The sequence below is a fragment of the Thalassospira sp. genome (genome assembly GCF_030690045.1).
In the GTDB taxonomy this organism is placed as follows: Bacteria; Pseudomonadota; Alphaproteobacteria; order Rhodospirillales; family Thalassospiraceae; genus Thalassospira.
Genome location: NZ_JAUYHK010000009.1, coordinates 114203 through 170063 on the forward strand (window position 1 = coordinate 114203; position 55861 = coordinate 170063).

Sequence of the window (55861 nt, forward strand, 5' to 3'; positions counted from 1 at the left end):
CTGGCTGTCCATCTCCCCCGCCCCTTCATCCAGCAGGCCCGACACCATATTGGCCAACCCGGCGCGCCCGGCCGGATCGGTCACCGCACCCGCCCCGCGAAAGCTGAAATCAATCGTCAGCAACGGATTTAAATGATCTTCGACCAGCCACGCGGTAATGCCGCCCTTGCTGGTGACTTCCTGTACCTCGACCGCGCGGGCCGGGTTGGCAAACCCCGCCATCAGAACGCACAGCACAACAAAAACGCCAGAAAGATTTCGGGTCATGGAGGTCATGGAAAAAAATACTTTCATCATGATCAATGCAGTTCCGTTTCGCCGGTGACAGGGGCGGTTGGCAGGGCCGGACCATCGGCACCCGCCGGGCGTTCCAGCCAGCCGGTCACCGATTGCCGGTCAATCAGCACGGCTTTCGCTGCTTCATTGACCTGATCGAGCGTCACGGCGTTAATCCGGTCGGGCCAGCTTTCGACATGATCCACACTTAATCCCACCGCCAATGCCTCGCCCAGAACACGGGCGGCCGCCGACAGGGAATCCCGTGCAAATACCGCACTATCAAGCAATTTCAGGCGGGCGCGATCCAGTTCGTCTTCGCTGATCCCGTCTGTGATCAGTTTGGCGATTTCGCCATCAAGGGCGGCTTCCAGATCGGCCAGTTCCACCCCGTCACGCGGTACGGCATAAAATCCAAAGGTCGCCATATCAACCGCCACCGGGTCATAAAAACTGCCCGCCCCCGTCGCCAGCGCCTGATCGATCACAAGGGCGCGATACAGGCGGCTGGTGGTGCCCGACCCCAGAATTTCGCTCAGCACTTCAAGGGCGGCGGCCTGTTCCGGATCGCCACTGCGATAGGACGGGGCAAGGTAATAACGCGACATCGACGGTTGCCCGACACGGGTATCTTGCAAGACCACCTTGCGCGGCGCATGCTGGGTCGGTTCCAGCACGCGCTGACGGGCGGTAATCTCGCCCGCCGGAATTGCGCCGTAATATTTTTCCGCCAGCGGCTTTAACTCGTCCATCGTGATGTCGCCCGCCACCACCAGAATGGCATTATTGGGCGCATACCAGCGGCGATAAAATGCCAATGCGTCTTCGGTCGATAATTGCTGCATCTCATGCAGCCAGCCAATGATCGGGCGGCCATAGGGATGCTGCATAAACAGCGACGACCGCATCTGTTCGCCCAAAAGGGCACCGGGGCTGTTATCAATCCGCGACCGGCGTTCTTCGATGATCACATCGCGTTCCGGCAGAACCACATCATCGGACAATTGCAAATTGCGCATCCGGTCGGCTTCCATTTCCATCACCATATCCAGGCGATCCCGGGCGATGTTCTGGAAATAGGCGGTGTAATCCCAACTGGTAAAGGCATTGTCATTGCCGCCATTACGCGCCACAATTTTGGAAAAATCGCCGGGTGCCAGATTTTCGGTGCCCTTGAACATCAGATGTTCCAGAAAATGCGCAATGCCGGAAATGCCGGGCACTTCATCGGCCGCCCCGACCCGATACCACACCATATGCGACACCACCGGCGCACGATGATTTTCAATCAGAACCACTTCCATGCCATTGGCCAGGGTCATGGTTTCCGGGTTGAAAACAGCCGCACGGGCAAGGCCGGGCGCAAAAAGGATAAACACCATAACCGGCAGCAACGCCTGCCAGTGACGCCGGAACAATCGGGATGGAAATTTCATGCCACTTCCTTGCGGTTCTTTGTCAGGGGATGAATGTCTGCCGTTATACGGCGACAAACACCCACCTGATCTATAAAGGGATTATGACGGAACAAGGGCGCGGATAATCCGCGCCCCTGCCATACCGGATGAAAAGGTCGGACGATACGTCCGATCAGAAAATATCTTCAAGCCAGCCCTTCTTTTTGCGTTCAATCGTCGGGGTTTCCCCTTCGGTGATCGAACCGCCCAGTGCCTGCTGGTCGCGGATGCGCTGCGCCTCGGCGGCCGGGTCAACCTGCGTGCCAAATTCCGGCTTTTCCTGCCAGAACAGCAAACTGTCGACCACGCTTTCGCTTTCCTTGATAAAGATCGAGGTTTCCCGATCAACCGTCGTGCGGATTGCCGGATCGGCAAATTGCGCCCCCGATTGCGACAACAGAACCACTTCGCCATTGCTGCGATTGGCTTCGTTAATGTCACGCACCACCGTATCGGATGACTGCCCGGTCAAAATGCGGCGTGCCTGATCAGTGGTGGTGCCGGTTTGCGGACGCGCAGCACCCGGATCGGGCACCCGCAGGGTAAAGTCCGGCGGCAGGCTTAACGGTGCGCGGGAAACAACCTGAAACTCATCAGGCGATTGTTTGTTCAGACCAAACGTTTCGCGGGCCGACTCACAACCGGAAACCGCCAGCGCCAATCCGGTCAGTGCTGCGATCCTGATCAAGGGTATCCGATATTTCCGGGCCATTTCTGCCTCATGCCATTCTGTCGTCAAAACCGGGGATGGTTTGACGTATAATTGTCTCAGGAAGATTTTTTACCGCCAAATACGGAATCGATCAACAATAACACCGCACCGATGGTAATTGCCGCATCAGCAAGGTTAAACACCGGCCAGTGATATCCATAGGCATGCATGTCAATAAAGTCGGTCACCGCCCCATGACGCAGCCGGTCCACCAGATTGCCAACCGCCCCGCCAACCACCAGCGCCAGCGCAATGCCCAACACGCGGTCGCGGGTCCGCCACATCCAGATCAAAAAGCCAATGGTGATCGCGGCGGTCACCGCAATCATCACCCAGGGCGCATTATCCTGAAACAGACCAAACGAAACGCCGCTGTTCCAGGCTAGCAGAAAATTCAGGAACGGCGTCACCTCAATCAGGCGCGTCGGGTTTGACAGGCCGTCAATCGCCATCTGTTTGGTCCACTGATCAGCCAGAAAAACCAGCCCCAACAGCAAAAAGTTCCAGGCAAAGGCACGATATTTCATCGCCATTCTTTCAATCCCGCCACATTGCCCGCCCTATTGGGCCGCAATTCCCATTTCATCCACCGCATCGGCACAGCGCAAACAGACCGTCTGGTGTCTGGCATGTGTGCCAACTTCCGGCAAGGTCTGCCAGCACCGTTCGCATTTCTGCCCGTCCGCCAATGCCGGCACCACACCGACCCCGGCCACATCATCCAGGGTATAAGCCCCGTCCGGTGCCACCCCTGCAATCAGTTCGACATCAGATGTAATGGCAATTTCGGCAAGATTAAGACCGGCAAGCGCATCAATATATTCCTGGGTCGCATAAACCTTCGGGGCGGCATCAAGGCTGGCCCCGATGCGTTTTTCCGCCCGTTCCAGTTCCAGCGCCCCGGTAACCACCCGGCGCAGCTTGCGGATTTTTTCCCATTTCGCGGCCAGTGCCTCGTCTTTCCACGCATCCGATACCGGCAGGAACGTCTGGGCATGTACCGAACTGTCATTGCCATAACGCGACCGCCATGCTTCATCCGCGGTAAAGCACAATACCGGTGCCAGCCAGCGCACCAGACTGTCAAACACCCGGTCCATCACGGTCCGCGCCGCCCGGCGACGCAAACTGCCCGGCGCATCGCAATACAGCGCATCCTTACGGATATCGAGATAAAAGGCCGACATATCGAGCGCACAGAAATTATGCAGTTCGATAAACATGCTGTGGAAATCGAAATCCGCCGTGGTCTGACGCACCAGATCATCCAGCCCGCTCAGCCGGTGCAGAACCCAGCGTTCCAGTTCCGGCAACTGGTCATCGGCGATTTTTTCAGCATCCTCAAAACCGTCCAGATTGCCCAGCAAGAACCGCAAGGTATTGCGCAAACGGCGATAAATGTCGGAATGGCGATCAATGATTTCATGGGAAATCCGCAAATCGTCATGATAATCCGAACTGACCACCCACAACCGCAGGATATCCGCCCCCAATTTGTCGATGATATCATTGGGCGCAATCACATTGCCCAGTGATTTCGACATTTTGCGGCCCTGCCCGTCCAGAACAAAACCATGTGTCAGAACCGCGTCATAAGGTGCCCGGCCCCGCGTACCACAGGATTCCAGCAAGGATGAATGGAACCAGCCGCGATGCTGGTCCGATCCTTCAAGATACAAATCGGCCGGCCATTTCAGGTCCGGGCGTTCTTCCAGAACGAAACTGTGCGTCGATCCGGAATCAAACCAGACATCCAGAACATCGGTGACCTGTTCGTAATCCTCGGCACTGTAATTATTGCCCAGAAAATATTGCGGATCGCGGGTAAACCACGCATCGGCCCCTTCTTCGCAGAAGGCATCATAAACCCGGTCCAGCACCGCCTGATCGCGCAACGGTTCACGGGTTTTCTTATCGACAAACACCGTGATCGGCACCCCCCATGCCCGCTGGCGCGAAACGCACCAATCGGGCCGGTTGGCAATCATCGAATGCAGGCGGTTGCGCCCGGCTTCGGGCACGAAACGGGTATTGGCAATCGCCTCAAGGGCGGTTTCGCGCAGGCCGGTTTCGGTCATCGAAATGAACCATTGCGGCGTGGTGCGATAAATCACCGGGGCCTTGGACCGCCAGGAATGCGGATAGGAATGTTTCAGACGCCCGCGCGACAACAGCGCGCCAACCTCGATCAGTTTGGCAATCACCGCTTCATTCGCCCCGGCTTCCTTGCCATTGGCGTCATAAATCGCTTCACCGGCAAATAACGGCACATGGGCATAATATTTGCCATCGCCATCCACCATTTCCGGCACTTCCAGACCATATTTCAACCCGGTCACATAGTCGTCCGGGCCGTGGGTCGGGGCGGTATGGACAAAACCGGTCCCGGTTTCGGTGGTGACATAATCGGCCGCCAGCATCGGCACATCAAAATCATATCCCTGCCCGCGGAACGGATGGGCACAGATCGTACCGGCAAGATCACGACCGGCAAACGATGCCACAATTTCATGGCCGGTGATCCGCCCGTTTTTGCAGGTTTCCGCCACCAGATCGGCACACAGAACGATTTTCTCGCCCACACTTGCCCATGCTTCGTCGGCGGTTTCGGTGACTTCGATCACCACATACTCGATATCATCGCCATAGGACACCGCCCGGTTGCCCGGAATGGTCCAAGGCGTGGTGGTCCAGATCAGAACAGTGGCATCTTTCAACGCATCCAATGATGAACTGGCCACCGGAAACCGGACATAAATGGTTTTGCTGGTATGATCGTGATATTCGATTTCGGCCTCGGCCAGTGCGGTTTTTTCAACCACCGACCACATCACCGGTTTCGATCCGCGATACAGCGACCCGTTCATCAGGAACTTGCCAAGTTCGCGGGCAATCGCCGCCTCGGCCTTGTAATCCATGGTGACATAGGGATTGTCCCAATCGCCCATAACGCCCAGACGCTTGAATTCCTCGCGCTGGATATCGAGCCATTTCTGGGCGAATTCGCGGCATTCGCGGCGAAATTCGGCAACCGGCACTTCGTCCTTGTTCAGGCCCTTGGCGCGGTATTGTTCCTCGATCTTCCATTCAATCGGCAGGCCGTGGCAATCCCAACCCGGCACATAAACCGCGTTTTTGCCCAGCATCTGCTGCGACCGGGTGATCACATCTTTCAGGATTTTGTTCAGTGCATGGCCAATATGCAAATGCCCGTTGGCATAGGGCGGGCCATCATGCAGCACGAACTTTTCACGATCCGCCGAAATACCGCGAATTTTGCCATAAAGGTCTTCTGCCTGCCATTGCGCCAGCAGGCCGGGTTCCATCTTTGGCAAACCCGCCCGCATCGGGAAATCGGTCTGGGGCAGGATAACGGTCTTTTTGTATTCGACACTCATCGTGACGGTCCTGTCGTCTTTATATTAACTATCGGGGCAATCCCCATGATCACGGCCCCATAATCGCGGCCTTGTCCCGAAACGGGCGGGCGGATCATAACGGGTTCGCGGCTAATTTCAAATATTGCCAAGAATTTCTTTGGCCGCGACCGCATCCCTTGCGATCTGGGCCTTTAACGCCTCAAGGCCGTTGAACTTCTGCTCGGCCCGGATAAAACCATGCAAACGTACCCGCACGATACGGCCATAGATATCCTGATCAAAATCAAACAAATGCACTTCCAGTCCGGCATCCTGATCGCCGCCAAAGCTGGGCCGGATACCGATATTGGCGACTCCGTCGATCCAGCGATCCACCTTGCCGTCATCCCCGTCCGCCACCAGCCCCAACTGCACGGCATAAACCCCGAATTTCGGGCGCAAATGCAGGCCCAGCGGAATATTGGCCGTCGGAAAACCAATGGTGCGGCCCCGCTGATCCCCTGTGATCACCGGCCCGGCAATTTCCCACGGACGGCCCAATAAATGGGCGGCATCCTGCGGGCGGCCGTCGCGCAGGGCCTGCCGGATCGCGGTCGAGGAATACACAACCCCGTTATCATGGGTCACGGCCTGCACCGCCGTCACGCCAAAGCCGGATTTCGCCCCGATGGTCGATAACAGATCGACATTGCCCGCCCGGCCCTTGCCAAAACAGAAATCCCAACCCACCACAACATGGCGTGCGCCAAGACCCTCAACCAGAATCCGGGCGATGAATTCTTCGGCACTCATCGCGGCAAAATCGCGGTTGAATTCCGCCTCGAAAAACAGATCGATTTCAAGATCAGCCGCCGCCATCATCCGGTCATCGCCTGATGTCAGGCGAAAGGGCGGCTCACCGGCCCGAAACATCATGCGGGGATGGGGTTCAAATGTCAGTATCGCCAACGGGGCCGACAGGTCACGCGCAATCTGGCGGGCACAATCAAGCACCTTTTGATGCCCCAGATGCAGCCCGTCAAAATTGCCAATTGCCACCACCGCGCCACGCGCGTCATCGGGCAAACTGTCCAAAGATCGAAAAACGCGCATTCGCGCCGGTCTTCCTTGTTGTCAGGTGGCCCCGCCCGGCATGTTCCGGGCAACTCCGTGCAGGCAGCTATAAATCCCGCAAGCCCGAAGCGCAAAGCCTTTTGCGGTGAAATCACAATCTTGGGCGAATTTATCCCGTCAAAAAGATGACGCAACCGGTTCGCCCAGATGTTTTTCCAGACACCGGATGATCTCGGCGGGGTGGGTCATATGGGGCATATGGCCGATGCTGTTGATCCATTCCATCTGGCAATCGGGAATATGGGTGCGCAGATATTCCCCGACCGCAACCGGCACCGCCGGGTCCTGTTCGGGTTGAATGGCAACCACCGGCACGCTAATGGCCGGCAAAATCGCCCGAACATCGGCCAAAAAGATGAAACTGGCGGTTTGCAGGGCAATATCGGGCCGCATATCGCGCAGGCCACGGGTAAATTCATCCACCGCATCGGGAAAATCGCCGCCGACAATACCCGGTGCAAATCCCGCCGCCCATTCATGATAATTTGCCGCCATCGCCGCAAACAAACCATCCAGATCGGCCTGTTCAAACCCGCCGTGATAATCATAGGAATTCAGATAACAGGGTGACGCCGAAATCATGATCACCCGGTCAAACAGGCCGGGCCGTCGCAAGGACGCCAGCAAGGCAACCATGCCGCTCACCGAATGGGTGATAATCGTGCATCGCCCGATATTCTGTTCATCCAGCAGGGCAATCAGATCATCGGCATAGGCGTCGATACCGGTGTGGCGCAACGGGTCGAAACTGGCAACGCCACCCCGGCCTGCCCCGGCAAGGTCATAAACCGCGACATTATACCGTGCCAGAAGCCAAGGCAAAATCCGGTGCCATGCCTGGTGATCGGTGCCAAACCCGTGCGCCAGCACCACCAATGGCGCATCGGGATTTTGGGCGGTATTTTCGATAATCCGCCAATTGTGGCGTTGACTTGAATTCAATTCGCCATCCCCGGAACAAGGACAAGATCACTCTCATCCTTCTATCACAGGCGGCATCATTCCGAACATGAGAAACCCGTCAAATGCCCCTTACCCGCGCGACGGCACCATCACCACCGCCTCGCCCGTAATCACGCACCGATCCCCGACATAACAATTGGTTTCCAGAACAATCCGCTTTTTCGCCGCCATAATCTCAAGCACCGTCACACGCGCAGTTACCGTATCGCCAATCCGCACCGGGGCCTTGAATTGCAGGTTCTGCGACAGGTAAATCGTCCCCGGCCCCGGCAACCGCGTGCCCAGAACGGTTGAAATAAACCCCGCCGACAGCATGCCGTGCGCAATGCGGCCTTCAAACATCGTGGTTTTGGCAAATTCGTCATTCAGATGCACCGGGTTGGTATCCCCCGACAGACCGGCAAACAGGACAATATCGGTTTCGGTCACGGTTTTGGCATAACTGCCCGTCATGCCGGTTTTCAGATCTTCAAGATAAAACCCGGTCAACCCGTCAAGCTGCGTCATCTGCTGTTGTCCTGTCTGGTTTTGTGCATCGCACTATTGCACAGCAGTATTCCCGCCCGACCGTCCTGTGGCAATCGGTAATTCGTTGCATACCGCCGGGCTGTCAGGATCGGCGGAACGGCAACAACAATGTTCCCCACAAGGATTGACTGCCCTCATCGCGGAACTGATCCAGCCCGATCGGCATGTCATGATCATTGATCCGGGTTTTGGGCCGGTAACTGGCAAATACCCGGTCCCAGACCGACAGGATATTGCCGTAATTGCTGTTGGTTTCGACCGTTTCAATGGAATGATGAACCCGGTGCATGTCGGGTGTGACAAACAAAACCCGCACCACCCGGTCCAGTCGGGTCGGCAAATGCACATTGCCATGATTAAACAGGGCAAAGCCGCTTAACAGCGTTTCATACACCACAACCACCCACGGATCGGCCCCCAACATCACCACAATTGCCGATTTGTAAATGGCCGACGCCATGATTTCGAACGGATGAAACCGCACGGCGGTCGAAACATCAAACGCCAGATCGCAATGATGCACCCGGTGAAACCGCCAGAATAACGGCACGATATGGGTCAGGCGATGCTGCCAGTAAACCGCGGCATCCAGCACCGCAATGCTGATCAGGGCCGCAATCCAGCCGGGAAATGCCACCAGATGAAACAGACCCCAGCCATTGCCTTGCGCCCATTGTGCGCCAAGGATCATGGCCGCACCGACGGTAAAACGGCCCAAAACCGCACTTCCGGCCATCAGGCCAAAATTGGTCAGCCAACGCACAGATCGCCTGCTTTGCCCCGCATCGCGATAGGGGGCGGCATATTCCCACCCCGCCATGATCAGTAGCAGCGCGGCAAAAACCGCGAACCGGAACAATTCCATATCGATCATAATTTTGTTATCTGCCTGCCAAAATCATTAAAAGCCTGCTATCTGAATGCCATATAGACGCATAACCGTCACAAACCGGCCAGTTCCGTCTATCGATACATATCGCGCCTGTATAAGACCGCAAAGCCACAAGGAGCCCCCAATGGGTCACAAAATGGTGTTATCCGCCCTGTATGCCACGACATTGCTGGTCGTGCTGGTACAGGTGACACCGGCCCGCGCCGATGGCCCGCCCTTTGACCTGCCGGTCGAATGCCCGACCGGACAATGCGATGTCGTCCATTATGTCGATCACGACACTGGCCCCGGTGCGCGGGATTTCGCCTGCGGCACCAGCACCTATAACGATCATCGCGGTACTGATTTCGCCATCGCCGACGAAGCCGCCATGATCGAAGGCATCGCGGTTCAGACGATTGCCGCCGGCACCATCGCCGCCACCCGTGATGGCGTCGAGGATATCGACGCCGGGCGCATTCCCCCCGACACCCTGGACGGGATCGAATGCGGCAATGGCATTCTGGTTGATCACGGTGATGGCTGGCAAAGTCAATATTGCCATCTGCGCCGCGGGTCGGTTGCCGTGCGCAAGGGCGATGAGGTGGAACGCGGGCAAATGATCGGCCTGATCGGCATGTCGGGCAAGGCGACTTTTCCACATTTGCATTTCAATTTACGCCACGATGGCGTGCTGATTGATCCGTTCAGCGGCACCAATATGGGGAATGCTGACCCGGCGCAATGCAACACCGATCAAACCGCCCTGTGGACACCCGACGCCGCAGAACAAATGACCTATCGCCCGATCACGCTGTATAAAACCGGCTTTTCCAGTGCGCGGCCCAATGCCACCGACATCAAACGCGGCTATGGCCGCCGCAACATCTTGCCGGTCACAAGCCCGGAACTGTATTTTTGGGGATATCTGATCGGGGCGCAAAATGGCGATCTGATCCGCCTTGATATCGAAGGCCCGAATGGGTTTGACGGCGGTCGCGAATTTGTCGTCGAACTGCCCGCCACGGGCGGCCTGCATGCCAAGATGTATCATATTACCGCCCCGCGTCCCGATGCAGGATGGACACCGGGCACCTATCAGGGGCGCATCCTGTTTTCACGCAAAGGCAGCCCGCATGTTGAAATCGGAGTCGCCGATCTGGTAATTGGCGACGGTTCCTGAACGGATGTTTTGGCGATAGAATCGCCTGTTCCTGACCCTCAAAAACACCTCAATCACCGAAGAATAACGATGGATTCGGGGACAAAGCGTCGTGGAATGGCACAAAATACCTTTTTCAAATCCCGAAAAACCGCCAAAAAATCTGATCTGTTCCATTTAGTTGAAGGTTTTTTGACGTTTTTACGCGCACAGCCCTTGTAAGGAACGTGATCCCCTGCCTATATTCATTTTGTGCGCCACAGGGGGCACATACACCTGTCATCAAGACGGAGTACCATGATGAACAAACGCAAAGCCGTTGCTATCGCCATCGCCCGCGACGAAATGATCGCCCGTTCGATGACTGTTTTGTTCGCCGGCACGGTTCTGGCTTTGATTGCATCGATGCTTCTCGCCTAGGCATTGGTCCTCATTGCGGGTTCTGATTTCCGCATTTTTCGTCTGACAGGAAGGCGGCATTTGCCGCACCGAAAATTATTATCATGACTCCACACCGCTTTTTCACGGTCACCATTACGCGAATTATCCGCCCGGTTGTCTGAGGACACCGGGACGTCATCATTTGCATTTTGGCCTTGAATTATGTGTGGATCACCATGTCACAACATGCCCTTGCGGTGCAGGATCATCCTGCCCACCCCCTGACATCCGTATATTGTTTTGCCGTTCATGCGGCTGCCGAACCGGGCGTGATGCCCCGGGTTCTGGAACTGTTTGCCAAGCGCAATCTGGTTCCGGTCAGTTGGCATTCCACCGTGGCGCGTGGCCGGGGTGGCGATGCCGAACTGCAAATCGACATTCAGGTGCAACATCTCGAATCCCCGGTTGCCGATCATATCGCCCGCTGCCTGCGGCAGATCGTCCATGTCAATACGGTCCTGACTTCGGAAAAGGGCTATTCAAACGCGGTGTTTGAGGCTTAGGTTTGGCGCAAAGCACAAACCGGGACACTGACAATGGCCTTTATTGACCACATCCATGCCTGCAACAATGCCGATCCGGGCCGTTATCACCCCTTCCGGATCGGCGATCAGGTGATCGGTGCCTTGCGCCCGGATTTCCGGGCTGCCCTTTTGGCCGCCAGCCCCGATTTCAGTTTCGATGATGACGGCACCTGCCGCTTTGCCCCGCACATCAACACCCCCACCGCCCGCAGCGCCGCCCTTGCCATCGCCGCAGACATCCTGCATCAACAGGGCGTGATCCCGCGCCTGCATGGTGAAAAATTCGATATCCGCCCGTCTTTGTCGGTTGATCCGCTGGCACAGCTTGACCGATCCGCCATGCCCTGTTTCGGGTTCCGGTCATGGGGGGTGCATATGAACGGGTTCGTGCGCAAACAGGGCGGCATTCATATGTGGATCGCCCACCGCGCACAGGACAAGGCCAATTATCCGGGGATGCTCGATAATATGGTCGCCGGCGGGCAGCCATCCGGCCTTGGTTTTCTGGAAAACATGATCAAGGAATGCGCCGAAGAAGCCGCCATTCCGCCGGAATTGTCGCGTCATTTAAAACCGGTCGGCACCGTATCATATTTATATGAAACCAGCGAAGGCCTGAAACCCGATGTCATGGTCAATTACGATCTGGAATTGCCAATCGATTTTATCCCCGACAATGCCGATGGCGAAGTCGGCCATTTTGAATTGCGGCCGATTGCCGAGGTCGCCGAAATTGTCCGCACCGGATTTGAATTCAAATTCAACTGCGCCCTGGTGATCATTGATTTTCTGATCCGCCACGGCATTCTGACCGCCGACAATGAACCCGATTATTGCCGGTTAACAACCGGACTGCACCGCGATGTAACCGTATCGGGCATGTTCAGCAAACCGGTGGTTTCATGACTTCGGTTTTTGTTCGCCCATAAAGGCCCCGACCGCCATCAGGGTCAGTTTCATGCGGATTTCAGGGTCAAGCGCGTCCAGATCGGCCTGTTTGCTGCGCATGGCGCCCAGGGCATCGGCAATCAGTTTGGCGCGTTGTGGATCGGCATCGGCCGATACCTTGCTTTTGTCACGGCCCAGTTTCATATCCGCCCGTTGCAGGGCCGCCAGAATTTCCGACGGGGTGCTGTCACTTTCGGTCAGGGTTTCGGCAAGGGCCCGGGCCCGCGCCTCGTCAAAGCTCAACCCCTCGGCCTCATAGGCAGTGGCACGGTCGCTGATTCGGCGGTCCTTTTGGGCGCGCAAGGCGGTCTCCCGTGCGCCCAGACCATCCTTGTCCTGCAAGGCCTGCGTTTCCTGATACGCCTTTAACGCCTCGCGCCCGCTTTTGCCGACAAAAACACGCAGCAGCGCCCGTTTCAGCATGCCCATTCGCCGTTCCTTAACCGTCCTGCAAACCGTTCCCGTTTCTGTATCGGGATCATTCTATCGCAAACAGATTGCCAAATCATTGCAGATTGCACCGGCCTCGACAGGACCACCGGCCAAAAGGCAATCAGATACCCTCAACCATCCGGCCTTCTTCCACCGCCAGTAAAAACCGCATCAGTGAAATGATGTCATCGATATCGAAATGTGCAACATCAAACAGAAAATCCACATTGTCGCGGGCCGGATCATCCGGGCGGCCAAAAATGCCAAACTGGATATATTCCGCATCCATTGCCGACAATGCCGATTGCAAATCCATCACCCGCACCCGGTCATCATGATCAACCGATACCCGCACCAGGGCCAGCATATCGGCATCGCAATCGACAACCTGCTGTGAAATCGATACCGCATCGGAACCCGATGGCGCGATATCAACATCAAAGCCACCATCGGCAAAGCGGCTGGCAACAAGATTAAGATATGTTTCATCCGCCAGACATCCCGTTGCAATCAGGATGCGCGGATGACGCCCTTCCAGTTCGGCAAAACGCGCCAGCATCGATGCAAGCTCAACAGAAGTCATAATCCCTCACCGTCAGGTCAGGGCCGGGTCGGGATTATCGGCAGGAAAGTCACATCATCCGCGACCAGACCATAAAGACAGTCAAGTATCACCGCCCCGGCCCGGAACTGCAAGGCTTGCCCTAAAAAGGCAGCGGCCCGACCCCGATGATCACGGGATGCAGCAACACCATCGCCCCATACAGCAAGATACCGCCGACAATATCGCGCCAGCCAAAAGCCGAAAATGTGATCCCGCGCCAGTCAAATCGCCGAGTCCCGGCAAGAATAGCCTGATATTGCACATCGGGCATCCCGCGCGACCGGATTTTCTCCATCCGGGCAAAGCCGATCAGGGCAAAGATGGCACTGCCCCCAAAAAACAGCAATGCGGCCAGATGCCCGTTGGGCACCAGATGCGCAAGCCCCCAGATCGCCATGCCCAGCAACAGGGGATGGCGGGTAAAACGGTTGATCCCCGGACGGGCCGGATCAAACCCCGCCCGACGGCCCAGCGACAACGGGCAAGGTTGCCGCAATCCCGCCACCCACAACACAGACACCGGCACCATCGCAATCAGAGGAACCCAGTGTTGCTGCGGGTTATAGGGCCATAATTCAATATAATCGGCCCGGCCTTCTTCATAAATCACCCAGGCCAGCAACAACAGGGATGTCACCGAAAACAGGATGATATAAAGCCATTCGCCCAGCACCGCCTGCAATCGCGCCCGCAACAGACCGGGAATGACATGGCCCAGCAAAAAGACCCCAATCGCGATGAAAAACCATGTCACGGGACGATCAATCCTTTACTTTGGGCGCCGGGCATGCAAATTGCGCAAACCCTGCGCTGTGCCTTGGCCCTTGCGTCATACGGGTTTAGCGGATACCACTTGTCCGCTAATTGACTTTGCACAATAAAGCGGACTTTGGCCCGCATCGGAACACGGAATATACTCGAAATGAGCTGGACGCCGGAAAAGATTGAATTGCTGACTTCGCTCTGGAATCAGGGCTGGACCACGGCACGCATCGGTGAAGAACTGGGTGTGGGCAAAAACGCCGTTGTCGGCAAGGCGCATCGCCTTGGCCTGCCCAAACGTCCGTCGCCGATTCAGCGCCGCGCCGAAGACGCCGAACCCAAAAAGGCTCCGGCCCCGAAAGTCCAAAGCAAGGGCATCAGCATCTATGACCTTGGGCCGGGCATGTGCCGGTGGCCGTTTGGCGATCCGGGCGATGAAGATTTCCATTTCTGTGGCAAGAAAAACATCCCCGGCAAACCCTATTGCGACGAACATTGTGCGGCGGCCTATCTCAATGGCAAAAGCCCGCGGGATGACGGCCCGCGCAACAATCCGCATGCGCCGCGCAAACACTGATCACAGCCCGGTTTGACACCCGACCAAAATCAAAAAGCCGCCCCGGTGAAAACAGGGCGGCTTTTTCGGGATCAGGCCCCGTGATTGTTATGGCATGGCCGACAGAACATACCGGGCAAACCCGTCGGCATCCTCGCCGATAAAGCTGATATTGTCCGGTGCATTTCGGGTACCCGATGCCTTCGGACTGGTGACAAAGGTAACATTGCTGGCATTGCCAACCGGGGCAAGGCGCCAATTGCCATCTGCCGCAGGGTTGATTTCCTTTTCTTCCAGAATGTAATTGCCCAGAACCGTGCGGTTTTCATCCGGGGCCTCGATAATGATGGTCGATCCATCCAGACCCGGAAAATTGCCCCCGCCCCCCGCACGGTAATTATTGGTCGCCACCACAAATTTCTGGCTGCCATCAATCGGCGCACCATCAAATTCCAGATCAAGAATGCGACGGGCATCGGGGTTGACCAGTTCGCCCCCCCGGTTATAGCGGGCCGGTTGCGTCACATCGATCTGATAGGTCACGCCATCAATCACATCGAAATTATAAGTCGGAAATTCCGGGTTGATCAAAGCCTGTTCATCCGTGCTTTCCGGATCGATCCGGTTAAACTGCCCGGCCGACATTTCCAGCCATTCCCGCACCTGATCCCCATTCAGCAACACCGCACGCACCGTATTGGGATAAATATACAGATCGGCGACATTTTTCAGGGCAATGTCGCCTTCGGGAATGTCGGTGTAATAATCCGGGCCACCCCGGCCACCGGCCTTGAACGGTGCCCCGGCCGACAGGATCGGCAAACCGTCATATTCCGACCCGCGCAGCAGTTTTTCCAGATACCATTTCTGGGCATTGGTAACGATCTGGATCGACGGGTCATCGGCCACCAGTGCAAAGAAACTGTTGATCGGCGAGGATGTCGTTCCCACCCCTTCGCGCATATAGGCGATGGTGGCTTCGTGTTCTTCCTTTACCGCGTCAATCACCTCGGGATCGGCTTCCACCAGCGGCGTCACATCGCGGCCTTCGCGGAAATAAATCGGGCGAACATCGGCCAGCGCATCCACCACCTGCCATTCCCCGGCCTCATTGACCGACAATTGCAAATCAATCACGCCCAGATGGCTGCCCCAGAAACCGGGCATCACCGCCGGAACGCCATTGATCGTCCCCTTGGTCAGATCCACCCCGTCAATATCGGCATAAACATCGGATGGAAACACCGCATGGGCATGGCCAAACAGGATGGCATCAATGCCCTCGACCTTGCTCAAATGATAGGTGGCGTTTTCTGCCATGCCATCGGCGGACAGGGTGCTAAGCCCGGAATGCGGAACGGCAATAACGATATCGGCCCCTTTTTCGCGCATTTCCGGCACATATTTGCGGGCCATCTCAACAATGTCCTTGCTGATCACATGGCCTTCCAGATTGGCCTTGTCCCATTGCATGATTTGCGGCGGGACGAACCCGATCACGCCGACAACCGCCTTGTGGGAGGTGCCATCGGTATCGACAAATTCCCGATCCAGCAGGACATAGGGATCGAAATACGGTTTGTCATTGTCCGGGTTGCCATCGCCATCATCGACAAAGACATTGGCACTGACATAGGGGAAATTCGCCCCGGACAGGGATTTCGCCAGAAAATCCAGCCCGTAATTGAATTCATGATTGCCGATATTGGCAGCATCATAACCCAGCAGATTCATCGCCTTATAGACCGGATGCACATCCCCCTCCGCAAGCCCGCGGCGCTTTGCCATATAATCGCCCAGCGGATTGCCCTGAATCAGGTCGCCATTATCAATCAGCAACGAATTTGCCACCTCGCCGCGGGCGGTTTTCAGCAATGTCGCAATTTTCGCAAGCCCCACCGTATCGGATGCGCCATCCTGATAATAATCGTAATTGACCAGATGGGTATGGATGTCGGTGGTTTCGAGAATGCGCAGCGAAACGGTATTGTCGGCCTGCGCCCCCGACGATCCAAGGGCAAACGACAAGGCCAGAATGGCCGCGCCCAGCGGGCGATGATAGGTCATGATGAAGCATCCCGTGTTTGGTGTATTGGCAAGATGACTTTAAAGCTGAATCTTTGGTCAGGTTTTGAAGATTTTGCGAAAAAGCTGTGGCAAATACAAATAAAAACGCCCGCCAATTTTGGCGGACGTTTTCGGGTTTGAAAAAATACGACAATCCGGCAGGCAATCACTGCGCCGGTTGAACGGCAATATGTCCGGGCAAAACATCCTTGCGGCCAAACTGCACCTCGTTGCCCGGTCCCGGATCTTCGGGCACGCACAGCGACAGGATCAACGACACACATGCCATGGCCGCCCCGGCCAGGAAAACCGCCCCCGGCCATACCAGCCATAACAGGCCGAACGCCGCCGGGATAAACACCGCGGCAATATGGTTGATGGTAAAACTGACCCCGGCGGTCGATGAAATATCACGCGGATCGGCGATTTTCTGGAAATAGGTTTTCATCGCAATCGCCAGCGCAAAGAAAATATGATCGATCACATAAAGCGCCCCGCCCATTGCAGCACTTTCGACAAAGGCATAACTGACAAATACAATGATCAGCCCTGTATACTCAAATACCAGAGATTTGCGTTCGCCCCATTTGCCGATCAGCGCCCCGATTTTGGGGGCCAGAACCATATTGACCGCATGATTGACCAGAAACAGCAGGGTGATCGCCGCCGCGTCATAGCCAAATTTCTCAACCATCAAAAACCCGGCAAAAACGGTAAAAATCTGGCGGCGGGCCCCGCTCATGAAAGTCAGGGCGTAATACAGCCAATACCGTTTCCGCAGCAGCAATTTCTTGTTTTGCGGATGAACATCGGCAAATTTCGGAAAGGCCATCCACGCAAACAACGCCACCCCGATGGTCAGCGCCCCGCCCAGCAAATAGATATAATGATAAGGTGCGTCAAAAATCTCCAGCAACAGCCAGACCATCGCAAACATCAACAAAGACGACAGCGATTTGGCCGATAATTGCTGCCCCATGGCGCGGGCTGTGCGATCCTTTGCCACCCATTGCAGCGACAGGGATTGCTGCATGGTTTCAAAATAATGGAACCCGATCGACATCAGAACCGTGGTGAAATACAGCCCCAGAATGGTCGGAAAATAACCGCTGATCGCCACCCCGATCCCCAGAATCAGCAAGGATACCAGCGCAAAGGTCTGTTCACGCAGCACCAGCAGCACAAAAATCGCGGTAAAGGCCAGAAACCCCGGAATTTCACGCAGACTTTGCAAAATGCCGATTTCGCGCCCGGTAAACCCGGCCATCTCGATCGAAAAATTATTCAAAAGCGCCATCCAGGTCGAAAAGGATAACGGCATCGCCGCCGCCATCACAATCAGCAAGACCTCAGGATTGCGCCAGCCCCGATGAACCACCGGCGGCGGGGCGGGCGGCAAGGACGATAACGGCGAAGAGGGCGAGACAGACATGACATTTCCCCAGATACGGCAACGTGTGACCGCCCCGTATTTCCAATGGTGTTTCTTTATAATATGTCCAGATTAACAATGGAAAACCCGTCTGTCTCACGGTAATCTGCCAACAGATACGGCAAACGGGACACATTAATGGCACATCTTACCCAGCACCGCCCAACCCCGTCCGACGAAGCCCGGCATATCCGCCCGCGCCCGCCACAATTGCCAAGGCCGGTTTATGTCCGTATGAGCGACGTACCCGCCGGGCACAGCATCGGCGCACATTGCCATGACTGGTCAAAACATTGCGGGGCCTCGTCGCGCACCCTGGCCCGCCTGTTCCTGCGCGAAACCGGCATGCCGTTTCGCGACTGGCGGCAAAAACTGCGCTTGCTCCATGCTTTGGAAAAACTCGCCAATAACCGCCCGGTCACCGAAATCGCCCTTGATCTCGGCTATGACAACACATCGGCCTTTATTGCCATGTTCCGCAAGGCGATGGGGACAACACCGGGATCCTATTTTCGATAATCACCAGTGATCACTTAAATAAAATCCCCCGACCCGCATATATGATCCCGACATATGAGATAATTTCAGTATTTCCCGCGCCGCTCTTTCGCTATCTGATAAAGATCCTGTCATCTTATGGAAAGTACCGATGAACAGTATGTTATCGGGCGTGGGCCTGCGTCTTGCCGCCACCGGACTTTTTGCCGTCATGAGTTTGTTTGTCCGTCTGGCCTCGTTTGAGGTCCCGGTCGGGCAAATCATGTTCTGGCGCAGTTGGGTCGCCCTGATCCCGATCATTCTGTATCTGATGTGGCGGCGGCAATTTCCGCGCGGCCTGCGCACGGCCCGCCCGCTGGGCCACCTCAAACGCAGCACCTTTGGCCTGGTGTCGATGTTTTTCTCGTTCCTGTCGCTGGCCTATCTGCCCCTTGCCCTTGCCACCGCCCTTGGCTTTCTCGCCCCGCTTCTGGTGTTGCCGGTTGCGATGATCGTCTTGCGCGAACGGCCCGGCATTGCGGTTTTTACCGCCACCTTTGCCGGGTTCGCCGGGGTGTTTTTGATGTTATGGCCGACATTTTCAACACCGGGCATTGATACCGGCGTTTTGATCGGCATTGCAGCGGGGCTTGCGATGGCCGTCACCACCGCCTTTGCCAAGGTCCAGATCAAGGCCCTGACCGCCACCGAATCAGCGGGCACCATTGCCTTTTATTTTGCGATAATCTGTTCGCTCGGCGGGTTATCGACCCTGCCCTTTGGCTGGGCAGACACCAGCCCGCAAATCCTGCTGTGGCTGATCGGGGCCGGACTGACCGGGGGCCTTGCCCATATCTGCATGACCGAGGCCCTGGCCCGCGCCCCGGCATCAACCCTTGCCGCCTTTGAATATACCGCCATGATCTGGGCGTTGTTGCTTGATGTCATGGTGTTCAACCTGCTGCCCGAACCGGTCAGCCTTGCCGGGGCCTTCCTGATCGTTCTGGCCGCTGCCGTCGTGATGTTTGGCGACAAATTGGCCGATATGGTAAAAGCTAAAAGGCAATAAGCGCAAAACGACAGGCCACAGAGCCCCGATAGACAATTGGCCTGTATTGGCATAAATTACCAATACACCTTGCAGGGAGACTGCCAGTGGTTACCCATAATGTCGTTTTGACAGAAAGTCAGGCGGAGCTGGTCGAAAACCTTGTCGCATCGGGCCGCTACCGGAATGCCAGCGAAGCCATGTGCGCCGGGTTGCGCCTGCTGGAACGCGAAGAAGCAGAAATTGAACAACTGCGTGACCGGATTGGTAAAAGCCTGAAACAGGCCCATGATGGCGATCTTGCAGAAGGCAGTGGTGAAGATGCCATCCGCCGCGCCTTTGCCGAAGCACGCCATCGTCGCCCATGACAAAACGCTGGCGTCTGACGCAACATGCCGAAGCCGCCTTAAAGGCAATTGCCATCTGGACAGAAGATACTTTCGGCCCGCGTCAGGCCATAGCCTATGAAAACGACATCATCAACCGATGCCGGGCAATTGCAAACAACACAGCCCCAAGCCAGGATTGCAGTATCCTGATATCGGCACAATCCCCCGGCACCCTGCGCTTCACCCGCTCAGGTCAACATTTCATCATCTATCTCGATCAGGGTGATACGATCATCATCCTTGATTTTCTGCATAGCCAAAGCAACCTGCCCGCAAAGATCAACGACCTGATGACGCGATCTCGCCCGTAATCTTACCCTTCCCGCAACTTCACCAGCGTATGCAGCGTCAGATTGACCGGCGTTGCAATGCCCAGTTCCGCCCCCTTGCGCACGATATAGCCGTTCAGGAAATCAATCTCGCTGGTTTTGCCGCGTGCCAGATCCTGTGCGGTTGATGAATATTGCCCCGGCATGGTCTCGGCAATTTTCAGCACCGCCGCCCAGACATCACCGGGCACGCTAACGCCCAGCGCCCCGGCCACAGCAAGGCATTCTGCCACCGCCTGTTCCATGACACCGGTCACACCACCGGTTTTCATCAAATCGCCATAGGGCTTTTGCGCAATCGCCGACAAGGCATTCCACGCACAGTTCAAAATCATCTTGGCCCATAATGCGCCGGTGGCATTTTCCGAAATCTCCACCGGAATGCCCGCCGGGACAAAGGCCCTGGCAATCGCATCACTTTGCGATGACGGCCCGATCACCAGTTCACCGCGCCCGTGATGGCGGACATGCCCCGGCCCGGCCATCTCGACCGCCACATAGACCACAACCGGAATAACCGAACGCCCCAAAAGAACCGCAAGCCGTTCGGCATTATCCACCCCGTTTTGCAGGCTGAGAATGGCGGCATTCGGCGCAAGATGGGGTTTCATCGCCGCACCGGCGGTTTCGGTATCGGTCGATTTGACACAAAACAGCACCACATCCGCCCCGGCAATCCCGGCAGGATCGGTGGTCGCCGCCACCGCCACATGGATCGCCCCGCCCCGGATATCGAGCATCAAACCATCGCGCCGGACCGCCGCCACATGATCCGCCCGGCCAATCAGGGTCACATCATGCCCGGCATTTGCCAGCATCGCCCCGTAATAACATCCGACCGCCCCGGCCCCCATCACCGCAATTTTCATGGTGTCTGTCCTGTCTGAATTGCTCATACCCGGCTATTTTGGTGTGTCGGAAACCGCGCCCGCCACCGTCACATGACCGGCACTCCAGCCTCCCGGCCAGACTTCGGCATCGCCATTGCGCAAAGCCCGGATGATCCCCACCGGAATATCACGCGCCACCAGCATGTCGCCATCCCCTCCATCATCAAATTCCGGCACGGTCTCGGCAAAAATGCCACGGTGCCCCAATTGCGGTTCGCACGGGGTAAACACCGAACAACCCGAATAATTTGTGGGGTTTTGGGTGGTCTTGCTGGCCGTCCCGGTGGTGCCACAGGCCGCCACCACACACATCAGCTCCACCGCCCGCGCCCTGGCACAGCCAAACACCCGGTTATATCCCGATGGCGTCACCGTCATCGACGGGACCAGCACAATATCAATCCCGTGCGGGGCCAAAAGGCATGACAGGGCAGGCATTTCAATATCAAGACAGATCACAACCGCAATCCGCAATCCCCGCCATGCCACAATATTGATCCTGTTTCCCGGCGTCAGATACCAGTTATCGGGTTCCTGTTCCCCCGGCGTCAGACACAGCTTGTCCTGAATGATGGCGTCACCCTCGGGGGTAAAAATCATCGCGCTGTTGGTTTGCCCGGCTGGCGGGTTATCCGGGTCAACATGCCAGGGCATGCTGCCTGCCACAAAAAACATGTCATGCTTTTTTGAAAGTGCCGCGGCATGGGTCCGTGCAACGGCTCCCTGATCGGCCATCCATGCCATTTCCTGATCGGGTTTCAATCCGTCCGGTTTGAACGCCATCCACTGTTCGCAGGCATATTCGGGCATCACAAAAATATGTGCGCCATCCCGTCCGGCTTGCGCCATCATCCTATCAATATGCGCCGCCCAATCCCCCATATCCCGAACCGGAACGCCAAGATTGGTCGCCCACAGGGCGATGGAAACATGATCGGGAAAACCGTTGGCACGCGACATGATTTGAAACCTGTATGGAAAAACAAGGAACCGGACGGCACAGAACCAGCAGCGCCGCCCGGATATACTGCCTATAGACTGTCTGCGGTCCGGATCAGTTTTTAAGTTTGGTCCAGACACGGTTGCGCAAATCACGCGCCGGGGCCGAGCAATTCTGACCGGGAATCAAAAGACCGGCATATTCTTCGGGCATGTTGACCGCCGGATCGGCTTTCAATGCCGGATCCATGAAGTCTTCCGTTCCCTTGACCGCATTCATATAGCCCGCGTAATTCGACGCAGCAGCGGCATTTTCCGGCATCATCATCCAGTTGATGAATGTCTTGGCATTTTCAAGGTTGGGCGCCCCTTTGGGCACAACAAAATGATCCGACCAATAGGTCAGACCTTCCTTGGGATAGACAAAGACCGCATTGGGAATGCTTTCCTTGGTGCGGTGTGCCGCCCCGTTCCATTGCATATGCATCGTGACCTCGCGGGCCGACATCCGGTCAATCGTGCCTTCGGAACTGTAAACCGCAATATAGGGTTTCTGCTTTTGCAGCACATCCAGAACCTTTTGCGCCTCGGCGGGGTCTTCGGTGCATTTCGGCACGCCAATATAATAGGACGCGGCATTATACATTTCAACTTCGTCGTTCAGCGCACCAATCTTGCCGTGGAATTCCTCACGCGGTTCAAAAAATTCTTTCCAGCTTTGTTCCAGTTCGCCATCGGTGGCATCGGCATCATAGGTAAAGCCGGTGGTTCCCCACAAATAGGTCACCGAATATTTGCGATCAGGATCATATTCCATCGTGTCGTGAGGTTTGGCGACATTGCCAAAATTCTCAAGGTTTTTGGCATCAAATTCTGTTGCAAGCCCGTCCTTGATCATGACATCGACCATATAGTCCGATGCAACCGCGATGTCATAACCCGACGCCCCGGCCTGTAATTTCGCCAGCATGGTTTCGTTGGAATCATACACATCCAGCGTGACCTTGATGCCGGTTTCCGCCTCGAATTTTTCAAACAGTTCCGGCGGAAAATAATTCGACCAGTTATAGAAAAAAAGTTCGCCATCGGCGCGGGCGGTGCCCATCGACAACATGGCAAGGGCCGAAGCCCCCAAAAGCACAGAACGTATTTTCATTGCGATACTCCCTGACAAGGACGGTATTTTCTGTTTGTTCAGATGGCCGCAAGCCCGTCCGGAAACCGGCAACCTTTAAATCAAACGACAATCCCCGATCAGTAACGAATACGATCAATCAGGAAAGAGATGCTGACAAACACGATTGAAATGATCAGCATCAGGGCGGAAACGGCGTTGACTTCGGGTGTGATGCCCATCCGGATCATCCCGAAAATATAGATCGGCAAGGTGGTCGCCCCGGCCCCGCCGACAAAATAGGAAATCACAAAATCATCCAGCGAGATGATAAAGGACAACATCGCACCGGACATGATCCCCGGCCATAACAGCGGGAAAGTCACCCGGCGAAACGCCTGCCATTCATTGGCATATAAATCGTTCGCCGCTTCGGCCAATGCCGGGTCCATGCCGTCCAGCCGCGCCCGGATCGGCAAATAGGCAAACGGAATGCAAAACACCGTATGGGCCGCAATCACACTGATCAGGCCAAGCTGAACCCCGATGGCAACAAAAAACAGCAAGGTGGCAATCGCCGTGACAATTTCCGGCACCAGCAAGGGCAGAACCAGCATAGCCGCCACCCCGGTTTCGCCGCGAAACCGCTGACGTGCCATGCCCAGTGCGGCAAGTGTCGCCGCCGTGGTTGCGATCACCGTGGCCGATACCGCAATCACCAGCGAATTTTTGGCTGCACGCAACATATCATCATTGGAAAGGGCAACACGATACCAGTCGGTGGAAAACCCGGTCCAGATGGTCGCAAGCCGGTTTTCATTAAAGGACAACACAATCAGAACAAGGATCGGCAGATACAAATAGGCAAAAAAGAACATTGCCATCGGCGTGATGCCGCGAAACCGCCAAAGCGGGTTGGAGGTATCTATTTTCATAGTTTTTCCTCCGGCAATGATTTGAATTTCATTGCGTAAATCATCATCGACAGCAAAACAAAAGCCAGAAGGACAAAACCAAGTGCCGCGCCAAACGGCCAGTTGCGCGCCGCCCCGAACTGGCTGCCGATCAGATTGGCAATCATCATGAATTTGCCGCCGCCCAAAAGTTCGGGCGTCACATAAGCCCCAAGGCACGGAATGAAAACAAGGATACAGCCCGCCGCAATGCCCGGTGCCGCCAACGGCAAAATGACACGGGTCATCGCCCGCCATTTATCTGCGCCAAGGTCAAACGCGGCCTCGATCAACCGGTGATCCAGTTTTTCAAGGCTGGCATAGATCGGTAAAACCATGAAGGGCAAATAGGTATAAGTCAGCCCGATCGAAACGGCATAAGGGGTGTAAAGAATATCCAGCCCGCCACTTTCATACCCCAGCCATGCCAGTCCGTTATCAATCAGCCCGCCATTGCGCAGCAACAGCATCCAGGCATAATTACGGACCAGAATGTTGGTCCAGAACGGAATGGTCACCAGAAAAATCAGGAAATTGCGGCGGGCCTGCGGTTGCATTGAAATGTAAAACGCGGTCGGAAAACCCAGAACAAGGGCAAAAACCATCGTCATGGCCGACAGGCCAAAAGACCGGGCAAAAATTTGCAGATAATCTGTATTGAACATCAGATTATCCATCAGATCGCGTTCAAACAGAAAACTGGCATAGGCATCAAACGAAAAAACGCCCCAGTTCACCGCACCATAATCACCGCGTTCAAGGATCGAGACATAGGCCATCTGGCCCAACGGCACCGCCATGAAAAAGCCGATATAAAGCACCGCCGGGGCAATCAGCCAAAATCGTTTGCTGCGGATAAGATTGCCCATGATCAATCTGCCAGTACACGAATGGCATCGACCGGCACGGTCACACCGACCTGCGCACCGCGTTCAAATTCGCGGCCTTCGCCCTCGCGGTTCTGGACACGCACGGTCAGTCTCGCATCGGTTCCCGATGGGCCAAGATCAATGTGATAAGTGGTATCTGTGCCAAAATAAACGATGTCGCGGATGGTGCCGGTCAACCCGTCCTTTTGATCATTGCGGGCATAAAGCGCCAGGCGTTCCGGGCGAATGGAAATCGTCACATTGTCACGCGGCCCCGATACCGGCATGGCCGCCAATGCAATTTCCCGACCGCCTGCAAGGGTCAGAACCGCCGCCCCGCCATCCGTTTGCCGCACCTCACCATGCAGGAAATTGCTTTCGCCAATAAAATCGGCCACAAACCGGTGCGTCGGGCTTTCATAAATGTCGCGCGGGCTCCCGATCTGCAATATTTTCCCGGCCTGCATCACGGCAATCCGGTCCGACATTGCAAGGGCTTCTTCCTGATCATGGGTCACAAAAACAAAGGTGATGCCGGTTTCCGTTTGCAGACGTTTCAGTTCGATCTGCATTTCCTTGCGCAATTTCAGATCAAGGGCGGATAAAGGTTCATCCAGCAGCAAAACCCGCGGGGCGGGGGCAAGGGCACGGGCCAGGGCAATGCGTTGCTGCTGCCCCCCCGAAAGCTGGCTTGGCATGCGGTCCCCATAGGGGGCAAGCTGCACAAGATCAAGCATCTCATCGGCGCGCCCGTTTGCCTCGCGGCGCGGCATCCCCTTCATTTCCAGACCGAATGTGATGTTCTGGCGCACGGTCAAATGGGGAAACAGGGCATAGGATTGAAAAACAGTGTTGATGGGCCGCTTGTACGGGGGCAAGTCATTCAATACCTGCCCTTCAAGCAAAATATCCCCGGATGTCGCCTGTTCAAACCCGCCGATCAGTCGCAGCAAAGTCGTCTTTCCACAGCCCGATGGCCCAAGCATGGTGAAAAACTCGTTTTGGCAAATATCGACGGAAACATCGTCAAGCGCCCTGACCTGTTCCGGCCCATTGCCAAAAATTTTACTTACAGATCGGGCCGAAACCACAATATCTGACATGCGCACCCCTGATTTGTTTTTTTAAACGATATAAAACATTTCGGGGTTTGCAAAGCAACGAGGCCAGAATACGCCAATATATGCACTTTCTGCGATAAATGCCCCCTCTGACAGAATGATCTGGCAGCAGAATATGCCAATCGCACAGAATCATGTGCGGCCCGGCATCGCGGTGCAGCGTATTTTGCCCGAATTCAACGCATATGATGCACGGCAGTCAGATCATCCCGGCGGCACGCAATCTGGCAATCTGCTCATCGCTCAGCCCGGCAACCTCGCGCAGCACAGCGTCGCTATGCTGGCCCAGCATCGGCGGGGCGGTGTCATACACAATCGGGGTGGCCGAGAATTTCAGCGGATTGGCAACCGTCGGCACGGTTCCCGCCGTCGGGTGATCAAGATTGCGCACCGTGGCGCGATGTTGCACCTGCGGATTGTCAAACACCCGGTCCAGCGTATTGATCGGCCCGCACGGCACATTGGCGGTTTCCAAAAGATCAATCCATTGATCGGTGGTTTTCTGCACCATGGCACCGCGCACCAGCGGCACCAGTGCCGCCCGGTTGGCAACCCGTGCGCGGTTGGTGGCAAAACGGTCATCCCCGGCCACACCAACAAGCCCGGCAACCGCACAGAAACTTTTAAACTGGCTGTCATTGCCCACCGCCAGAATCAGATACCCATCCGCCGTCGGAAAGGCTTCATAGGGCACAATATTGGGATGCGCATTGCCCAGCCGCCCCGGTGCGGTGCCGGTGGTCAGGTAATTCATCGCCTGATTGGCAAGGATGGCGGTTTGCACATCCAGCAACGCCAGATCGATATATTGCCCCTCGCCGCCTGCCTGCCGGTGATGCAGGGCCGCCAGAATGCCGATTGTCGCATAAAGGCCGGTAAAAATATCGGCCACCGCCACGCCCACCTTGACCGGCTGCCCGCCCGGTTCGGAATCCGGGGCCCCGGTCAGGCTCATCAATCCGCCCATCGCCTGGATCATGAAATCATAACCCGGCCGGTCCTTATAAGGGCCATCCTGCCCGAAACCGGTGATCGAACAATAAATCAGCGCCGGGTTAACCGCCCGCAGGCTGGCATAATCCAGACCATATTTCGCAAGTCCGCCGACCTTGAAATTTTCAATCACCACATCGGATCTGGCCGCAAGATTGCGGATGATCTCCTGCCCCTCGGACCGGGTGATATCAACCGTCAGGGATTTTTTGCCGCGATTGGCCGACAGGTAATAGGCGGCCTCGGTTGTATCCTTGCCATTGGCATCCTTGGCATAGGGCGGGCCCCAGCCCCGGGTATCATCCCCGGCACCGGGCCGTTCGATCTTGATCACTTCGGCCCCCAGATCGGCCAAAGTCTGGCTGGCCCACGGACCGGCCAGCACACGCGAAAGATCAAGCACACGGATTCCAGAAAGCGCCCCGGTCATTGCATATCCTGCCAACAGATCAGAAAGAAAAAGGGCGGATGCCCTGTCGCACCCGCCCGGTATTCAGGGTACGATCACGCCCCGGTAAAGGCCTGAATGCCGGTCTGTGCCCGGCCCAGAATCAACGCATGCACATCATGCGTCCCTTCATAGGTATTGACCGCCTCCAGATTCATCACATGGCGGATGACATGGAATTCATCGGCAATGCCGTTGCCACCATGCATGTCCCGCGACACACGGGCAATATCCAGCGCCTTGCCGCAATTATTGCGTTTCATCAGCGAAATGGATTCCGGTGCCGCCGTTCCCGCGTCCAGCATCCGGCCCAGTTGCAGAACGCCCTGCAAACCAAGGGTGATTTCGGTTTGCATATTGGCCAGTTTCAACTGGATCAACTGATTGGCGGCCAACGGACGGCCAAACTGTTTGCGATCCAGCGTATATTGACGCGCCGCGTGCCAGCAAAATTCAGCCGCCCCCATCACGCCCCAGGCAATGCCATACCGCGCCTTGTTCAAACAGCCAAACGGCCCGCCCAAACCACGGGCATCGGGCAACATGTTTTCCGCCGGGACAAAAACATTATCCATCACGATTTCACCGGTGATCGAGGCCCGCAGCGAAAATTTGCCTTCAATCTTGGGCGCGCTCAGGCCCTTCATGCCTTTTTCAAGGATGAATCCGCGAATGACACCTTCGTCATCCTTGCCCCAGACGATAAAGACATCGGCAATCGGGCTGTTGGTGATCCACATTTTGGCCCCGGTCAGGATAAACCCGCCATCGGCCTTGCGGGCACGGGTCTTCATGCCCGCCGGATCGGACCCGTGATCGGGTTCCGTCAGGCCAAAACAGCCGACCCATTCACCGGTGGCAAGTTTCGGCAGATATTTTTGGCGCTGTTCTTCGCTGCCATAGGCATAAATCGGATGCATCACCAACGAACTTTGCACCGACATCGCCGAACGATACCCGCTATCGACCCGCTCCACCTCACGCGCCACAAGGCCATAGGCAACATGATTGACACCCGGCCCGCCATATTCTTCGGGGATGGTCGGGCCCAGCAGGCCCAATGCGCCCATTTCGCTCATGATTTCGCGGTGGAAAATTTCGTGGCGGTTGGCTTCCAGAACGCGGGTTTGCAGGTTTTCCTGGCAATAGGCGCGCGCCGCATCGCGGATCATGCGCTCTTCTTCGCTTAACTGATCTTCAAGCAGCAGCGGGTCTTCCCACTGAAACGATGCGCGGCTGGCCATGATCCGGTCCCTTATGAAAATTTATAAAAAAAGGGATGCCACCAAATTTGGGCGAGACGGCAGCATCCCGGTCGTCTGCCTTGAAACTAGGGATTGGCAGCGTCCGGTGCAAATGATAAATCTGTCAGACTTCATGCGAAAAAATCATAAAGTCTGTGTTCTGTCCCTGCAAAGGTTGCCAATGGCCCGCCGCATTCCGACGCTTAAAGCACTTGCCTGTTTTGAACAAACCGCGCGATTTGGCAATGCCTCGCGGGCCGCAGGGGAATTATATCTGACGCAAAGTGCGGTCAGCCGCCAGATACAGGGGCTGGAAGAATGGCTGGGCTGCAAATTGTTTGCCCGCGAAAAACAACGCCTTGTCCTGACCGCCGAGGGCGAAACCTATCTTCAGGCAATCCGCCCCGCCCTTGATCAGCTTGAAACCGCAACCCTGACATTTTTGTCGGGCGGGGCCGAAGGCGGGGTTCTGACCATTGCCGCCCCGCCAACCTTCGGGTCGCGCTGCCTGATCCCGCTTTTGCCCGACTTTCGCCGCACCCACCCCGATATCGTGATCAATTTCATTTCGCGGATCGGCATGCCCGATTTCGACCGGGAACAGATCGACATCGCCGTGCTGTTTGGCGACGGGCAATGGCCGGGGCTGGAATCCCACCGCCTGCATGGCGAGGAAATGGTGCCAATCTGTAGCCCAAAACTGATTGCGGCCCTTGATCATCCCCCGCAACCAGACAACCTTGGCGATTATGCGCTTTTACACATCGCCACCCGCCCACGCGGTTGGAGCGATTGGCTGAAAGCCAGCGGGATCACCGGAATAGACGGTGAAAACGGCCCGAAATTCGAGCATTTCACCATGGCGATGCAGGCCGCCATTGCCGGGCTGGGGGTGGCGTTATTACCGACCTTTGCGATTGAAGACGAACTGGCCAGCGGGCGGATCGTCGCCCCCTTTGGCCCGCCGCGGGCCAGCCCGTTTCACTATTACGCCACCTGCCCGGCAGGCCGGGCAAGATTGCCAAAAATCCGCGCTTTCATGACCTGGCTGGAAAACCGCGAAGACACGGAAAGGCTGATCGCCCCGCGTTAGTCCACATTGGCAAGGGTAAGACGCATGGCGCATCGCCGGTCTGGCGGCAGGCCCAGTTCCGCTTCATGCGCCAGAATCCCGGCCAGACGCGCCCCGGTTTGTTCCGGTGACAACACATCAAACCCGATACCGGCGTAAAAGCCGTCATTCCACGGCACATCGCAAAACGTGGTCAGGGTCAGTGCGGACAGCCCCTGCGCAACGGCATGATCCCGGACTGCCGCCATCAGGTGCCGACCTGTTCCCTGCCCCTGATATCGGGGCAGAACCGCCAGTTGCCAGATATGCAATGCGTCATCGCATTTCCCGGCTGTCACAAATCCGACGACAAGACCGGCATCATCCATCGCCAGCCATACCGTATTCTGAACGATATGGCGCAGATGAAGATCGACCGGCATGACATCGTCATCGGCCACCCACGCAAGATCGGGATGATTGCGAAAAACCTCACCTGCCTGCCGTTCAATATCGGGAAACAGGGCGGCGTCCTGCGGACGCGCAGTCCGGATAATGATGGTCATGAAAACACCGCCAACTCAGGATGCCTTGCGGCCCTTTTTTTCTTCAAGGCTGCGCAGGGCCGACATGCCGCGACGGCGCAACAGATCGGCTTCTTCGGGGCCGTCGATGATTTCAAGCAACCGCACGGTTCCCATCAGATTGCGCAGGGCATTGTCATAATCCGCACCATCAAGGCGCGGGATACCGTCAATTCCCGCGCGTCCGACCTGATTAAGCTTTTTCTTCAGCTCGATCACCGCCTTGGTGGCCGAACTTTGCGCCGCAAGGATATGCGAAATCCGGGCGGTTTCGGCAATGGCTTCGGCCGATTGTTCGGCGGCCAGAATTTTTTCTTCATCAAACGGCAGGGCAAACAGCGGCACAATCGCCCGGCCCGGTGTTTGCGGCCCGCGCGGCGGTTGCGGCAGGGCATCAATGATCCGGTCCGGGCTGGCGCCAAACATGGTATCGGCCATCGCCTGACTGACCCGCCGCCGGGTTTCCAGCAGTTTTTCACCCCACCGGCCATCCTTGCGGATGTTGAATTCGCGGGTAATCCGCACAAATTCCGAGGCATACCACCGCGCCAGACCCAGAATTTCATGTTCGGCCTTGCCACTGGCCAGACCGGTTTCAATTTCATGGACGGTTTCGGCCAGAAGATCGATCACCAGATCGCCGGTGGTTGCCAGATTGGTGGTCGAAATCGTGCGGTCATCGGCCTTGGACGACAAAACCCGGATCAGTTTGAACAATTCGCTGGGCCGCAACAGACGCGCCAGAACCGCCAACAGAAACACCGGCTCGAACCCCGGTTTTTCTGCCGACAGCCGCATGAAAATTTCCCGCAAATAGACCAGATCGGAATTGCCAAGGCTTCGGATCGGTGCGGTCGGGAAACGGGTGCGGACCTCCATGATTTCCTCGGCCACCCGCAAAATCCGCCCGACATCGCCAAAGGCCTTCAGATGCGCCCGTGCACCAAGGCGCGTGGCAAGGGCGCGTTCGGTTTTCACCCCGGATTCAGATTCCTGTATCGCCCTTTCAATGCATTCCGCCCCGCGTTTCCACATGCGGCGTTCGGCATTGTGCAATTTGTCCTCATCGCCCGCACTGGCCGCGGTTTCGATATCGCGCAGGGCTTCCTTGAACCCGTCATCCCCGCTTTCATTGACAACATTCCAGATCGGCATCAGGGACGCCCGGCTGATGCGGATGCTTTTGTCACTGGGCGGGGCCGAAGACAGCAAATCCTCGAACGGGTCGCAAAACAGCCGCATCGGTGTCGGATAGCGGTCCGGTTTGAGGGATGCCAGACGCGGGCGCAAAATCTTTAAAATCTGGTCATGGGGCAACGGCAAACGCGGTGCCTTGCGGTCGCTTTCAATTGCGCGGGTAAATTTGGCAATTTCGGTCGCACTTAACGATGAAAACAATTCGCCAAGCTGCGATATGCCCATGTTTCCGGCGTCTTCAGGCTTCATGCCGACTGCCTCCGGAACCGTTCCAGCCGGTCCACCATATCGGCGTCAATTTCGCCACTGCCCAGTTTGCGCAATTCATTGGCCCACAACAATTGATTGACCCGGATATCGACCCAGAATTCATATTCGGCAGGGTCCAGTTCCTCAATCGGCAGGATCGGCACGAAACTGGCGATTTCTTCCAGAATTTCACGCTGTTTGACCCGGTCAATACTCATGGCATAGCGCCAGCGCCCAATCAGTTCATCCCAGCCATCAAGCAACCACCATAACCGCGTCAGGCCGTCGCCAATTTCCTTTTGCGCCTCGGTCCAGCGCGTCAGGACCTGCCCCAGATCCTTGTCCCAACGGTCGATCTTGCGCAACCAGCGGGTGGCATGTTCATGGGTGGCATTGGCGGAATTGATCACGCGGGTCGCCATAAAGCGCGTATCGGCCAGTTCGGTGACCGACCATTCCTCGATCTCGGCGGCCAGTCGGGCCAGGGCGGAAATCAGATCGCGCAGCGGCCCGGCACAACCCGCAATCGTCAGGCCCACCGGCGCTTTCAGGCGGCTCCATTCTTCCAGACTGTCAATCACCGAATCATTGGCCGCCCCGGCGGTCGCGGCAAACCGGTTCAGGGTTTGGCGGGCGGTTTTCTGGCCGCCCGGCGTTGCCAGATCGGCCATTTTCATGTCCTGCACATCCGGCCCGCCCACCTGTTTCAGGGCTTCGTAAACCAGTGTCAGTTGCCCGATTTCACGGACCTTGTTTTCATGCGCCTCGGCCTGGGCCGCCTCGCGGGCCAGAACCACCCCGCCGACCCCGGTCAGGGTCACCTCGCGGGCGCAATTGCGCACGGTTTCGGGCGTGAAATCATACAGAACCATCAATTTGTCAAACAACATGCGGTCATGCACCGACAAATCGAACACTTCGCGCATGGTTTCAAACGGCATTTCATAGGTGCCAAGCCCGCCCGACAATCCCGGCAGGCTGACTTTCAGGCGCACCTTCGGGTCCCTGATCACGCGGGCAAAGCGCAGGGCCTTGGTCGTAAACGGTGTGCGCACCCCGCGCAAATCATACCGGGCGGGCAAATAGGCAAGCTGATCGGTGGTCGGGGCCTTGCCGCCGCCACCCGGTCTGGAACCAGTCCCTGCTTTTTTCGCAAGTTGTTTCGTCATCTTGTTATTCGACCAGCCCCGTTCAGACACGTTCCGCCATCAGAATACCTGCCAGTCCTTTATCTTTTGTTACAGGCACCCAAAACCCCCGGTTGCCTGCGCTGCATTGCATTACAGCCCGCATCCCGATTAATCTTGCGTATAGCTATTGCAAGAAGCCGCCGCAACGCAACCCAAAACAGACAAAGGCGGGCGCTAAAAACAGCCGTCCCGCCACGATACCCGTATCTTCACAGAAATGAAATGGCCTGCACTGCACAATCAGCAGGCCCGCGACATGCGCGGGCCTGCGTCCTCTCCCCCGACAATCCGTGCCATGTGGCGTTCACCCTCACCAGGAATGAACATATCCCTTCCATTCAACGCCGCCCGGAATGGTGTCATCGACATGCAGCATATCGCGGGAATCCAGCATCATGACAACTTCTTCATCGGGGATGCTGTCATAGGATGCCGGGTGGTTGCCCGCCGCCCCGCCGGTATCCATGCCATGCGGAAAACCGCTGGGATGAAAGGTGATCATGCCGGGATGGATGTTTTCACAGGCCAGAAACGCCCCGCGATGATAAAACATCAATTCATCGACATCATCGTTGGAATGACAGACCGCCGGACGCGCCGCGGCCCGGCCCTGCTGCTTTGGATGGCGCACGAAATTGCCGATTTCCAGCCGGTCGGTGGCAAACAGGGCCTGACTGCCCCGATCGCGCAAATCCCGCCAGTTAATGCCCAGCACCGACAGATCACCCTTCCATTCCACCGTATCAAGCGGATTGAACGGATAGGTCAGGGTCGAAATCGCACTTTCGCGTTTGATATGAACGATCCAGTTTTTTTCGTCCTGCTGCTGCAAATAGGCATCATCGATTTCAGGGCGGGTGAATGTCACGCTATCGGCCAGAAGAAACGCCCGGTTGGTCGCCTCGACCATCAGGAATTCTGCCGGTTCTTCGGTTTCAAGCCGCCACAAAGACCCGCGCGGGATCAACAGATAATCGCCATCGCGAAACGCCATATGACCGAAATCGCAATAAAGATGCCCCTGCCCGTTATGGACAAAAATCATCATATCGCCATCGGCATTGCGCACCAGCGACTGCATGCGGCCATCCAGCCGCCAGAACCGGATTTCCGCAGACCGGCTGTGCATCAGGCGGCGCGCCTGCAACGGGCAGGACGGCCCGGCGGCCAGTTTGCTCAGATCATAGGCACGCGGCCTTAACGGCCCTTCAAACGATGTCCAGCCGGTGGGCGGATGACGATGCCGCAAATGACAGGTCGGGCCGGAAAAACCCTCGCGCCCCATTTCACGCTCAAAACCGCCCTCACCCTGCGGCCTTGCCGCCGGGTTGTGACGTGTCTGATCCCGAAAAGAAGCCGGAGAAGGGGAGAACTCACCGTGGGTGGTCATGACGTTCCTCCTGGCCCGAAGGCCTTTTTAATGCCTGATTCACAGTCTGGCTTATCATCCCATTCTATCATCTTATTGATTTTGCGCGAAATCAAATTGACCGGAATTTTGCGGGGGGAAGGAAGATGTTAAAATGACACGCAAAAAGGTTTTTCGCATTGACGGTATATTTATGCGCATAATGCGCACTTGATTCTTGACGTTTATACAGCATGTGCGCATAATACCCCCTGAACAACGGAAGCGGGGGCCATGGACAGTAGAGCGATCATTAAGGCGCTTGAGGCGGACGGCTGGTATCTTGTGAATGTCAAGGGAAGCCACCATCAGTTCAAGCACCCGACCAAACCCGGACGCACCACCGTCCTTCATCCCAAAAAGGATATAAGGATCGGGACGCTGCGAAGTATCGAAAAACAATCCGGGGTGAAGCTGCGCCAGGCAGTTTTCCCCATCCATGACCCCATTTAATGTAAAGGCAACAGAACGATGAAACAGACCTATTGGGGTGTCGTTTTCAAAGATGACGATACCGATTATTCGGTTGTTTTTCCCGACTTCCCCGGTTGCGTGACCGCAGGAAAAGACATGCGAGAATTGCTCGAAATGGCGAGTGAGGCCCTGACATTCCATATTGATGGTATGCATGAGGATGGGGACGATATTCCCGCCCCAACTGCATTTGAAAACCTGCCGCCCGAACCCGAACCCGAATGCACCGAAGTTTCGCGGATTCCGGTAACGGTCGCAGTCCCCGGCAAGAAACGCCGCATTAACTTGACGATTGACGCCAATCTGATTGATCTGATCGAGGCGAAACACGGCAAACGGGCTGTTTCCGGTTTTCTCGAAGACGCCGCCAGACGCGCTCTTTGACCCCCCGGACAGGCGGCCTGCAGGAACACCCGGCAGGCTGCTTGCGCCCGGATCACCATGTTGCGTGATCATCACAGCAACACCCCCTGCCCGCCGGACAAAACAGCCAGACTGGACGCATCCGACGTCGAAACCCGGCGCGGCAAAAACAAATCAAGGTTGGCGACCGTCGGCTTTGCCAGCGTATCCCGGATCGTCGGCCCGGAATAATCGCGCACGAACCCAAACCACGCGCAATCCATCGCCCCGTTACCAATGCCAAGGCTATCAATCCGCCATGACAGTTCCAACTTGGATTTGAGCCGGATGCGCATCACAGTCCCTTTCCACCGTAGTGATGGAAAAAGCGTGTCACAGATTTCCGTCACCGGATTTTCTTTAAGCAGTGCGTTTCTGCCGGTTGTGGGGGAAAGCCTGTTTTCTTTTGACGAACCCGCAACCGTCGGCGCATGATCGCCCGACAGAAACAACCGGGGGGATTTGGGATGCTGTCCATCAAATGCGAACACCGCATCAAATATCCGAACGGCGGGTACGGCAATGTCACATCCGTCGTGACATATTCCGTAGCATCAATCGTACATAGCGAACTTGTGATCGGCGGCATTCCGGGGGCAACTATTTCTCCCTGCAAAAGTATCGCCATGGCACAGGCCATTGCCGCCTTTACGATCATGGAAGCGATCACCGATGCCGCCGACAAACTCGACAATAACCCGGACGCGATCAGAACAGCCGCCGAATTCGGGTGCTTCACCAAAAGGGTTGATCAAAAAAACGCCTTTGTCATCGTCAATTACGCCGAACTCGGCGGCACGGTCGAAGTCCAGACTAATGGACACGGCACGATAAACCTCGGCCTTGCCAACATCGATATCCCAGGCGACAGACTTAACGACGCACCAGACACCATCCTGATCGACGAAGTCAGAACCCGCCTGCGATCCGCGATCAGCGAAATCACCCTCGAATGCAGGCCGCTGCAAGATTTCATAGAAGGTCGGGAAATCGAGGTACGAAAAATCGCGGTCAAAACCCGACTGCCGAAAACCCTTTTAGATCGCGTAAACTGACATCACGCCACCCGATAACAGCAGGACAGCACAGTGAAAAACATCAACAAATGGTGGTTAGTTGTGATCGTCTTTGTGGTTGCACTCCCCGTGATCGGCGGGCTTGTTGACCACGCATGCAGAACCTCCTGCGGCCAGTTCTGCAACGTTTGGCAAGACCTGCAATGGGAAAGTTTTGTTGCCGGGGCCTTTGGTTTGATGGGCGGGATTTTTGTGATCGTTTCCGCCCGCGACCAAATCAAAACCATGCGCGAAACAACCGAAGAAACTGTCAGACAGGCCCGGTTGCATCGTGCAGACGAAGCTTGCGCGCCCCTGATATTAGGCCGCGAAGTAATCGACAAATTCCGCTTTTGGGCCGCCGAAAGGATAGTTTTTCTCGAAGAAATAAAAGAACAATACGATTCTGGTTTGGCAGATGGAAAAATCATCAGTCTGGCCCTTGACCGATCGCAGAACGGCCTCAGCCAGAGGTGTGAGCATATAAAAAAAATTCTGGACACACACACCACCACCACATTCAATTACGAGGTTAGTGCGGCGCTTGAACTGCTTTCCAAAAGCACCAATTTCGCCGATACGTCTTCGCCGACCTTTGTAGTCAACACCAACATCCTCACAAGATTTCATGTCATTATCGATAGACTGGTGCAGGCGCGTTCCTGCTCCATAAGCGCAGGGGGAATGATTGACGCGCAAATCGAAGCAATCCGTGATCGCTGCGGCGTGATAAATTAACATCAACGCCTTTTTTAAAACATACACTTGCCGCATATGCACAAACGCATATCAGCCACCCGTTAGCGAGATTGCAAAAGGTTGCACAGGTATCCATTTTTTAGTACGAAACCGCCACAACGGTGCTAATCTGGTTCCGTTGGATATGATTCGACTAAGACTGCGGGGAAAATAATGGCAATATTCAACGTCGTTGCAACAGGCGCCGGTGATGTCGAACGACTTAATGCCATCATCGACAGAACCTATATCGGCTCTGATAGCTACCGCATCAATCAATATTACTGGATGGTTTACGACACGATTTCGACCGTCGAAGTCACCAAAAAAATTGGCATTGTCGGGCCTGACAAAACTATTCCACCGGCTGTTGTTACCAAGGTAGACAGCTACTACGGCCGTGCTCCGACCCCCCTTTGGGACTGGATAAAAGCAAAGCTTGAGGAAGGTGCCGATGACTAAACACCCTCCGCAGGACACAGAAAATACAACACCAAAAGACTTCGCCAACGTCACTCCTGATGTAAGGGATTTGTACCCAACATCGGATATACGCTTGGTCATGATAGAACTAGGCAATCTCAAAAGCGAACTTTCCAGCGTCAAATCGGCTGTAGGCGACCTCGACAAAAACGACCGCAAGATGCAGGGAATACTCAACCAGATCAAAGGTGGCCTCATTGTTGGTGGCATCGCCCTAGCCTTTTTCGGATGGGTGTTTTCCGAAAGGGTCGACGCATTAAAAGATGCGTTGATCAGTTCTCCTGTGCAAACACAGGCAGCACCTGCTTTATCCAAATCTCAACCGTAAAATCGCATAGGACTCGCACCAAACCTCTCTGGTTATTCGCCAAAACAGTGAGGATCAACACATCCAACGACGAAACACCGCTTGGTAAAAACAGACCAAGACTTCTCAACGTTGGCTTTGCTAGTGTATCCCAAAGCGTCGGCCCGGAATAATTCCGCACAATCCCAAACCACGCGCAATCCAGCACCCCGTTTCGCCTCGATCATCGGTACATCTTTGGTATCGCCATCGCAAAGGAAAATGCAGTCCCGGCATTCAAGCTGCCAGATCATGCATGGAACCGCACCACAGGCCTTTCTACCAACAGAAAGGCCGCATAGAAACTCACCAAATTGCCCCCTAAACAAAAACAAGGGGCTAGAGAAATTCCCCAACCCCTTGAAAATCTGGTGCGCCCGGCGGGATTCGAACCCACGGCCCCCAGATTAGGAATCTGGTGCTCTATCCTGCTGAGCTACGGGCGCGCACTGTGATTGTCCGGCGCGAAATGCCATAGCAGTTTCGGCCACCACGATCAATTGCCAACCGGCATTTTGCCGCCAGAAATAAAAACAGGGCGGGCCGTTTCCGGCATCCGCCCTGCTGTAACGTTACCAATCCGAAAGTCGGGATCAGTTAAAAATCTGATCGACCGGGATCACATAGGTCAGCGCCAGTGTTTCTGCGCCCGGATTGTCATCGCCGATATCGGCATTCGACATGTGCGAGAAATTCAGGCCCACCCGCGAGCGATTGTCAAAGCGATAGGAGAGTTCGATTCCCGACCGGAATTCAACCCAATGGCCAAGGTCTTCGCCATCGCCGTCATGAAAGGCGCCAACAGCGGTATAAAGTGTGGTTGCAATGTTTTCGCCCCACAAAACGTCGAGCATCAGGCCCCCAAAGCCATATGCCGCGCCATCGGTGGTCGCCATCACGCCGCCCCACGGGCGCAGCACGCCAAACAGGGCGTCTTCGGCACGGTAATCCAGCAGAAGTTCGCCTGCTTCGTGGTCGTCGCCGACATTAAACATCCCGGCCGAAAGCCCGATCAGGGCCGAATCATTGCCATTTCCGGCAATTTCCTGGGCCTGCGATGCCGCAGTTCCGCCAACAATGACGCCAAGCGCCAGCAAAATCCCGTAAATAAAACGCATCCAATGTCCCCTTTGGATCAAAATCTTGCGTCATATTACCTATACCAAAGAAATACGCAACAAGTAGATCATGTGAAATTACGGCCAAATCATTGAAAACAGATTTATGACAAAGTCCCGGCAAAGTGATCGGTCGCCTCGATCAGGGCACGGGCAATGCCCGGTTCACTGGCCGCATGTCCGGCATCATTGACAATAAGCAATTGCGATCCCGGCCAGTTTTCCGCAAGGTCAAGCGCACTGACCGGCGGGCACACCACATCATAACGCCCCTGCACAATCACCGCCGGCAAATGGCGGATACTTGCCATATTTGCCAGCAACTGGTTTTCCGTAAAGAAACCGCGATTTACAAAGTAATGATGTTCCAACCGCGCCAGCGCCAGGGCAATCGCATCGCCTTCAAAATCCCCAACCAGCCCGTCATCGGGCAACAGGGTGCAACAGCGCGCCTCAAAGCCGCTCCATGCGCGGGCGGCCTGAATCGCCGCCTCCTTGCCCCGTTTCCCGGCAAAAACATCGGTATAAGCCGCCAGCAACGCCGCCGTGCCGGGGTTTTGCTCATACCCCACCGCCGCCAGAAACGGTTTTTGCGCATCGGGGAAAAATTTGCCCATGCCGGTCATGAACCAGTCGATTTCGCTGTCGCGGCACAGGAAAATCCCGCGCAGGACAAAGGCCGTCACCCGGTCCGGGTGCGCCTGCCCATAAGCCAGCGCCAGCGTCGATCCCCATGATCCACCAAACACCAGCCATTTGTCGATCCCGCACATGGCGCGCAGCGCCTCGATATCGCCAACCAGATCGGGGGTGGTATTGTTTTCAAGGCTGCCGAACGGGCGCGATTTTCCCGATCCGCGCTGATCAAACAAAATCACCCGGTATTTTTCCGGGTTGAAAAACTGCCGGTGGCGCGGCGAAATCCCGGCCCCCGGCCCGCCATGCAAAAACACCACCGGAATACCATCGGGATTGCCGATTTCTTCCCAGTAAATCTCATGCCCGTCCGGGCGGGATAAAAAGCCGGTGGCACGGGGTTCGATATCGGGATACAGCATGGCATGTCTCGCAAGGTTGGGGCGCAATCGGGTTTCTTTCTTATCATGGCTGTGCCCCGTGACCAGAATTTTCAATCGCCCCGCAAACACAGCCATGACAGGTCAGACAAGCCGATAAACGGCCCGCCGCGGGCCTCTATCGTGCCGCGTACCCGCACATGCTTGCCCGCCCATGACGCCATATCAATGCCGCGCATTTCCAGAATATCGCGCAAATCCCGGTCAATCGCGATGGTGAAATCGCGTTGCCAGTTGCGCCCGAAATTCAGGTAACTGCGCCATTCGCGATGTTCGACCGATATCACAATACCGTCAATCACCGCAAAGCGCCCCGTTGCCGCACCGGTCATGGTGGCCGCCTGATAAAAATATCCCGGCTGCGCCCATAATCCGCGCCCGGCCCCAATCGCATCCTGTTCGGCTGCGATCAGGGTGCTGATATCATGGTCCGAATCGGGTAACACCATCGCCAGCCCGGCCCGCAGCAAATCCGCCTGCCAGCTTTGCCCGTCCCCGTCGCGCACATAGGCGGTTTGCCGACCGGCAAAATCGGGCATTGAGGATACCGGCTCCAACATCTGATACCGGCCAAAATCACGTCCCATCTGATCAGCCGCCTGTGCGACAATATCGGGCGGAAAGGCAATATCGGCCAGCCGCCAGACCGTACCATCGCCCGTTGTCAGACCCTCAACCCCCGATGGCGGCAACAGCCTGACCAATGATGCGGCGGTGACAGAACCGGCACTATCGTCATGTGGCGGGATGGCACCGAATGGGTTAAAATCCGGGCCGCAGGCAAAATCCGGCGGCGGTGAAGCCGCCCAAACCGGGGAAAACGCGCACAGGATCAGCATCATCGCCGCAAAAAACACAAATTTTGGGCAATACTGTCCCCTCATCTGACATGAATACCCCTTGCAGATTGCGCCGCACATCTTGATTTATGTGATATGCCGGAATAATCAGAAGACTATGGGACAAGAGGGAAGACTTTCAATGGGTTTTACGCATCATCAGGGTATCCGTGCGCTTGCGGTGTTTGCCGCACTGGGGTTGATGGCCGGGCTGGCCGGGTGTTCAACCAATCCGGCAACAGGGGGCGATTCCTTTACCGCCTTCATGTCCCCCGATCAGGAACGCCAGATCGGGTCGCAGGAACATCCCAAAATGGTGAAGGAATTTGGCGGCAATTACGATGAAAAGGATTTGCCGCGCTATGTTGCCGACATCGGGGCCAAACTGGTGGCGGTTTCGGAAGCACCCACTGAAAATTTCACCTTCACGGTCCTTGATACCCCGGTGATCAATGCCTTTGCCCTGCCCGGCGGCTATGTCTATGTCACCCGCGGCCTGATGGCGCTGGCCTCGAACGAGGCGGAAATTGCCGGTGTTCTGGCCCATGAAATCGGCCATGTCGTCGCCCGCCATTCAGCCCAGCGTTACAGCCAGGGGATGCTGACGCAAATTCTGGCCGGGGGGCTGTCCGCCGCAATTGGCAATGGCGCGGGCGATATCATCGGGGTTGGCGCCAATGCCTATCTGAAATCCTTTTCGCGTGAACATGAATTTGAGGCCGACATGCTCGGCGTGCGCTATCTGACCCGCGCCGGATACGACCCGGCGGGCATGGCGTCCTTCCTCAAAAAACTGCGCGCCCATTCCCGGCTTCAGGCCAAACTGGCCGGGCGGTCCCCCGATGAAATCGACAGTTTTGATTTCATGGCCACCCATCCGCGCACCCTTGACCGCATTGCCCAGGCCCAGTCCGCCGCCAATGTTCAGGTCGTCAGCAATCCGACGATTGGCGCAGTGCCCTATATGACCGCGATTGACGGTATTATTTATGGTGACGGCCCGGATCATGGCTATGCCCGTGGCAACAAATTCATCCATGTGCCGCTGGATTTCTATTTTGAAGTGCCCGAAGAATTTTCGATGGTCAATCAGCCCGATGCGGTTGTCGCCCGCGATGGCGAGGGCGCGATGATTGTGTTTGAAGGCGCACCGGGGGCCAAAAATATTGGCCTCGATCAATATCTTGCCACCAAATTCAGCAACAATATCCGCCTGACCAATATCGAAAAAATCGACATCAACAATCAACCCGCCGCCACCGGCTATGCCGATATCCGCATGAAATCGGGCGAAACCGCCCGGCTGCGCGTGGTGGTGATTGGCCGGGGCGATACCGCCTATCAGTTTTTGCTGATTGTGCCGATCAACCGGGTGGATGCCTATAATGTCGGGCTGCGCCGCACGACATACAGTTTCCGGCCCCTGACAGCACAGGAAAAACAGAATTACAATCCGCTGCGCATCAAGGTACGGGCGGTCAACCCCGAATATTCCACGGCCACCTTTGTCGATTCAATGGCGGTGGAGCGCGAGGCCGCCGATGTTTTTGCCGTGCTGAACGGTCTGGAAGACAACCAGCAACCCCCGGCAGGATCGCTGGTCAAAACCGTGGTGGATTAGGATTCAGCTTCGATCTGATCGATGAGGACGCCATCCCCGTTAATCGCCACCGCGATTAACGGCCCGCCCCGGCCCGATCCGCCATCGACCGACAGGGTAAATTCCCGTTCGATCAGGCCCGGCGTGCCATTCGATGCGCCGCGCACAATCCGCGCGCAATCGTAATAACGGTCCGTGATGCTTTCAAACATCGACCCGCCCCACCAGAATGTATCGGTCTGGGCATTCAGCGGGCGTGACGCATCCAGCCCGGCATGAACGAAAATCAGTTTGCCATCGGTGCTATAGGCCGCATGTTTCAGATCGGCCATCAGGGCGCTGTGACCGCTGTTTTTGCGAAAGGCATCGGAAAGCTGGCTGGTCCATTGGGCAATCGCATGGGCCCCTTGCCGCATCACCGACTGCACATGGGCCGGGTCGCTGCCATAGGCCCGCACAATCCCCGCCGCCCCGCGCGACAGCATCCAGTCAAATACTTCGCCGGGATTGGGGGCGAATTGCAATTGCTGCATCTTGCCCAGCATTTCTTCGGCCGCCCCGCGCAAAAACACGATATCGGCAAGGTCAACACCGTCCTGCGCAATGAAATACCGGCGAAACAGCAAAACCTCGTTGATCGCAGCGCGGACAGTTTCCCCGTCCCCGTCGCCCCAGTAACTGCCCAGATAGACAATCCGGTCGCCGGGGCGCACTTTTTGCGCCAGTTGCCGGTGCAGGGACAGCAAAGCCGCGTGATTGCCGCGAATGGCCCCGACCGCCCATATTCGGTCTGCGGGTTTTAATGGTGCCAGAACTGCCGCTGCAGCCATAATATACCCCTGTTACAGAAAACCGGCCCGGAAGAACCCCCGGACCGGTTTATATATAGCGTCAGGAAATTAAATTTGCGTGACCTTGGGATGCAAACCGTAAAGATCAGGCGGCCTTCTGCAACAATTTCTCAAGCCGACCCGAAGCCTTGTCCTTGTCGATTTTTTCAATCGCGGCCAGTTCATCGACCAGACGTTCAAACGCCGCTTCGTAAATCTGGCGTTCGGAAAAAGACTGTTCAGGCTGGGTGGCCGAACGATGCAGATCGCGCACCACTTCGGCAATCGAAACCGGATCGCCGGAATTGATTTTTGCTTCGTATTCCTGGGCGCGGCGCGACCACATGGTGCGTTTGACACGCGCCCGGCCCCGAAGGGTTATCAGCGCCGAATCCATCTGTTTTTTGGAAGACAGTTTGCGCAGACCTGAATTGCCCACCTTGTTGACCGGAACCCGAAGGGTCATGCGGCTGGAATCAAAGGTGATGACATAAAGGCGAAGTTCCTGCCCGGCAATTTCCTGGGTTTCAAGGCCGTCAACGCGGCCGACACCATGGGCGGGATAAACAACGTAATCGCCAAGAGCAAAGGGCAACTTGTCTGACATAAAGCTTCCTTCCGGCCTGATGGCCTGGTCATTTAACGGTAATACTACAGACCCGCGACGCAAAGAGCATCACACGACCAGGCTTTTGGCAAAGTCGCGGTTTCAGACAGGATAATATATCGGAGATCCGACTGCGTGGAGCGAGCCTGTCGAGCCCTTGAACGCGAAAACAGACCATAACACATCAACAGGCCCGATCACAGAACTTTTCCGCGCGGGTCGGTCAATGCAGCCATGCACGCATGATGATGGTGCGCCAAAACCGGCGTGTTTTCAGGCCGAAACCTCAATCACCCTTGCCCGGTTCCTCGGACAACAGGGCGGCCTTGCCCGGTTTGCCATCCCAATCGGCGGCATCGGCAGGCGCATCACCCTTGCGCGTGATATTCGGCCAGATTTCGGCGAATTTGCGGTTCACTTCCAGCCAGTTATCCAGATTGGGCTCGGTATCGGGAATAATCGCCTCGGCCGGGCATTCCGGTTCACAGACGCCGCAATCAATGCATTCGTCCGGGTGAATGACCAGAAAGTTTTCACCTTCATAAAAGCAATCGACGGGGCAAACCTCGACGCAATCCTGATACTTACATTTGATGCAGTTTTCCGTCACCACATAGGTCATGGCGTCACTCCGTTCAGCTTGCGGCGCCAATGGCGGCTGCGCACGCCCGGGCCTGTTCTCTCTCGGGCATTGGGTTATCATGCGGGAACGTTGTGTGCAACTCCAATAAAACCCCAGTTTTTTAAGTAGTATTAGCTGTCCGGTACGTCCTTTATTTCACAGAAATTTTAGGCATTTTCGGGTGCAAATTCCCCCACCCTGATATACACGACAAAAGAAGAGGGGATGTCCCCCTTGGCAATCACGGTGCAACAATTGCTTTTATCCCAATAAAGTCATAGTCTTTGCCACAATTGGCGGGCGGCAAGGCCCTGTGACTGGCGTGGATTTCGGAGGCGTGCCTGAAAAAAGAGAGGCTTCGGTGGCAAAATCGCCTGTCTTTAAAACAGGCCCGCGCCGCCGTCATCATCACCCTTTTGCTGGGTCTTGTCTTCAGCGCTGCCCAGATTTTCTGGGATCTGCGCGAAGAACGGCACCTGATTGACCGCACTGTCAATCAGGTCCTGTTGACCTTGCGCGAATCCGCAACCCAGGCGGCCTATGGTCTGGATGAAACGCTGGCCTCGCGGGTGGTCGCCGGTCTGTTTGAATATGAACCGGTCCATCACGCCATTTTGCGCGATGATTTCGGCAATATTCTGGCCGAACAGCAACGCCCGCGCAACGTATCGGGCCTGCACTGGCTCAGCGATCTGATGTTTGGCGACAATCAGGTCTATGCGGTGCCCCTGACCATCGGCGAAACCCGTGATCTGGTCGGGCATCTGATTGTCGATATCGACACCCGTCTGATTGCGGCAAATTTCCTGAAACGCTCCGGGCTGATCCTGGCATCGGGCGTGGCACGCAATGCCTTGCTGGGCCTTGCCCTGATTGCGTTTTTCTATTTCGCCCTGACCAAACCGCTTTTGCATCTTGTCCGGTCCTTGCGTGCCGTCGATCCGGCCCATCCCGGCATCCGGAAAATAACGGTCAATCCGGCGCATCTTCACGATGAACTGGGGCTTCTCGCCCGGTCGGCCAATGGCTTGCTCGATGAAATCGGCGATAATCTGACCCGGTTGCGGCAAACCGAACAACAGGTTCTGGAACGGGAAAACCGCCTGCGCGGCATCATGCAACATGTCGCCGACGGCATTCTGACGGTCGATTCCGGGTTTGTGATCCGCGATTGCAATCCTGCCACGCTTGAATTGTTGCGCCTGCCCGGCACCACCCGTCTTGAAGGCCGCAATTTTCGGGATTTTGTTGTCGAATCGTCCCGCGGGACCCTCAAAAACGCCCTTGCCGATCTGATTGGCAATATTCCCGGTGGCCCCATTCTGGACCGGTCTGTCAATCTGGTCATTCAGTGCGCCGATCACACCAATATTCAGGCCGCCGCCGCCCTGCGCCCGATCAAGGACCATGACGAAACCCTTTATATTATCGTCCTGCACGATATCACCGCCCAAAAACGCTACGAAGAACGTCTGGTCTATATGGCCCATCATGACCCGCTGACCGATTTGCCCAATCGCAGCATGCTGGAACAAAGCCTGAAAACCGCCCTTGATGCCGATCCACGCAAGGGCATGGCCGGGTCCAAAGTCACGGCCATCCTGTTTATCGATCTGGACCGCTTCAAACTGATCAATGACAGTCTGGGCCATGATGTCGGGGATTTGTTGCTCAAGGCGGTTGCCGCACGGTTGCGCGGTGTGATCCGGCGCAGCGACACCATTGGTCGCCTTGGCGGCGATGAATTCCTGATTGTCATTCCCGAATTGCGCGAAACCCAGGACGCCGCCGTCCTGTCGCAATCCGTGCTGGACTGTCTGGCCCCGGCCTTTGAAATCAATGGCCGCCATCTGTTTATTTCACCCTCGATCGGCATTGCGTTAAGCCCGGCGGATGGCGACAATTTCCCCACCCTGATGCGCAATGCCGATGCCGCGATGTACAGTGCAAAATCCCGCGGCGGTAACACCTATCACTTCTTTACCCGCAAAATGAGCGAAAGCTCGCTGGCGCGTCTTTCGATGGAAAACAATCTGCGCGATGCTATTGACCGCGAACAGTTTGACCTGCATTACCAGCCGAAAATTGACCTTGTCACTGGCAAGATTTCCGGGTTTGAAGCCCTGCTGCGCTGGAACCAGCCCGGTCACGGTTTTATTTCCCCGATGCAATTCATTCCGGTGGCCGAGGAAACCGGCCTGATCGACCGGCTGGGCGCATGGGTTTTGCGCCGGGTCTGCCTGCAAATCATCGAATGGGACCGCGCCGGTTTGCCGCCGATTGTGATTGCCGTCAATCTGTCGGCCCGGCAATTGATCGAGGGCCGCATTACCGAAACCATCGCCCGCATTCTCGATGAAACCGGCGTTCCGGCATCGCGTCTGGTTCTGGAAATCACCGAAACCTTCATGATGCAGGGCATGGTGCGGGCCGCGGCCCTGCTCGGCGATTTGCGTCGTCTGGGGCTTCAGATCGCCATTGACGATTTCGGCACCGGCTATTCGTCGCTGAATTATCTCAAACGCCTGCCGATCAATGCCATCAAGATCGACCGGTCTTTTATCCGCGATGTCACCAGTGACCCCGACGATGCCGCCATTACCAATACCATCATCATGATGGGGCGCAATCTGGGCCTGCGGGTCATTGCCGAAGGTGTGGAAACCACCGCCCAGCTTGATCTGCTCCGCCATCAGGGATGTGACGAGGTTCAGGGCTTCCTGTTTTCCGAACCCCGCCCCGCCATCGAGATTCCGGCAATGATGGAACAACTGGTGTTGCTGGAAAAAACCGGGATATAATGCCACAACGCCAATCCGGTCCAAATGTCAGGTGACATTTGGCTCTGCTCCCATTCGCATTCGAGGACGGCATGCCCCACACACGATCTGTCTTGCTGGTTGATGACAGCAAATTCGCCCGCTTGCTGGTCCGTGCTTTTATTGAAGGCAATTTTCCCGGCTGGCAGGTGGACGAGGCCGAAGAAGCCGACAAGGCGCAATCGCTGGCCGCACAGACGCAATATGATTATTTTGTGATCGATTTCAATATGCCGGGCATGAATGGCATTGAACTGGGCACCGTCCTGCGTAAAGCCTATCCGGCCGCGCGGATTGCCCTTCTGACCGCCAATATCCAGCAGGAAATCCAGAAAACCGTCGCCGCCCTTGGCATTGATTTTCTGGCCAAACCCCCGACCCAGGAAAAAATCACCGCCTATTTCAAGGCGCAGGAATCACAGGCATGATCGACCTGACCGACCTTGAAAAAGATACCATCACCGAACTGATCAATATCGGCGTCGGGCGGGCGGCGGCATCGCTGTCGGAAATGGTCGATCAACCGGTCGAACTCAGCGTCCCCTCCATCGATTTTATTGCCCGTTTTTCCGATGCTGGCCTGATTGCCGCCCCAAACGAAGTGGTTTCGGCCGTCAAACAAAGTTTCGATGGCCCGTTTCAGGGCGATGCCTTGCTGGTTTTCCCGGAAAAGCGCAGCCTGGAACTGGTGCGCCGTCTGTTAAAGGTCGATGTCCCGCTTGATAGCCTGACCGACCTTGAACAGGAAGCCCTGATGGAGGTCGGCAATATCATTCTCAATGCCTGCCTTGGCAGCATCGCCAATGTTCTGGGCAGTCCGATCAATTGTGCCATGCCGGAATTTCGCAAATGTGAAACCCGCAATCTGTTACCTGAAGAAACCGGCACGGCGGCCCAAAAAGCGCCCCCCGTTCTGATGATCCTGCATGTGCAGTTCAATCTGCGTCAGGATGATATTGACGGTTATGTGCTGTTTGTCATGGACCTTGTTTCCATTCAGACGATGAAGGAACTGGTCCGCAAATTCATTGAACAAACCCTGCAATAAATCAGGACCCCGGCGGGAACATGTCGCATTCTCCCACGCCCTCAACCACCGACACTATCTGCCACGATCTGCTCGATATCGCCGATCATGGACTGGTGGTCCTTGGCGAGGATCGCCTGATCTGTTTCTGGAACAAATGGATGGAAACCCATTCCGGACACAGGGCGACCGATGTTCTCGGCAAAAGAATGTCCGAAATTTTCCCCGAAATCATCCATGGCCGGTTATGTGATGCCATGCGGGACTGCTCGCAATTTGGCATGCCAGCGGTGATTTCCCCGTCGCTGAACCAGTCGATTTTACCCTTGCGGCCCCAATCGCAATTTGCCGCCACCTTTGGCCATATGCAGCAATCCATTCGGGTCCAGCCCCTCAGCGGTACCAACGGCAAATTTCGCTGTGCCCTGACCGTGCGCGATGTCACCCTGTCGGTACAGCGCGATATGCTGTTGCGTCGTCAGGCCGCCGAAATGGCCGAACTCGTCACCCAGACCCGCCGCAGCGAGGGCCGAACCCGCGCCATTCTGCAAAATACCGTTGATGCCATTCTGGTGGCATCCGATGACGGCGATATCGACCCGTTAAATGCCCGCGCCCAGGAACTGTGCGGGCCACAGGGCGACCCGGAAATCAGCAATATCATCCGGTTTTTGTTGCCCGATGCCGCCGGAACCGTCCTGCAAAAACCATCCCCGGACCGGCTTCTGACCGATCTGGGGGCCGGGGTGATTGAAATTATGGCGCGCCCGGCCCATGGCCCTGCGATCCCGCTTGAAGTTGCCATCAGCCATTTTTCCGACGATGGCCGGTATCATTACATCATTACCCTGCGCGATATTTCCCAACGCAAACGCCATGAAATGGAAATCCAGCACACCATGCAGGAACTGGAACGTTCCAACAGTGAACTGGAACAGTTTGCCTATGCCGCCTCGCATGACTTGCAGGAACCGCTGCGCATGGTGTCAAGCTATACCCAGCTTCTGTCACGGCGCTATCAGGGCAAACTGGATGAAACCGCCGATGAATTCATTCATTATGCGGTGGATGGCACCCGCCGGATGCAGCGCATGATTGACGACCTTCTGACCCTCTCACGGGTTGGGCGACACGGCAAACCGTTCCATCCGGTGCCGCTGGAAAAGCTGTTTGATGCCATCGAGGCCAATCTGAAACGCGCAGGCGAAGCCCCCGCAGGCACAATTTTGCGCAGCCCTGACCTGCCGGTTGTCAAAGGGGATGCCAGCCAGCTTTTGCTGTTGTTTCAGAATCTTGTCTCAAATGCCCTGAAATATTCCGAACCCGGCCATGCCGAAATCCGGATCGCCGCCCACGAAGATGACCAAAACTGGCGCATTTCCGTGACCGACAATGGCATTGGCATCGACCCGCAATATCACATCTCGATTTTCGAGGTCTTCAAACGCCTGCATGGCTATGGTGAATATGCCGGGACCGGCATCGGCCTTGCCATCTGCAAGAAAATTGTTGACCGGCATGGCGGCACCATCGAGGTCGAAAGCCAACCCGGCTGCGGCAGCACCTTTCACGTCAGCCTGCCCAAAGAATTGCCGATTGTGATCCCGTCAGAAAGCATGTAGCTTTCGTTTACGTAAGCGTAAACCTGTTTGGCACGGCATGACCGATATCTTTTCCATTACCGACCTTGCCCGCGAATTCGATGTGACGACGCGGACCATCCGTTTTTACGAAGATCAGGGCCTGATCGCCCCCGAACGGCAGGGCCAGACCCGCATTTACGGACAGCGGGACCGCGTGCGCCTGCGCCTGATCATGCGCGGCAAGCGACTGGGATTTTCGCTGGGCGAAATTCGCGATCTTCTGGATCTTTACGAAACAGATCGCAGCGAAATCACCCAACTGACCATCCTGATCCGTAAAATCGACGAACGCCGCGATGCCCTGCGCAAACAACGCCATGATATCGACGCGACACTCGATGAACTCGATCGTCTGGAAGAAAACTGTCAGCAGGAATTGCGCCTGAAAAAACCCTGAACACGATGATACTGTCAGGTAACCGAAGGCTGATCATTTTCCGAACCGGAAACCTGCGACGGTCGCGACAGGATAAAAATGCAAACCGGGATGGCCACCGCAATCTGGATCATCACCACCCAGCGCGCCTCCACAAAAATCAGCGACATCGTAATCACCACGGCAAAGGCGGCCATCGCCATGATCTTGGCCTTGCGGCTGATCACGCCATGCCGGTTCCAGCGCCGGATGGACGGCCCCAGATGCGGATGATTGACCAGCCAGTCATGCAGGCGCGGCGACCCCTTGCCAAACAGCCATGCCGCCAGCAACATGAACGGGGTGGTCGGCAACAGCGGCAAAAAAATACCCACCACGCCCAGCACAACGGCCAGCCAGCCCAAAACAATATAAAGTCGCGCAGCAAGCACGGATACATCCTGTCTGTTGACGCCGCCTGACACCGGCGCGATACAATGGCAATGTAGGCACCGCGCCCGCAAAGTACAACCAATTGACACACCGGGTCCCCCTGTTTCGATCCGGCAACCAAGACAGCAAACCATGATTGATATCGGCAACGGCCTTTTTCTGGATGAAAACCATCTTGGGTTTCAATATATCCGCGCATCCGGTCCGGGCGGGCAGAATGTCAACAAGGTCTCGACCGCCGTGCAGATGCGCGTGCGGATTGATGATCTGGTGGAATTGCCGTTGCGGGTCCGCGAACGCCTGAAAGAACTGGCTGGTAACAAACTGACCAATGCCGGGGAACTGATTATCGAGGCACAACGCTTCAACAGCCAGCCCCGCAACCGTCAGGATGCGATTGACCGTCTGGTCGGCTTGATCCGCAAGGCCGCCGAACGCAAGAAATTCCGGGTCAAAACCCGCCCGTCACTGACCGCAAAACGCAAACGGGTCGATACCAAAAAGAAACGCGGCGATATCAAAAAAATGCGCAGCAGACCCGACGATTAGGCCCCCCAGCAACGCGCCGCCCCCTCACCCCGCCGGGCATTTGCGCAACCAGTAACTCATCAGGGCGGCCATGTCGGCATCATCCAGATGTTGCGCTGACAGGGATTGCCATGTGGTGAACTGCACCGCATGCGCCGTCACCGCCATGCCAAACCGGCCATCGCGGATATCCTCCGGCAGGCTGGCAAGGATATCGTCCTGCAACTTCTCCTGACAATCGGCCAGCACTTGCAGGACCCGACCCAAGTCCGGAACAGAAGGCGCATCACGATGCACCACGTCCCACATCTCCGATGTCTGCCGGTAATAACTGTAAATCAGGCTCAGGATCACCACCGCCCAATCGGCCCGGTTCACCACACCCCGCCACCGTTCCGCCGACGGCAGGGGATGGCGGGAAAACCATCTGAAAAAACACGACTGGATCAAATCCCCATCGTCGGGGAAATGCCGCGCCACCGTCAGGCGCTGCACCCCGGCCCGCTTTGCAATCGCGCTGATCGTTGTTTTGGCCGGGCCGCAAAGACCGTAAAGCTCCCACGCCGCATCCATGATCTTTTGACGGGTTCCGTTTTCCTGCCTTGATCTCAATGATTTGGTATATTTGCGCTTTGTCATTTCAATGATCACTTTCGATTAATGAAATCAAACGATAGGACGTCGCCGGTTAACTTTCAATGATCAATCATGATCCCTGAAAACAAGCGGTAAAATTGCCTCACCACACCCCTCCGCCCCGGAAAACCGCCAGATAACGGCTGTGACGGCCCCCGAATCGCCAACCGCGCAGGACCGATGCACACAAGACGGACTACCCCCGTGGGATTTTGGCGAGGCTCCATCAGGGGTACCTGATATGGCGCCCATACCCCCGTCTGCCTCACAAGCCGCATCCGAAAATACAGGCTTGGGTCTCCCTTCCTCCGCCGGGCTTCCGCCCCGCGCCAACCGGCCCCGCCACAAGGCGGCCCGGTCAAAACCCGTCTTTCCCGTCACCACGACGGGAACCGGACACACTTCGGGCCTCCGCCCGCCGTGCAAAACGCCCGGCAAGGCCGACAGCTCCCGCCACGATCCGGGCAGGCGCGGCCAACCACAAGGCGCACCTCGGGCATCCGCCACCCAAAACCGTCATTCCCGCGAACGCGGGAATCCAGACAGCCGCCGGGTATCTGCCAGCTTCGCCAACAGGCCACCTTCGGACCCACCACCCGTTCCTGCAACCTCCGGCAATGCCGGATGGCTCCCGCCCGATCCGGGCAGGACGCGCCACTGACAAGACGCAACTCGGGCGTCTTGACAAACGGCCGGGTTAGCGGACCCGCGAAGTGCCACCGTAATGGCTTTTCCACCCGCCGGTCATCCTCTTGCGGACTGGCCCGACGCCTTGTCTGTCTTTGTATCGCTGCATCATCGTCTCTTTCCTCTGGCCCAAACGCAAAAACCCGCAAGGCAGAAGCCTTGCGGGTTTCGGTCCGGGCGGAATTGTCCCGTTGACTTTTCTGTTATGCCACACTGAAAAGAACAAATCAAGAACTTTTTTCAAAAAATCCGAAAAAACTTTCAACACCTCTCCCCCATCCCCTTAATCCTGATAAAAATCAATGCGCTAACGGTATATGCGAAAAACCGAAAACAAACCTTCATCCCCTTGTACCTGCGCGGTATGGTTATCGCACATTATGCCGGATGAAAATCATGACGCCAGATATGACGACAGACTGGAACGCCATCAAAACCGCCACCTTGCCCGCCAATTGCGGGTGGCGAGGGGATTATCGGGTGCGGTATTCCGAAATCACGGCCAATGGCAAAGCCACCCTGCCCGCATTGGCCGATTATATGCAGGATGCCGCCGGATGGGGGGCAAAACGAATCGGGCTGGCCTATGACGATACGGTGGATCAGGGGGTGGCATGGGTTCTGGCGCGCATGGTGATAAATGTCCGCGATTATCCCGACAATGGCGATATCATCACGGTCGAAACCTGGCCGTCGGGCATAACGCGCCGTGCCGCCACCCGCGATTTCCGCCTGTGCGATGCCACCGGCAGGATCATCGCAGTGGCGCAAAGTTTCTGGGCACTGTTTGATCTTGATACCCGCCGGGCGGCACGCTGGCCGGACTGGCTGATGGCCCGCCTGCCCGATCCGCCGGGGCCGAAACTGATCGACCCCGCCTTGCACCCGGCACTGGCACCCGGCCCCCTGCCCGATTGCGACACCCTGAAAGCCCGGCCATCGGACCTTGATATATACGGGCATGTCAATAATGTGCGGCTGATGCAATGGATCTTGGGGGTGGCCGGAACCAACAGCACACCGGACTTTCAACCGGCCATGATGGATATCCGCTTTCGCACCGAAATCCGGGTGCAGGAACGGGTAACAGTCCGCCATGCCAATGGTTTTGCCGCCATTGTCCGGACATCGGATGATACCGAACTGGTGCGCGCCCATATCATCGCGCCGGATACGCAACAGGGTTAAAGCAAATCGGCAACAGGCCGGAAACTTTTGCGATGATGCGCACAGGGCCCAAACAGGGTCAGCCCGTCCAGATGCTTTTTAACCCCATACCCCGCATTGCCCTCCCAGCCAAAATGCGGATACCGCCCCGCAAGCCGGGTCATGGCGCGGTCGCGCACCACCTTGGCGATGATTGATGCCGCCGCAATCGACAAGGACAGGCTGTCACCCTTGACCACGGTTTGCACGCAACAGGGCAGGCCCGGATCGCGATTGCCATCCACCAGGGCATAATCGGGGCAGTGCGGCAGGCGCGCCACCGCCCGGCGCATCGCCACAAAGGTCGCCTGAAGGATATTGATCGCATCAATTTCCCGTACCGAAGCCGCCCCGATGCCAATATCGGCACAGGAAAAAATCAGTTTTGCCAGATGATCGCGTTTTTTGGCCGGGATTTTCTTGGAATCGTTTAATTCATCCAGCAATTCCGGGATCAGCCGCCCGTCCCGCGGCAAAATCACCGCTGCGGCCACCACCGGCCCGGCCAAGGGGCCACGACCGACCTCGTCGATCCCGGCGATCCGGCCTGTATATTGATCCTCGATGGTGAAATCCGGCATTTTTCTGACAACGGTCAGAGTTCAGGAACGGGTTTGCGTGCCGGTTCCGTGCCGGTTGTCGGCGCATCCACATCATCTTCCTGACCAATCGCGTCAAAGGTCGCCCATCCTTCTACGCCGCCGGTTTTCGGCAGATCCTTGTCGGGATCGGCATGATCCAGCATATAGGCCTTGGCGATCACATTCGCCGTGATGGGGGCTGTCAAAAGCAAAAACAGCGTAATCAGCAATTCATGGATCGTGAAACTGTCCTGCAACAGCCAGAAATACAACATAGACGCCACTAGAATCGAGCCAACGCCCAGTGTTGTCGCCTTGGTCGGGCCGTGCAGGCGTGTCATCAGGTCGGGCAACTTGACCAGACCAAACGATCCGACCAGCGCAAAAAACCCTCCGATAACAATCAGGGCCGAAATGATAATTTCAAGGATGAACGACATCGTTACGGTTCCTATTCAATGATGTCGCCGCGCAAGATGAACTTGCAATAAGCAACCGTTGACACAAACCCGAACATCGCCACCAGCAATGAAACCTCGAAATACATGCTGGTTGCCCGGCCAATACCATAAAGCACAATCAGCGCAATCGCGTTAATCGCCATCGTATCCACCGCCAGCACCCGGTCCGCCACCGTTGGCCCCGCCACCAGTCGCCACAGATTAAACAGCAAGGCCAGCCCGACACATCCAAAGCCGAAATTCAGCGCATATTCGATCATTCGAAAATCTCCTTCAGACGGCGTTCGTAGCGGGATTTGATATCGTCCACCACGCCTTGCGGATCAGGTGCGTGCAAGCAATGCACCAGCAAGGATCTGGCATCGGCCGACAGATCGCAACTGACGGTGCCCGGCGTCATGGTAATCGTTCCGGCCAGCGCCGTTATGCCCTCGGACGAAGTGATATCAAGCGGCACGACGACAAATCTGGAATCAAGCCGGTCCGCCCGGCGAAACAGGATCAGTCCGGCGACAATCACATTGGCGACCAGAATATCCCACAACACCACAAGG

At 56.3% G+C, this 55861-nt stretch carries 62 protein-coding genes and 1 tRNA gene (2 of these 63 cut by a window edge); 23 read left to right on the forward strand and 40 right to left on the reverse strand.

Annotated features, from left to right (window positions below; translation table 11 throughout):
* From Q8O73_RS04040 to Q8O73_RS04080, 9 genes are all read right to left on the reverse strand, one after another.
* On the reverse strand, positions 1-297 hold the 5' end (the start) of the coding sequence (locus tag Q8O73_RS04040; RefSeq protein WP_305555340.1) for a pitrilysin family protein. Its footprint begins 1059 nt before the window's first position; 297 of the gene's 1356 nt are visible here — the first part of the coding sequence; its start codon is at positions 295-297; its stop codon lies beyond the left edge, outside the window.
* 2 nt (positions 298-299) lie between these two features.
* The gene (locus tag Q8O73_RS04045) at positions 300-1712 is read right to left on the reverse strand and encodes a pitrilysin family protein (RefSeq protein ID WP_305555342.1); all 1413 of its coding nucleotides are present in this window, start codon (positions 1710-1712) and stop codon (positions 300-302) included.
* A gap of 154 nt (positions 1713-1866) precedes the next feature.
* Positions 1867-2421 carry a DUF3035 domain-containing protein gene (locus Q8O73_RS04050; RefSeq protein WP_305555345.1) on the reverse strand — a complete coding sequence of 185 codons (555 nt, stop codon included), beginning with the start codon at positions 2419-2421 and terminating at the stop codon, positions 1867-1869.
* An 80-nt stretch (positions 2422-2501) separates the two neighbouring features.
* Positions 2502-2978: a signal peptidase II gene (gene lspA, locus Q8O73_RS04055; RefSeq protein WP_305555348.1), complete on the reverse strand. Its 477-nt coding sequence runs from the start codon at positions 2976-2978 to the stop codon at positions 2502-2504.
* Between the two features lie 27 nt (positions 2979-3005).
* Positions 3006-5843: an isoleucine--tRNA ligase gene (ileS, locus tag Q8O73_RS04060; protein ID WP_305555351.1), complete on the reverse strand. Its 2838-nt coding sequence runs from the start codon at positions 5841-5843 to the stop codon at positions 3006-3008.
* 117 nt (positions 5844-5960) lie between these two features.
* Positions 5961-6917 carry a bifunctional riboflavin kinase/FAD synthetase gene (locus tag Q8O73_RS04065; RefSeq protein WP_305555355.1) on the reverse strand — a complete coding sequence of 319 codons (957 nt, stop codon included), beginning with the start codon at positions 6915-6917 and terminating at the stop codon, positions 5961-5963.
* 138 nt (positions 6918-7055) lie between these two features.
* Positions 7056-7880, reverse strand: coding sequence for an alpha/beta fold hydrolase (locus tag Q8O73_RS04070; protein WP_305555358.1), 825 nt, complete (start codon positions 7878-7880; stop codon positions 7056-7058).
* A gap of 90 nt (positions 7881-7970) precedes the next feature.
* Entirely contained in the window at positions 7971-8408 is a 438-nt protein-coding gene (locus tag Q8O73_RS04075; protein ID WP_305555361.1) for a MaoC family dehydratase, read from the reverse strand.
* A gap of 103 nt (positions 8409-8511) precedes the next feature.
* Positions 8512-9303 (reverse strand): sterol desaturase family protein, encoded by a 792-nt coding sequence (locus Q8O73_RS04080; protein ID WP_305555364.1) that lies wholly within the window; start codon positions 9301-9303, stop codon positions 8512-8514.
* 142 nt (positions 9304-9445) lie between these two features.
* Between Q8O73_RS04080 and Q8O73_RS04085 the strand changes: the two genes are divergently transcribed.
* The 3 genes from Q8O73_RS04085 to Q8O73_RS04095 all read left to right on the forward strand — a co-directional run bounded on the left by Q8O73_RS04085 (position 9446) and on the right by Q8O73_RS04095 (position 12333).
* The gene (locus tag Q8O73_RS04085) at positions 9446-10483 is read left to right on the forward strand and encodes a M23 family metallopeptidase (protein WP_305555367.1); all 1038 of its coding nucleotides are present in this window, start codon (positions 9446-9448) and stop codon (positions 10481-10483) included.
* 596 nt (positions 10484-11079) lie between these two features.
* Positions 11080-11406 carry a hypothetical protein gene (locus Q8O73_RS04090; RefSeq protein WP_305555370.1) on the forward strand — a complete coding sequence of 109 codons (327 nt, stop codon included), beginning with the start codon at positions 11080-11082 and terminating at the stop codon, positions 11404-11406.
* Between the two features lie 33 nt (positions 11407-11439).
* Positions 11440-12333, forward strand: a complete 894-nt coding sequence (locus Q8O73_RS04095; RefSeq protein WP_305555373.1) for a DUF4743 domain-containing protein — start codon at positions 11440-11442, stop codon at positions 12331-12333.
* Here the strand turns inward: Q8O73_RS04095 and Q8O73_RS04100 are convergent.
* From Q8O73_RS04100 to Q8O73_RS04110, 3 genes are all read right to left on the reverse strand, one after another.
* Positions 12328-12804 carry a hypothetical protein gene (locus Q8O73_RS04100; protein WP_305555376.1) on the reverse strand — a complete coding sequence of 159 codons (477 nt, stop codon included), beginning with the start codon at positions 12802-12804 and terminating at the stop codon, positions 12328-12330. The genes Q8O73_RS04095 and Q8O73_RS04100 overlap by 6 nt on opposite strands.
* Positions 12805-12928: 124 nt before the next feature.
* A complete protein-coding gene (locus tag Q8O73_RS04105; RefSeq protein ID WP_305555379.1) occupies positions 12929-13390 on the reverse strand; it encodes a methylmalonyl-CoA mutase in 462 nt (153 codons plus the stop codon).
* 121 nt (positions 13391-13511) lie between these two features.
* Complete coding sequence (locus tag Q8O73_RS04110) at positions 13512-14165, reverse strand: NnrU family protein (RefSeq protein ID WP_305555382.1); 654 nt, start codon at positions 14163-14165, stop codon at positions 13512-13514.
* 168 nt (positions 14166-14333) lie between these two features.
* Between Q8O73_RS04110 and Q8O73_RS04115 the strand changes: the two genes are divergently transcribed.
* Complete coding sequence (locus tag Q8O73_RS04115) at positions 14334-14750, forward strand: GcrA family cell cycle regulator (protein ID WP_305555385.1); 417 nt, start codon at positions 14334-14336, stop codon at positions 14748-14750.
* Positions 14751-14837: 87 nt separating this feature from the next.
* Here the strand turns inward: Q8O73_RS04115 and Q8O73_RS04120 are convergent, their stop codons facing one another.
* Together Q8O73_RS04120 and Q8O73_RS04125 are read right to left on the reverse strand one after the other, a co-directional pair.
* Positions 14838-16796 (reverse strand): bifunctional 2',3'-cyclic-nucleotide 2'-phosphodiesterase/3'-nucleotidase, encoded by a 1959-nt coding sequence (locus Q8O73_RS04120; protein WP_305555388.1) that lies wholly within the window; start codon positions 16794-16796, stop codon positions 14838-14840.
* 166 nt (positions 16797-16962) lie between these two features.
* Complete coding sequence (locus Q8O73_RS04125; protein ID WP_305555391.1) at positions 16963-18228, reverse strand: MFS transporter; 1266 nt, start codon at positions 18226-18228, stop codon at positions 16963-16965.
* 138 nt (positions 18229-18366) lie between these two features.
* Here Q8O73_RS04125 and Q8O73_RS20140 point away from each other — a divergent pair, with 138 nt between their 5' ends.
* The 4 genes from Q8O73_RS20140 to Q8O73_RS04145 all read left to right on the forward strand — a co-directional run bounded on the left by Q8O73_RS20140 (position 18367) and on the right by Q8O73_RS04145 (position 20453).
* A complete protein-coding gene (locus tag Q8O73_RS20140) occupies positions 18367-18747 on the forward strand; it encodes a helix-turn-helix domain-containing protein (protein WP_371135039.1) in 381 nt (126 codons plus the stop codon).
* Between the two features lie 130 nt (positions 18748-18877).
* On the forward strand, positions 18878-19774 hold the full coding sequence (locus tag Q8O73_RS04135) for a DMT family transporter (protein WP_305555395.1): 897 nt from the start codon (positions 18878-18880) through the stop codon (positions 19772-19774).
* Between the two features lie 86 nt (positions 19775-19860).
* On the forward strand, positions 19861-20121 hold the full coding sequence (locus Q8O73_RS04140) for a type II toxin-antitoxin system ParD family antitoxin (protein WP_305555397.1): 261 nt from the start codon (positions 19861-19863) through the stop codon (positions 20119-20121).
* A complete protein-coding gene (locus Q8O73_RS04145) occupies positions 20118-20453 on the forward strand; it encodes a type II toxin-antitoxin system RelE/ParE family toxin (protein WP_305555400.1) in 336 nt (111 codons plus the stop codon). Before Q8O73_RS04140 ends, Q8O73_RS04145 begins: the two co-directional genes overlap by 4 nt.
* A gap of 2 nt (positions 20454-20455) precedes the next feature.
* Here the strand turns inward: Q8O73_RS04145 and Q8O73_RS04150 are convergent, their stop codons facing one another.
* The 8 genes from Q8O73_RS04150 to Q8O73_RS04185 form a co-directional block, all read right to left on the reverse strand.
* Positions 20456-21340 carry a ketopantoate reductase family protein gene (locus Q8O73_RS04150; RefSeq protein ID WP_305555403.1) on the reverse strand — a complete coding sequence of 295 codons (885 nt, stop codon included), beginning with the start codon at positions 21338-21340 and terminating at the stop codon, positions 20456-20458.
* Positions 21341-21373: 33 nt separating this feature from the next.
* Entirely contained in the window at positions 21374-22321 is a 948-nt protein-coding gene (locus tag Q8O73_RS04155) for a nitrilase-related carbon-nitrogen hydrolase (protein ID WP_305555406.1), read from the reverse strand.
* Between the two features lie 94 nt (positions 22322-22415).
* Positions 22416-23456, reverse strand: coding sequence for an extracellular solute-binding protein (locus Q8O73_RS04160; RefSeq protein ID WP_305555409.1), 1041 nt, complete (start codon positions 23454-23456; stop codon positions 22416-22418).
* 98 nt (positions 23457-23554) lie between these two features.
* Entirely contained in the window at positions 23555-24349 is a 795-nt protein-coding gene (locus tag Q8O73_RS04165) for an ABC transporter permease (protein WP_305555412.1), read from the reverse strand.
* A complete protein-coding gene (locus Q8O73_RS04170; RefSeq protein ID WP_305555415.1) occupies positions 24346-25236 on the reverse strand; it encodes an ABC transporter permease in 891 nt (296 codons plus the stop codon). Before Q8O73_RS04170 ends, Q8O73_RS04165 begins: the two co-directional genes overlap by 4 nt.
* Before the next feature lie 2 nt (positions 25237-25238).
* On the reverse strand, positions 25239-26339 hold the full coding sequence (locus Q8O73_RS04175; RefSeq protein WP_305555418.1) for an ABC transporter ATP-binding protein: 1101 nt from the start codon (positions 26337-26339) through the stop codon (positions 25239-25241).
* 217 nt (positions 26340-26556) lie between these two features.
* The gene (locus Q8O73_RS04180; RefSeq protein WP_305555422.1) at positions 26557-27780 is read right to left on the reverse strand and encodes a CaiB/BaiF CoA-transferase family protein; all 1224 of its coding nucleotides are present in this window, start codon (positions 27778-27780) and stop codon (positions 26557-26559) included.
* Positions 27781-27854: 74 nt separating this feature from the next.
* The gene (locus tag Q8O73_RS04185) at positions 27855-29042 is read right to left on the reverse strand and encodes an acyl-CoA dehydrogenase (protein ID WP_305555425.1); all 1188 of its coding nucleotides are present in this window, start codon (positions 29040-29042) and stop codon (positions 27855-27857) included.
* Between the two features lie 181 nt (positions 29043-29223).
* Between Q8O73_RS04185 and gcvA the strand changes: the two genes are divergently transcribed.
* Positions 29224-30135, forward strand: a complete 912-nt coding sequence (gene gcvA / locus Q8O73_RS04190) for a transcriptional regulator GcvA (protein ID WP_305555428.1) — start codon at positions 29224-29226, stop codon at positions 30133-30135.
* Here the strand turns inward: gcvA and Q8O73_RS04195 are convergent.
* The 4 genes from Q8O73_RS04195 to Q8O73_RS04210 form a co-directional block, all read right to left on the reverse strand.
* The gene (locus tag Q8O73_RS04195; RefSeq protein ID WP_305555431.1) at positions 30132-30659 is read right to left on the reverse strand and encodes a GNAT family N-acetyltransferase; all 528 of its coding nucleotides are present in this window, start codon (positions 30657-30659) and stop codon (positions 30132-30134) included. The genes gcvA and Q8O73_RS04195 overlap by 4 nt on opposite strands.
* 15 nt (positions 30660-30674) lie before the next feature.
* Complete coding sequence (locus Q8O73_RS04200; RefSeq protein ID WP_305555434.1) at positions 30675-32123, reverse strand: hypothetical protein; 1449 nt, start codon at positions 32121-32123, stop codon at positions 30675-30677.
* Positions 32120-33292 carry a hypothetical protein gene (locus Q8O73_RS04205; protein ID WP_305555437.1) on the reverse strand — a complete coding sequence of 391 codons (1173 nt, stop codon included), beginning with the start codon at positions 33290-33292 and terminating at the stop codon, positions 32120-32122. Before Q8O73_RS04205 ends, Q8O73_RS04200 begins: the two co-directional genes overlap by 4 nt.
* Positions 33293-33623: 331 nt before the next feature.
* Positions 33624-34703, reverse strand: a complete 1080-nt coding sequence (locus Q8O73_RS04210; protein WP_305555440.1) for a homogentisate 1,2-dioxygenase — start codon at positions 34701-34703, stop codon at positions 33624-33626.
* Between the two features lie 252 nt (positions 34704-34955).
* On the opposite strand from Q8O73_RS04210, the gene Q8O73_RS04215 reads away from it, so the two are divergent.
* Together Q8O73_RS04215 and Q8O73_RS04220 are read left to right on the forward strand one after the other, a co-directional pair.
* Positions 34956-35174 (forward strand): type II toxin-antitoxin system HicA family toxin, encoded by a 219-nt coding sequence (locus Q8O73_RS04215; RefSeq protein ID WP_305555443.1) that lies wholly within the window; start codon positions 34956-34958, stop codon positions 35172-35174.
* Between the two features lie 18 nt (positions 35175-35192).
* Positions 35193-35579 (forward strand): type II toxin-antitoxin system HicB family antitoxin, encoded by a 387-nt coding sequence (locus Q8O73_RS04220; RefSeq protein ID WP_305555446.1) that lies wholly within the window; start codon positions 35193-35195, stop codon positions 35577-35579.
* Between the two features lie 71 nt (positions 35580-35650).
* Here the strand turns inward: Q8O73_RS04220 and Q8O73_RS04225 are convergent, their stop codons facing one another.
* Positions 35651-35893, reverse strand: coding sequence for a hypothetical protein (locus Q8O73_RS04225; protein WP_305555449.1), 243 nt, complete (start codon positions 35891-35893; stop codon positions 35651-35653).
* 171 nt (positions 35894-36064) lie between these two features.
* On the opposite strand from Q8O73_RS04225, the gene Q8O73_RS04230 reads away from it, so the two are divergent.
* The 4 genes from Q8O73_RS04230 (at position 36065) to Q8O73_RS04245 (ending at position 38201) form a co-directional block, all read left to right on the forward strand.
* Entirely contained in the window at positions 36065-36652 is a 588-nt protein-coding gene (locus tag Q8O73_RS04230) for a hypothetical protein (RefSeq protein WP_305555451.1), read from the forward strand.
* 33 nt (positions 36653-36685) lie between these two features.
* A complete protein-coding gene (locus Q8O73_RS04235) occupies positions 36686-37390 on the forward strand; it encodes a hypothetical protein (RefSeq protein ID WP_305555453.1) in 705 nt (234 codons plus the stop codon).
* Positions 37391-37564: 174 nt separating this feature from the next.
* Positions 37565-37852 carry a hypothetical protein gene (locus Q8O73_RS04240; protein WP_305555456.1) on the forward strand — a complete coding sequence of 96 codons (288 nt, stop codon included), beginning with the start codon at positions 37565-37567 and terminating at the stop codon, positions 37850-37852.
* Complete coding sequence (locus Q8O73_RS04245) at positions 37845-38201, forward strand: hypothetical protein (protein WP_305555459.1); 357 nt, start codon at positions 37845-37847, stop codon at positions 38199-38201. Before Q8O73_RS04240 ends, Q8O73_RS04245 begins: the two co-directional genes overlap by 8 nt.
* Positions 38202-38588: 387 nt before the next feature.
* Here Q8O73_RS04245 and Q8O73_RS04250 read toward each other — a convergent pair.
* From Q8O73_RS04250 to Q8O73_RS04265, 4 genes are all read right to left on the reverse strand, one after another.
* A tRNA-Arg gene (locus Q8O73_RS04250) sits at positions 38589-38665 on the reverse strand.
* Positions 38666-38812: 147 nt separating this feature from the next.
* Positions 38813-39337 carry an acyloxyacyl hydrolase gene (locus Q8O73_RS04255; RefSeq protein WP_305555462.1) on the reverse strand — a complete coding sequence of 175 codons (525 nt, stop codon included), beginning with the start codon at positions 39335-39337 and terminating at the stop codon, positions 38813-38815.
* 104 nt (positions 39338-39441) lie between these two features.
* Positions 39442-40395, reverse strand: coding sequence for a prolyl aminopeptidase (gene pip, locus Q8O73_RS04260; RefSeq protein ID WP_305555650.1), 954 nt, complete (start codon positions 40393-40395; stop codon positions 39442-39444).
* A gap of 71 nt (positions 40396-40466) precedes the next feature.
* Complete coding sequence (locus Q8O73_RS04265; protein WP_305555465.1) at positions 40467-41297, reverse strand: thermonuclease family protein; 831 nt, start codon at positions 41295-41297, stop codon at positions 40467-40469.
* Between the two features lie 97 nt (positions 41298-41394).
* Here Q8O73_RS04265 and Q8O73_RS04270 point away from each other — a divergent pair, with 97 nt between their 5' ends.
* Positions 41395-42873, forward strand: coding sequence for a M48 family metalloprotease (locus Q8O73_RS04270; protein WP_305555468.1), 1479 nt, complete (start codon positions 41395-41397; stop codon positions 42871-42873).
* Here the strand turns inward: Q8O73_RS04270 and Q8O73_RS04275 are convergent.
* The 3 genes from Q8O73_RS04275 to fdxA all read right to left on the reverse strand — a co-directional run bounded on the left by Q8O73_RS04275 (position 42870) and on the right by fdxA (position 44911).
* Positions 42870-43682, reverse strand: a complete 813-nt coding sequence (locus Q8O73_RS04275) for a hypothetical protein (RefSeq protein WP_305555471.1) — start codon at positions 43680-43682, stop codon at positions 42870-42872. The genes Q8O73_RS04270 and Q8O73_RS04275 overlap by 4 nt on opposite strands.
* Positions 43683-43788: 106 nt before the next feature.
* A complete protein-coding gene (locus tag Q8O73_RS04280) occupies positions 43789-44289 on the reverse strand; it encodes a CarD family transcriptional regulator (protein WP_305555474.1) in 501 nt (166 codons plus the stop codon).
* A gap of 286 nt (positions 44290-44575) precedes the next feature.
* Complete coding sequence (fdxA, locus tag Q8O73_RS04285; protein ID WP_305555477.1) at positions 44576-44911, reverse strand: ferredoxin FdxA; 336 nt, start codon at positions 44909-44911, stop codon at positions 44576-44578.
* A 416-nt stretch (positions 44912-45327) separates the two neighbouring features.
* On the opposite strand from fdxA, the gene Q8O73_RS04290 reads away from it, so the two are divergent.
* From Q8O73_RS04290 to Q8O73_RS04310, 5 genes are all read left to right on the forward strand, one after another.
* Positions 45328-47712, forward strand: coding sequence for a bifunctional diguanylate cyclase/phosphodiesterase (locus tag Q8O73_RS04290; RefSeq protein ID WP_305555480.1), 2385 nt, complete (start codon positions 45328-45330; stop codon positions 47710-47712).
* 71 nt (positions 47713-47783) lie between these two features.
* A complete protein-coding gene (locus tag Q8O73_RS04295) occupies positions 47784-48158 on the forward strand; it encodes a response regulator transcription factor (RefSeq protein WP_305555483.1) in 375 nt (124 codons plus the stop codon).
* On the forward strand, positions 48155-48778 hold the full coding sequence (locus Q8O73_RS04300; RefSeq protein ID WP_305555486.1) for a chemotaxis protein CheC: 624 nt from the start codon (positions 48155-48157) through the stop codon (positions 48776-48778). The genes Q8O73_RS04295 and Q8O73_RS04300 overlap by 4 nt, the downstream gene beginning before the upstream one ends.
* 20 nt (positions 48779-48798) lie before the next feature.
* Positions 48799-50379 (forward strand): ATP-binding protein, encoded by a 1581-nt coding sequence (locus Q8O73_RS04305; protein ID WP_305555489.1) that lies wholly within the window; start codon positions 48799-48801, stop codon positions 50377-50379.
* Between the two features lie 37 nt (positions 50380-50416).
* Positions 50417-50797 (forward strand): MerR family DNA-binding transcriptional regulator, encoded by a 381-nt coding sequence (locus Q8O73_RS04310; RefSeq protein ID WP_305555492.1) that lies wholly within the window; start codon positions 50417-50419, stop codon positions 50795-50797.
* Positions 50798-50811: 14 nt separating this feature from the next.
* Here the strand turns inward: Q8O73_RS04310 and Q8O73_RS04315 are convergent, their stop codons facing one another.
* Positions 50812-51207, reverse strand: a complete 396-nt coding sequence (locus tag Q8O73_RS04315) for a YbaN family protein (protein WP_305555496.1) — start codon at positions 51205-51207, stop codon at positions 50812-50814.
* Positions 51208-51340: 133 nt separating this feature from the next.
* Between Q8O73_RS04315 and arfB the strand changes: the two genes are divergently transcribed.
* Entirely contained in the window at positions 51341-51757 is a 417-nt protein-coding gene (gene arfB / locus Q8O73_RS04320) for an alternative ribosome rescue aminoacyl-tRNA hydrolase ArfB (RefSeq protein ID WP_305555499.1), read from the forward strand.
* 24 nt (positions 51758-51781) lie between these two features.
* Here arfB and Q8O73_RS04325 read toward each other — a convergent pair whose 3' ends face one another.
* On the reverse strand, positions 51782-52375 hold the full coding sequence (locus Q8O73_RS04325; RefSeq protein WP_305555502.1) for a TetR/AcrR family transcriptional regulator: 594 nt from the start codon (positions 52373-52375) through the stop codon (positions 51782-51784).
* Positions 52376-53455: 1080 nt separating this feature from the next.
* Between Q8O73_RS04325 and Q8O73_RS04330 the strand changes: the two genes are divergently transcribed.
* The gene (locus Q8O73_RS04330; RefSeq protein ID WP_305555505.1) at positions 53456-54247 is read left to right on the forward strand and encodes an acyl-[acyl-carrier-protein] thioesterase; all 792 of its coding nucleotides are present in this window, start codon (positions 53456-53458) and stop codon (positions 54245-54247) included.
* Here Q8O73_RS04330 and Q8O73_RS04335 read toward each other — a convergent pair.
* The 4 genes in view from Q8O73_RS04335 to Q8O73_RS04350 are tightly spaced (at most 14 nt apart) and all read right to left on the reverse strand, a layout consistent with a single transcriptional unit that may run on beyond the window.
* A complete protein-coding gene (locus tag Q8O73_RS04335) occupies positions 54244-54846 on the reverse strand; it encodes a ribonuclease HII (protein WP_305555508.1) in 603 nt (200 codons plus the stop codon). The genes Q8O73_RS04330 and Q8O73_RS04335 overlap by 4 nt on opposite strands.
* Before the next feature lie 14 nt (positions 54847-54860).
* Positions 54861-55286, reverse strand: a complete 426-nt coding sequence (locus tag Q8O73_RS04340) for a Na+/H+ antiporter subunit G (RefSeq protein WP_305555511.1) — start codon at positions 55284-55286, stop codon at positions 54861-54863.
* A gap of 11 nt (positions 55287-55297) precedes the next feature.
* Positions 55298-55567 carry a K+/H+ antiporter subunit F gene (locus Q8O73_RS04345; protein ID WP_305555514.1) on the reverse strand — a complete coding sequence of 90 codons (270 nt, stop codon included), beginning with the start codon at positions 55565-55567 and terminating at the stop codon, positions 55298-55300.
* On the reverse strand, positions 55564-55861 hold the 3' portion of the coding sequence (locus Q8O73_RS04350) for a Na+/H+ antiporter subunit E (RefSeq protein WP_305555517.1). 194 nt of this gene lie beyond the right edge of the window; 298 of the gene's 492 nt are visible here — the last part of the coding sequence; its start codon lies off the right edge, out of view — the gene reads right to left on this strand; the stop codon is at positions 55564-55566. The genes Q8O73_RS04345 and Q8O73_RS04350 overlap by 4 nt, the downstream gene beginning before the upstream one ends.

Excerpts from the sequence above, each read along its gene's own strand:
- Q8O73_RS04045 (WP_305555342.1), bottom strand. The coding sequence starts at position 1,712 with ATGAAATTTCCATCCCGATTGTTCCGGCGTCACTGGCAGGCGTTGCTG.
- lspA (WP_305555348.1), bottom strand. The coding sequence starts at position 2,978 with ATGGCGATGAAATATCGTGCCTTTGCCTGGAACTTTTTGCTGTTGGGG.
- ileS (WP_305555351.1), bottom strand. The coding sequence starts at position 5,843 with ATGAGTGTCGAATACAAAAAGACCGTTATCCTGCCCCAGACCGATTTC.
- Q8O73_RS04065 (WP_305555355.1), bottom strand. The coding sequence starts at position 6,917 with ATGCGCGTTTTTCGATCTTTGGACAGTTTGCCCGATGACGCGCGTGGC.
- Q8O73_RS04075 (WP_305555361.1), bottom strand. The coding sequence starts at position 8,408 with ATGACGCAGCTTGACGGGTTGACCGGGTTTTATCTTGAAGATCTGAAA.
- Q8O73_RS04080 (WP_305555364.1), bottom strand. The coding sequence starts at position 9,303 with ATGATCGATATGGAATTGTTCCGGTTCGCGGTTTTTGCCGCGCTGCTA.
- Q8O73_RS04085 (WP_305555367.1), top strand. The coding sequence starts at position 9,446 with ATGGGTCACAAAATGGTGTTATCCGCCCTGTATGCCACGACATTGCTG.
- Q8O73_RS04090 (WP_305555370.1), top strand. The coding sequence starts at position 11,080 with ATGTCACAACATGCCCTTGCGGTGCAGGATCATCCTGCCCACCCCCTG.
- Q8O73_RS04095 (WP_305555373.1), top strand. The coding sequence starts at position 11,440 with ATGGCCTTTATTGACCACATCCATGCCTGCAACAATGCCGATCCGGGC.
- Q8O73_RS04100 (WP_305555376.1), bottom strand. The coding sequence starts at position 12,804 with ATGGGCATGCTGAAACGGGCGCTGCTGCGTGTTTTTGTCGGCAAAAGC.
- Q8O73_RS04105 (WP_305555379.1), bottom strand. The coding sequence starts at position 13,390 with ATGACTTCTGTTGAGCTTGCATCGATGCTGGCGCGTTTTGCCGAACTG.
- Q8O73_RS04115 (WP_305555385.1), top strand. The coding sequence starts at position 14,334 with ATGAGCTGGACGCCGGAAAAGATTGAATTGCTGACTTCGCTCTGGAAT.
- Q8O73_RS04120 (WP_305555388.1), bottom strand. The coding sequence starts at position 16,796 with ATGACCTATCATCGCCCGCTGGGCGCGGCCATTCTGGCCTTGTCGTTT.
- Q8O73_RS04125 (WP_305555391.1), bottom strand. The coding sequence starts at position 18,228 with ATGTCTGTCTCGCCCTCTTCGCCGTTATCGTCCTTGCCGCCCGCCCCG.
- Q8O73_RS20140 (WP_371135039.1), top strand. The coding sequence starts at position 18,367 with ATGGCACATCTTACCCAGCACCGCCCAACCCCGTCCGACGAAGCCCGG.
- Q8O73_RS04135 (WP_305555395.1), top strand. The coding sequence starts at position 18,878 with ATGAACAGTATGTTATCGGGCGTGGGCCTGCGTCTTGCCGCCACCGGA.
- Q8O73_RS04145 (WP_305555400.1), top strand. The coding sequence starts at position 20,118 with ATGACAAAACGCTGGCGTCTGACGCAACATGCCGAAGCCGCCTTAAAG.
- Q8O73_RS04150 (WP_305555403.1), bottom strand. The coding sequence starts at position 21,340 with ATGAAAATTGCGGTGATGGGGGCCGGGGCGGTCGGATGTTATTACGGG.
- Q8O73_RS04155 (WP_305555406.1), bottom strand. The coding sequence starts at position 22,321 with ATGTCGCGTGCCAACGGTTTTCCCGATCATGTTTCCATCGCCCTGTGG.
- Q8O73_RS04160 (WP_305555409.1), bottom strand. The coding sequence starts at position 23,456 with ATGAAAATACGTTCTGTGCTTTTGGGGGCTTCGGCCCTTGCCATGTTG.
- Q8O73_RS04165 (WP_305555412.1), bottom strand. The coding sequence starts at position 24,349 with ATGAAAATAGATACCTCCAACCCGCTTTGGCGGTTTCGCGGCATCACG.
- Q8O73_RS04170 (WP_305555415.1), bottom strand. The coding sequence starts at position 25,236 with ATGGGCAATCTTATCCGCAGCAAACGATTTTGGCTGATTGCCCCGGCG.
- Q8O73_RS04175 (WP_305555418.1), bottom strand. The coding sequence starts at position 26,339 with ATGTCAGATATTGTGGTTTCGGCCCGATCTGTAAGTAAAATTTTTGGC.
- Q8O73_RS04180 (WP_305555422.1), bottom strand. The coding sequence starts at position 27,780 with ATGACCGGGGCGCTTTCTGGAATCCGTGTGCTTGATCTTTCGCGTGTG.
- Q8O73_RS04185 (WP_305555425.1), bottom strand. The coding sequence starts at position 29,042 with ATGGCCAGCCGCGCATCGTTTCAGTGGGAAGACCCGCTGCTGCTTGAA.
- gcvA (WP_305555428.1), top strand. The coding sequence starts at position 29,224 with ATGGCCCGCCGCATTCCGACGCTTAAAGCACTTGCCTGTTTTGAACAA.
- Q8O73_RS04195 (WP_305555431.1), bottom strand. The coding sequence starts at position 30,659 with ATGACCATCATTATCCGGACTGCGCGTCCGCAGGACGCCGCCCTGTTT.
- Q8O73_RS04200 (WP_305555434.1), bottom strand. The coding sequence starts at position 32,123 with ATGAAGCCTGAAGACGCCGGAAACATGGGCATATCGCAGCTTGGCGAA.
- Q8O73_RS04205 (WP_305555437.1), bottom strand. The coding sequence starts at position 33,292 with ATGACGAAACAACTTGCGAAAAAAGCAGGGACTGGTTCCAGACCGGGT.
- Q8O73_RS04210 (WP_305555440.1), bottom strand. The coding sequence starts at position 34,703 with ATGACCACCCACGGTGAGTTCTCCCCTTCTCCGGCTTCTTTTCGGGAT.
- Q8O73_RS04215 (WP_305555443.1), top strand. The coding sequence starts at position 34,956 with ATGGACAGTAGAGCGATCATTAAGGCGCTTGAGGCGGACGGCTGGTAT.
- Q8O73_RS04220 (WP_305555446.1), top strand. The coding sequence starts at position 35,193 with ATGAAACAGACCTATTGGGGTGTCGTTTTCAAAGATGACGATACCGAT.
- Q8O73_RS04225 (WP_305555449.1), bottom strand. The coding sequence starts at position 35,893 with ATGCGCATCCGGCTCAAATCCAAGTTGGAACTGTCATGGCGGATTGAT.
- Q8O73_RS04230 (WP_305555451.1), top strand. The coding sequence starts at position 36,065 with ATGCTGTCCATCAAATGCGAACACCGCATCAAATATCCGAACGGCGGG.
- Q8O73_RS04240 (WP_305555456.1), top strand. The coding sequence starts at position 37,565 with ATGGCAATATTCAACGTCGTTGCAACAGGCGCCGGTGATGTCGAACGA.
- Q8O73_RS04245 (WP_305555459.1), top strand. The coding sequence starts at position 37,845 with ATGACTAAACACCCTCCGCAGGACACAGAAAATACAACACCAAAAGAC.
- Q8O73_RS04255 (WP_305555462.1), bottom strand. The coding sequence starts at position 39,337 with ATGCGTTTTATTTACGGGATTTTGCTGGCGCTTGGCGTCATTGTTGGC.
- pip (WP_305555650.1), bottom strand. The coding sequence starts at position 40,395 with ATGCTGTATCCCGATATCGAACCCCGTGCCACCGGCTTTTTATCCCGC.
- Q8O73_RS04265 (WP_305555465.1), bottom strand. The coding sequence starts at position 41,297 with ATGAGGGGACAGTATTGCCCAAAATTTGTGTTTTTTGCGGCGATGATG.
- Q8O73_RS04270 (WP_305555468.1), top strand. The coding sequence starts at position 41,395 with ATGGGTTTTACGCATCATCAGGGTATCCGTGCGCTTGCGGTGTTTGCC.
- Q8O73_RS04275 (WP_305555471.1), bottom strand. The coding sequence starts at position 43,682 with ATGGCTGCAGCGGCAGTTCTGGCACCATTAAAACCCGCAGACCGAATA.
- Q8O73_RS04280 (WP_305555474.1), bottom strand. The coding sequence starts at position 44,289 with ATGTCAGACAAGTTGCCCTTTGCTCTTGGCGATTACGTTGTTTATCCC.
- fdxA (WP_305555477.1), bottom strand. The coding sequence starts at position 44,911 with ATGACCTATGTGGTGACGGAAAACTGCATCAAATGTAAGTATCAGGAT.
- Q8O73_RS04295 (WP_305555483.1), top strand. The coding sequence starts at position 47,784 with ATGCCCCACACACGATCTGTCTTGCTGGTTGATGACAGCAAATTCGCC.
- Q8O73_RS04300 (WP_305555486.1), top strand. The coding sequence starts at position 48,155 with ATGATCGACCTGACCGACCTTGAAAAAGATACCATCACCGAACTGATC.
- Q8O73_RS04305 (WP_305555489.1), top strand. The coding sequence starts at position 48,799 with ATGTCGCATTCTCCCACGCCCTCAACCACCGACACTATCTGCCACGAT.
- Q8O73_RS04310 (WP_305555492.1), top strand. The coding sequence starts at position 50,417 with ATGACCGATATCTTTTCCATTACCGACCTTGCCCGCGAATTCGATGTG.
- arfB (WP_305555499.1), top strand. The coding sequence starts at position 51,341 with ATGATTGATATCGGCAACGGCCTTTTTCTGGATGAAAACCATCTTGGG.
- Q8O73_RS04325 (WP_305555502.1), bottom strand. The coding sequence starts at position 52,375 with ATGACAAAGCGCAAATATACCAAATCATTGAGATCAAGGCAGGAAAAC.
- Q8O73_RS04330 (WP_305555505.1), top strand. The coding sequence starts at position 53,456 with ATGACGCCAGATATGACGACAGACTGGAACGCCATCAAAACCGCCACC.
- Q8O73_RS04335 (WP_305555508.1), bottom strand. The coding sequence starts at position 54,846 with ATGCCGGATTTCACCATCGAGGATCAATATACAGGCCGGATCGCCGGG.
- Q8O73_RS04340 (WP_305555511.1), bottom strand. The coding sequence starts at position 55,286 with ATGTCGTTCATCCTTGAAATTATCATTTCGGCCCTGATTGTTATCGGA.
- Q8O73_RS04345 (WP_305555514.1), bottom strand. The coding sequence starts at position 55,567 with ATGATCGAATATGCGCTGAATTTCGGCTTTGGATGTGTCGGGCTGGCC.